The organism is Spirosoma lituiforme (assembly GCF_054776635.1).
The window spans coordinates 288,358-346,028 of the sequence record NZ_BAAHBO010000006.1 but is presented as its reverse complement, the minus strand read 5'-3'; the positions used below and the strand labels follow the sequence as shown (position 1 = coordinate 346,028).

Genomic DNA, 57,671 nt, shown 5'->3' with positions numbered 1-57,671 from the left:
ACCCGCTGGCTACCAGACCGGTCGTCCATGCAGTATCGAATCAACAGACAATAGACTATGTAACGTATCGGAAACTACTCGATGAAAAATTGCGCAATATGGAAAAGTTGATGCGCGGGGCGAGTAGTTCTGCTGGTAATCAATATGAGGTAGATGTGAAAATGCAACCTGCGCTCATCGAACGTACTGTCCGATGAGTCGGTTTGCTGTCTACAGCTTTGTGCTGTGTTTGCTTTGCTTTCACGCAAAGGGGCAATCGTTGTTGACCGTGCAGGGTGTCGTTACTGATACCACCGGGCGGCCGATACCAATGGCCAGCGTCAGTTTGACGGAGGAAGCAGGGTCATCAATCCGAGCGTTTAGCAATACCAATACCCGTGGACAATACCGATTTACGTTGCCCACTCCGACAGCAGCAGCTTATACACTTACTGTTCGGGCATTAGGGTACACAGGGCAAACGATTCGACTTGAATCCAATAACGTTCAGTCTTTCTACACCACTGAGTTGCGGCCAGCAGTGCAAACGTTAAAGGAAGTACTGGTACGGGCACCCATTGTACAGCGCAACGACACGACCTCGTTCGACCTGAAGCAATTTGCCGACACGTCGTCTTCTGAAAAACTCGAGAGTGTACTGAAACGGTTGCCTGGTTTTGACGTTAGCGAAGGAGGTCAGCTGTACTTTAAAGGAAAACGGGTTGAAAAGGTGTTACTCGATGGTGATGACTTGTTCGATGATCGATACGCCATAGCGACCCGAAGCCTGCGTGCCAGTATGATTGATCGAGTGCAAACGATTGAAGGCTATCAGAAAAACCAACTCCTCAAAGGATTCAAACAAAGTGATCAGGTAGCCGTGAATCTGGTCGTTCGGCCGGAAAAACGTAAGCTGCTTAGTGGCTCGGCTGATCTGACGACAAACGTCGGCAGTCGATATCGGGCACAACTAAATGCCATCAGTTATACGCGCAGCGTTAAGGGCATGTGGATTGGCGATGTTTCTACTATAACGGCAGAAAGTACGTCACCCGACGCCAGTCGACAGACGTCAGGTGAAGGTGAAAAGCCCATGCCTTCACCGCTCCATACAACAGCTTCCAATAGCCTGGATTACGTACAGCCAACTGGACTTCGTGCCAGTCGGTTTCTGGATAGCCGCATGCAGTCGGGTGCGGCCAGTCTGACAACAGTATGGAACAAAAGCGTCAAATCAAGTGCCTATTTAGTCGCTTATAACAATCAGGGCCGATTCAGTCAGTCTTCCGACGAGCACTATCTACGGTCGCCGGTGGTATTTGCTATTCGCGAACAGCAGGCCAACAGCCAGATGGAGCGGTCGATAACCGGGCAGCACGAATTAACCGTTGATGTATCGAAGCAGACACAAGTCGTGGCGCTGACGCGTGGCACCTATGTATCCCGCGATTATGAACATACTATTGCGTCCAGTCTGACAAATACACCGATTCAGGAACAGCTTGGCTCAATGCCAGTGCTGTTCGTACAACGCGTGTCGGGCACTCACCGGGTCAGTGAACGTCATGCGGTACAGGCTTCTGTTCAGTACGCTGTTCAGCGGCTTGATCAGTCGTTTCTTTTACCCATCCTGAAGTATGCCGACACGTTGGCCGGAATTCAGTACCGATTGGTACAACAGAATAACGAAATCATGCGTCGTGAACTTTCAGGAGCACTGGAATGGCATTGGCGTAGCAAAAGTGGATTTAGCGGGTCTGTAGAAAATGATCTTACGCATACATGGCAACAGCAATACACAACCCTGTTGACAGCGCCGAAAGACAGTACCCGAATGACCATAAACAGCCAAAGTTTCGAACTGATACATCTGTTGAATCATTTGCGGGCTACGCTGCGTCGTACCCTGAATCGGACGCAGATCGCCCTTGGCATAACTGGATCGTTCGCCCGGGCGTTATATCATCAGACCAAGAGTCACGCGGCTTTAGTTGGCCCGGTACTGACGGTGCGGCATACGTTCTCGAGTTCCAGTCAACTAATAGTTTCGTACCGATATGACTTGAGCGACCAGACGCTGCAACACTATTATCCCGGTGCTTTAGTAACCAGTTATCGGTCGAGTTATCGCGGGCTTGATACGACTGCCTTCTGGGGTGAACATTTGGTATTCGCCAGTTTCAACAAACAGGACCTATTGGCCAATAGGCGGTTCGGATTAACAGCGATCGTGTCGCACCGGGCAAACGCTTTGCGTAGTGATCTGAGCATCAGCCCATATCAGATTCAGCAGCAAATGAGTCTGGCCGGACGGGCACAAAATTTCATTAACCTTACCGGTACCGCTGAGCAACTGATTGTGCCCCTGAACATCGTATTGAAGGGAAATACAGGATACAGTTCGCTGACCCGCTACAACCGTATCAACGGACAGGACCAGATCATCCGATCGATTGGCCGGCATGTTGGTCTTGAACTGAACACTGTGTTTAATAAGCCGTTCACGGTTAATCTGAGTAGCCAGTATGCCATTAATGAAACCCAACTGGCGCAAACAGGTATTCAGCGCGTACTGTCGTCAACTAATTGGTTGATTCAGGAAAAAGTAGTTATAAAAATAGACCAGTTTCGCGTGCGGCTCAACGGCCAGCAGTTTTTTTCCTACAGTGGAGGAACGGTAGGAAATAGTCGGTTTTTTGACGCTTATGCTGACTACTCACTCAAGCGGAAGGGATTTACTATAGGGTTAGAATGCCGGAACCTGCTGGACGAACAGCAATACATTGTGCAAACTGTCGGCGACCTGTCTGTTGCAACCACCCGATACGATATGCTGGGTCGATGGTTTCTGATTAATTTAGGCTTTCCCTTCTAACGCACCCATCTATGTGTTGATGCACAGGCTGATGCTTCGTCTCCCCGGCAACAGGTCGACTAGGTAAAGCTACTGCGTGGGCAACGTAAAAATTCCCAAGTGAATTAGGGGGACGAACTAACTTTTATCCAATTTTAATCATACCTTTGCGGCCGAAAAAACAACATTAAATTCTCATTATACACATATGGAATCCGTAAGACCCGACGAGATATCAGCCATCCTTCGCCAGCAACTGGCCGGAACACAAACCGAGGCTGAACTCGAAGAAGTCGGTACGGTGCTGCAAATCGGTGACGGCGTAGCGCGTATCTACGGCCTCTCGAAAGTGCAGGCCGGCGAATTGCTGTCTTTCGACAATGGACTTCAGGCAATGGCTCTGAACCTGGAAGAAGATAACGTCGGAGCAGTTTTGCTCGGCGACTACTCAGAAATCAAAGAAGGTGACACCGTTAAGCGTACCGATCAAATTGCCTACGTAAACGTGGGTGATGGCATCCTGGGCCGCGTGGTAAACACTCTCGGCTTGCCGATTGACGGTCTGGGTCCTATTCAGGGTGAATTGTATCAAATGCCGCTGGAGCGTAAAGCACCGGGCGTAATTTTCCGCCAGCCAGTAACCGAACCCTTACAGACTGGTATCAAAGCGATCGACGCCATGATCCCCATCGGTCGTGGCCAGCGGGAATTAATCATTGGTGACCGTCAGACCGGTAAAACGGCGGTGGCCATCGACACCATCATCAACCAGAAAGAATTTTACGACAAAGGACAGCCTGTGTTCTGTATCTACGTTGCCTGCGGTCAGAAAGCATCGACGGTAAAGCAGGTAGAGCAAACACTGCGTAGGGCAGGTGCCATGGATTACACCGTGATCGTTGCCGCCAACGCATCGGATCCATCGCCGATGCAGTTCTTTGCGCCGTTTACGGGTGCTGCCATTGGCGAATTCTTCCGTGATACGGGCCGTCCGGCGCTGGTTGTTTATGACGATCTGTCGAAACAGGCGGTTGCCTATCGTGAAGTGTCTCTGCTGCTGCGTCGCCCACCAGGACGGGAAGCGTATCCGGGAGACGTGTTTTACCTGCACAGCCGTTTGTTAGAGCGGGCCGCTAAAATCAACGCCAACGACGATATTGCTAGAACCATGAACGACCTGCCCCCAAGTCTGAAAGACCGGGTAAAAGGTGGTGGTTCACTGACGGCGTTGCCAATCATCGAAACACAGGCTGGCGACGTATCCGCGTATATTCCGACAAACGTAATCTCAATTACGGACGGACAGATCTTCCTGGAGTCGAACTTGTTTAACTCGGGTATCCGCCCAGCCATTAACGTTGGTATTTCGGTATCGCGGGTAGGGGGTAATGCCCAGATCAAGTCGATGAAGAAAGTAGCGGGTACGCTGAAACTGGATCAGGCTCAGTTCCGCGAACTGGAAGCGTTCGCCAAGTTTGGCTCTGACCTTGATGCATCGACCAAATTGACCATTGAACGGGGTCGCCGGAACCAGGAGATGCTGAAACAGCCTCAATATTCACCAGTTCCCGTTGAACAGCAGGTCGCTATCATCTACGCATCGACCAACGGTCTGCTCGATAAAGTACCGGTTAACAAAGTGAAAGAGTTCGAGAGCGAATTTGCCATGATTCTAAGTGCGCAACATCCAGCCGTGTTGAATGACCTGCGCGCTGGTAAATTAACCGACGAAGCTACGGCTGCATTGAAAAAAGTAGCCGCTGATCTTTCGGCAAATTATTAGTTTTAAGGAGTTAGTAGCCAGGAGTGAGACGTGAGGGGCCGTTCGATAGCCAACTGATCGCTCCTGGCTCCCCGCTCCTAACTACTTCAAGAAGAAAATGGCCTCACTAAAAGAAGTACGCGCTCGGATTTCGTCTATTAACTCGACTCAGCAGATTACCAAAGCCATGAAAATGGTGGCGGCCGCCAAGTTGCGTCGTGCGCAGGATAATATTACACAGTTACGACCTTACGCTCAGAAACTGAGCCAGATGCTTGGAACGGTTTCCGCCGGAACAGAAACTGCATCAGAAAACCCATACAAGCAGGTTCGCCCTGTTGAGCGCGTTCTGCTGATCGTGGTGACATCCGATCGTGGTTTGTGTGGTGCTTTCAACACGAATGTAGTGAAAGGCGCACTGACGGTCATGGACGAGAAATACCCGGCGCAAGCTCGTTCGGGTAATGTTGAGATCATGGCTATTGGCAAGAAAGGGGCAGAAGCCTTTCAGCGTCGCGGTTTCAAGGTTAATACGTCGCATACCGATGCGTTTGGTTCCCTGAGCTTTGCCACGGTTCGAAAGGCGGCAGAGGAAGCGATGGAAGGGTTTTCGGATGGCCGTTACGATGTCGTTGAAGTTATTTACAACGAGTTCAAAAATGCCGCCATGCAGATTGTACGGACGGAGCAAATGTTGCCGATCGTTTCGGCTGAAACGCCAGGTTCGTCGAAATCGGGTTCACCAGCGGCCTTGATCAACTACATCTTTGAGCCTTCCGAAGAAGAAATCATCAGCGAGTTAATTCCTAAAACGATTAAAATTCAGTTGTACAAAGCCGTTCTGGATTCCAATGCATCGGAGCACGGTGCCCGGATGACAGCGATGGACAAAGCAACGGAAAACGCGGGGGAATTACTGAAGGAGCTGCGACTGGTCTACAACCGGACACGTCAGGCAGCCATCACGACCGAGATTCTCGAAATTGTGGGTGGTGCCGAAGCGCTGGCCAGCGCCTGATAATCACCGCCTTGTTGCCAGAATAAATAAAGCCGCAGTCCTAATGGGCTGCGGCTTTATTTATTCCTGATTAAGTGTCTGTTAAAATTGGTTAAATCGTTGCAAGTGTTTGGTTTATAGTCTTTTATTTGCAACACTGGTTCCCTAAGTGGCGCTGTAAATTCGAACGAATAATGCTTGCTTTCAGTTATTTAAGTAGGATATACGAACCGCTTTTTTTTAACGTTTACTAATCGGTTCAATACCCTCTAACGATTCAAAAAAATGAAAATTAACCGCATAATCACCAGTCTGTTAGTCGCCGGTACGCTGGCGTCCTGCGCTCCGGCCATTACGGTCAAATACGATTACGATCCTAAAGTAAACGTTCGGCAGTTTGCCACCTATCGTATCGAAGCGGATCGCCAACGTAATGCTGACCCCATTGTGGGCAGTAACCTGAACCAGCGCCGAATTGCCGACGCGCTTGATCAATCACTCAAGGCACGTGGTTATAAACCCGTAACGCAGGGTGAAGCTGATCTGGTGGTTCGGTTCTTTATGGATTCGAAAGACAAGCAGCAGATTCAGTCCAATAACATGTACTCGCCCTATTCATGGTGGTACGGTGGCATGGGCAACAATGTGTATTCCCGTCAATACGAGGAAAACAGGGTCGTTGTGAACGTGTCTGATGCGCGCACCAACGACATCGTCTGGCAGGGTTGGGCAACGGGTCAGCTGAACAACCGGAACAAGGAGCGTGATCGTGATCAGGCCTTCCGTGAAACGATTACCAGCATCATGAAGAATTTCCCGGAAAGTGCCGGACAGGATTACGGCGCTGCTCGTTAACCGGATAGATAACTTTGGTAAAACCTGCTACCCAACGGTAGCAGGTTTTTTTATGGCCGCTGCTTTTCGTTACTTTGTGTTTTTTCTTTTTATCCCATGTCTGCTGTAAGCCGAGGAGTTGTATATGCACTCCTAGCGGTAGTTGTTGTACTACTGCTGGGCATAGCGGCTTTACTAAATGTAGCTGCGCAGCGAAACCAACGACTGGAAGATGCCACGATTGATCTTCGGCGAAGCCTTAACCAGAAAGAGGGAACAATAAAAGATCTTCAACTGCGTCTTCAAAACTGCGATACCATTCAGGCAACTGTTCCCGATGATTCGGGCTGGGGGACGACCTCTACGGGTACGGATTCGATACAGACTACCGGATTTGGTAAGTAAGAATCAGGTATCAGAATGCCCCGGCAACCAGTGCTAAAGTGCTGTGTAGGTATAAATCAGTGTTGTTGTGTAGGTACCACCTGGCTTGAGAAAACTGGCTCCGCCTATGGCCCGGTATCGTATAAGATTTATTATAGTCAGAAGCGAACTGGCTAAACCGGAAGATAAGGTTTGATTGGCTGTGCTGAGCAGAATTTCCGGCCGATTACCCAGATTGAGTGACTGAACCCCAATCGCCGAAACGGGAATTGAATATGACTGGTACCGCAGGTCATCCGTTGCCCGCACCTGCAAAGACCAACTCAACCCAAGCGAGATACTTAGTTGCAATGTATTGTGATTGATGGATACGCCGTTCTGGTAATCGCTGACGCTACTCATGCTCATACTTGGATTACTTAGGATGGAAATACCAAGTAACGTCGGTGCTTCTGCAATGGGCGGTACTTCATCAGGTATGTAGGGCTGAGCCAGCAGCCATGATCCGCTCAATAGCCAGCAAAGCATAAGCAGTAGCTTTTTCGGTACATTCATTTCAGCGTGGCTTCCAGTTCAGCCACTTTCAGGGTTTGATTGGGTCCGCTGTCTACAACGGCGACAATGAGGTATTTGCCAGCGGGCAGCGTTGGTGGAACCGAGGCAACAACACTATACGCATCCTTGGGCATTGTATTGACGGGAACGGCTTCGGCCTTGACCTCCTGCATAGTCGCCAGGTTCAGGTATTCCAGCCTTAACTGACTTTCCATCAACGCCCCACCATTGTTCCGAATATGCACCTTTACCTGATACTGCTGGCCTACTTTGGCGATACCCATGTTGGTGATGGCAATGTCAGCTTTCGAACTCTCGTTAGGAACTACGTAGACATGAACGCCGATCTGGGCTTTTATAATAAATTGAGATGCTCCTTTCAGTCGTGCTGTTTCCTGCTCGTTTGACTGCGTCAGGAGAAGCATGCCGTTACGAATTTCGCCGGACTGAACGGACTGATTAGCTACCAGAGTCACTAAAACATCCCGTTGCTCTCCCGGAGCTAATTCAATCGTGCTGGGAATAATCTTAACGAACGAGCAACAGGACGCAGGCAACGAACCTGCTGGATAGTATATTTTTTCGCCTGTTGAATCACGACGCCAATCGGCGCAGGTTGCCTGCAGGACCAGGCGCGTATCCATTGGATTCGTCAGGTGCAGGCGCAGCGTTTGTTCGGCAGTACCTTTTGGAGTAAAATAAAGCCTGGCGGGAGAGACTTGAAAACCAATCTGAGCCTGACAGAGTGAAACACCCGTCAGGCTCAGTAGTAGTAGCAAGACGCTTATTCGCCTGAACGGATAAGAGTGCAATCGTGCCATTCAACTAGTTTAGTGAGCTACAATTGAATAGGTCAGGGTGGCCAGGTAGGCACCACCTTTTACGTAGAAAGCCGGGTTATTAGCGGCTGTCGAATACTTCACATCGTAAATTTTAGCCATCGCTGCGGGAGCATTCGATACCAATACCTGGTCGGCAGCCGATAAATTCATCTGCGATGTATAGCTCGTTGTCAGTGTTGGTGCTGCCTGCACTATTATGTTGTTGATGCCGATACTGCTGCCACTGGCCGTAAGGGCACCTTCTAAATCACCGTTGGAGCGCACCTTGATGTCGTAAGGCCGGTTACTACTGGCTACCAATTGAGCGGGGGCCGTGAACGAAGTACCGCTCGAATAATCAGTGAGGGTTCCAATCGACAAGGGCACGGCTGGTACGGCAACGACCAGAGCCAGTATATCAACCACGGTAACCGTGACGACGGCATTACCACTCGTAAGCTGAGCATGAGCCGGACCAGAACCTAAACCGACAACAGCCATTCCAACGGCCACAGCAAAAGCTTTCGTAAATTTTTTCATTCGTGTTACTGATTTAAAGTAAGTAAAGTTAACAACGGTAATTAATTACGATACAAATATTGAACATTTCTTCATTAATACAATATTTACTGTTAATGGTATTTAGTTAACTAGTTAACATAAAAATATACTATTCGGTTACCAACGCTCATTTATAAATAATTAGCATATGATAATATTTATTTTATGGTAGGTAATCCTCTTTATATCAATAGATTGTGAAGTTTAAGGTCTATGTAGTCAACGCTTGATCAACTAATTTTAAGGTGATATAAGGCCGTAACTTCATTCAATCGATACACTATTGGATAACACGTTTACTTTAATAAAGAGAATTTTGTGTCTGAGTATATACACTATGTTTTCGTCTCAGGCATATAGTCAGGCTGTACAGGTTACATTCCTGAGCGATACGATAGTAACAACGGTAGGCACAACTTTCACGAATCGCCTAACCCTCAATAACAGGAGTGGTCAAAGGCAGGAACTATCGCTTTTGCCGCAATTACCACCGGCTATTCAGCTGCTTTCGACCATTCCCGAAAAGGTATCGCTGCTTCCCGGACAAGCAATGGAACTGCCCGTGAAAGGACTCGTAGACAACCAGGCGAGTTTACCGGTCAATCGTATTGCCGTTCGCATCAGCGGGCCCGTAGGCTTTACCGCGCAGACACATTCCTTTGCTCTTGTTCTCAGCGGGAAAAGACAATCGGCTATCACACTCTATAAATCCGAAGAAACGATTGTTTTATTTTCTCCGACGCAGCAAGCCCGCTTGTCCCTGCGACTCGTCCATAATCGGATCAGACCAGAAAAATTTACTATCGAAGTGGCCTCACTGCCGGAAGGAGTGGATCGAAGTGCCTACCCTCTTTCTCTCCAATTAGCCCCCAGCCAGGATACAACGATGCTGATGCGGATAAATCCGGTGCATCAATGGTCAACGAGTCAACCCTACCAGGTAGTTATAACGGTACGCGATGAGCAAAAATCAATCGTTGGCAACATGGTTTATAAAGTCGCCGTCGCCATCGACAACAAGCGGTATGTAGATGCCAATCCCGATACCAGGGGTGGGTACGGGGCAAGCACGGCTCTAACCAGATTTAGTACAAACCAGTGGGCTCGGGAGGCCCGCATCTGGGGAACCGATTCGCTGGGGAAGGGTCAGATCGATTTCCATATTCACTACCTCAACTACGGTTCAGATCATTTTCAACAACTGCAAAATTCCTACATCACGTACCGCACTGATCGGGCCATGATTCACCTGGGCAGTTCGTACGATTACCATGAGCTACCCCTGTTCGGGCGGGGCCTGAAGGTAAATGTCGGTCAGTCTGATCGCCAATGGACGTTTTGGGCCATTAACGCGAATCCGAACTGGCTGAGCCCGGATGATAATGGCTGGACAGGTAATGTTTTTTCTGTTCGTTACGATCGGCAGCTTCCTTCGTTGCCAGGGGGAAGTTATTCGCTAAGCAGCAGCTACTACACGCAGGCGAATACCATGCGGGCAGGCTATCTCAATTTCGCTTCGTTTCGATACGACCAGTCCGAGCGCCACTCGTTGCAGGTGCTGGGTAGTCAGAGTGTTGAATTTGCCCGGCAAGGTCCCGACCGCGCGCAGAAACCAGGTTGGGCCGGTCAGCTACAGTATGAATACCAAAGCCCAAAATTGACCTGGCAACTGCGTTCGTACGTCAGCAGTCCTGCTTATTCGGGTCTGCAAAAAGGAGCGACTCTGATTTACAGTCAATTATTCTGGCAAGCGTCAGCGGCTACCACATTACTTGCCAGAGTTAATAGCATGGGGTATAACCGGATACAGTTTACATCGGGAGTTGATTATACGCAGCATAAGTTCGGCAATACAACCGCTGAAGTTAACCTGAGCCACCGCATTCAGCAGCTCACTCTGAGCGTACGACCTTATTGGTTAACGCAGCGTGATTTCGATAACCCGATTAGTCAACGGGCAGATGCGTACCGGCTAGCCCCCGCCTTGTCCTATTACCGGCGGTCTCACCAGCGCTTCGAGTTAAGTTACGATGCCGGCATCTTTTATAATCGGACTGCCGCGTCACCTCAGTCGGGATGGCTCAGTCAGCGAATCGTGTCATCCATTAGTCTGGGCGCTTTTCACTTCTGGGGTTATCTGCAAAAAGGCCCGTATTACCTGTTCGATCTCCGGAACAATCAACCCGATCGGATTATGACCGCATCCCTTACCCCGACAATTGATTTCTCGCTATTTGATCGAAAGCTCGTCGGTTCGATAGGGTTGAACTATTTGTATGATGCCTTTAATGAAGAATCGCGTTATGTAGGTGTTGGCCGGGTTCAGTACGATGTATCGCCCGGTTTATCAGTCAATCTTTCCGGCAACGGAACCCCCTATAGCCAACATCCCGAGTTCTCGTATAGCCTGTATCGGCTGGAAGTAGCCAAGCGATTCAACAAACTGGCGTCTAAACATCGGAGTCAGCTACGGCTGAGTTTCTTTGAGGACGCCAATGGGAACGGAAACAAAGAAGCTGGCGAACGATGGATGGATAGTTTAATGGTTACTGTCGACGAAAATACGCTGCTTACCAATACGAAAGGTAGTATCACGTACCGAAACATCCCACCGGGAATTTATACCATTTCGGCCATCAGTGCCAACCGGGTGGGTGATCCTGTTCTGCACCATGAAAAAATAACGATTGCCGGGTCGGTCAATAAGCAAATTCCTTTAGCGCGTACCTTTCGGATAACGGGAAAACTACGTTGCCAGGCCAGTACCTACGATACGCAGCCCTGCCAGTTCGATCGGTTTGTCATTGAGATTCAGCGGGACGAGCAAACTATTTTGTCGGCTAGTGCACTTCCAGACGGTTCATTTTCTGTTCATTTATCACCCGGAAACTACACCATCCGTGTTCGTGATTTTGGTCGCCAACCGCAGGCAACGGTCAAGACGGTGGCATTTACTTTAACTGAATCGGGGCAATATCCCGTTTTCGACTGGACCATTGATGGGTCTACTCGCCCGGTAGAGGTTAAGCGATTCTCCAGCTTATAATCAGCGGTGTTTCGCCGACACGTTGCCCGCTAGTGGTATACTAGGGTTTACCCTAAATTTACAGACAATCGGGTTTTCACTATTCTACCTGTGGTCAGGTTAATCCTAATTTTGCTAAACAAAGTTCTATTTAGTCTTATCGTCCAACTAAATAAATTATCAGTTAAATTTCACAACTGATTTTTAGAAATCTGACAAGAAAGAGTTGGGCGATAAAAAGGGAACGAGGGGGATCAAATAGCTACCATTGGTACGTTCTAGCCTTGATAAACGTCTATGAAACAAAAATTACATGATACGGGTGCTGATTGCCGATGACCATAATGTATTCGTTGAAGGGATCGCGTCGCTTATTTCAGGCTCGCCCGATATTCAGGTAACGGAGCGGTGCTACACGGTTCAATCGGTCACGGATCGGCTAAACCAGGCGGTGGTAGATGTGGTTTTGCTGGACATTTCGTTTCCTCAAATTGAAGATGGCCTCAACCTGTGCGAGTACATCACCCGCAGCTATACGAAAACAAAAGTGGTCGTACTAACCATGCACGATGATGCCAGCCTGATCAAACGAGTCGTTAAGAAAGGAGCAAAGGGGTATTTACTGAAAAATACAACCAAGACGGAGTTATTGCAGGCCATTCAAACGGTCCATCACGAAAAACAGTACTTCAACGAGACCATTACGCATATTCTGCTGAACGATGGCCCCAAGACGAAGAAATCGGCTGTGGGAGCTGGTCTGAAGCCAAATCTGACGCCCCGCGAATCGGAAGTGTTATTGCTGATGGCGCAGGGACTGACAACCCAGCAAATGGCCGCTCAACTTTTCGTTAGTGCCAAAGCAGTCGAATTTCACCGGAGTAGTCTGCTCATGAAATTCAGTGTCCCCAATACGGCGCTGCTCATCAAGACCGCCATGGAAATGCAATACATTGACTAATTTACCTGTACTTGGTGCTATCCTCTATACCAATGATAAGTTTATTCCGGCTTTGTCGGCGTCCTAACCAATGGCTACTGGCCGTTCTCTATCTGGGAGCGTGCGGCTGTATGCAGGCGGGATGGGCCCTGTCCGAATCGCCGGCCGTCAATAACCTTAATAAAGAAATCCGTCAGTTGGAAGTAGCTAAAAAATACGGGCAGGCGGCCAAAGCATACGAAGCGCTGGGCTTGCTTTATCACCAGCAATATGGCTACAACAAGTACACCCTCGATGCTTATTTCAATGGGTTGAAATACTACAACATGGTGGGCGATTCGCTGGGGTATTACACGGAGCACATCGTGATCGGAGATTATTACACGCACGATTATTTCACGCATCCCTACGCTGAAAAGTACCTGAACAAAGCGCGTCAGTATTTCGAACGGACCAATAATATACCCAAAGTCATTGAGAGTCAACTGGCTCTGGCCAACATTGCCCAGAGAAAAGAGCCGGTACCGGCAGGTTTATTGACGGAGCTTCGGCAGGTAGCACAAAGGAGTGAGCGTTACAAACAGCCTCAATCGCAGGCCTATGCGCTGAACTTGCTGGCGAATACCTATTCGCGGAAAAAGCAGCCCGATTCGGCTCAGTACTTTGCCAATCGGAGCCTGATTATGGCGCAGACGCTAAAGATAAACTGGTTGATTGCCCTGAACTACTTCTATCTGGGCATTGTGGAGCAGTTCAAAAACCAATCGAAGGAAGCCATTGCCACCTATCAGAAAAGTTACCAGTTAGCCGAGACCGAAAATAACCTGTCCATGCTGCGCGAACTGTCCAAGCACTCGGCTGATAGTTATTCGCGGATGGGTGATTACAAGAATGCATACGCGGCTTCGCTGAAGGCGCAGGAATTTACCAATCAGTTTTACAATTCAGAGCAAACCAAGAGCATTCGTTTGCAGGAACTGGATAGCCAGATCAAGACGCTGGCCATTGAGAAACAACTGGTTGAGGAACAGAGTCGAAATCAGCATGTATTGAATTCAATGCTGGCCATTGGGTTAATTATTAGTGTATTGGGCGTGGGGGCACTTGTTTTTCTGCGTCGCCAGCAAAAGCTGATCGCTCATCAGGAAACCGTCATTGCCCAGCAGCAGATCCGTCAGCTGGAGCTTAAGTCGCTGCGGGCCATGATCGAAGGGCAGGAGGAGGAACGCAGCCGCATTGCCCGCGATTTGCACGATGGATTGGGCATCCAGTTGTCACGAATCAAGTTGTTTGTCGAAGCGCACCACGAGCAGTTGCCTTTGTCGGTGAAAGAACCTCTGAACCAGTTTTTAGATGAAGCCTGTACCGAAACGCGCTTGATATCCAGTAATTTACGGCCTTATGCGCTCTCTACTTTTGGCCTGATTCCGGCGCTGGAAGACTTGGTCCAGAAGCTTAACCTGGTCAATCAGACGAAATTACACCTGGAGCAATATGGCGAGATGCCCCACCTGAGCGACGAGGCTTCCGTGATGATTTATCGGGTTGTGCAGGAGCTGCTCAACAACGCGCTCAAACACGCGAACGCGCAGACTGTTACGGTGCAGATCATGGCGAGCCCCGAAACAACGCTGATTAGCGTGGATGATGACGGCCAGGGCGGAGACTTTGACAACGCGCCAGCAAAAGGAAACGGCATTGCCAACATCAACTCACGTATAGCCTACCTCGGTGGGCAGGTTATGTGGCAAAGCGAAATCGGAAAAGGAACGTCCGTTATGATTTCGCTCCCGATGAAAAAAGAAACACAAACCATACCCTTAGTCGCGTAGTGTTTGCGGACTCGACAAAAGCCGATCAGGTATGGTGTACGCATTACTATCTACTTTCTCTATATTCTAAGTTTACAATTAATTTCCACTATGATTAAACATATGCTTTCAGGCGCGGTCGTTCTGAGCAGTTGGCTAACTGTCTGTGCCCAGGACCGAGCGATTACCAGAACAGCCCCGGTGAAGAATCAGGCTGTTCTGGCGACTACGAAAGATGCGAAGGCCGGTACCAGCGGTACATCGGATGTGAAAGCCCTGATAAAAGGGGTCGTGTCCGATGAAAAAGGAAATACCCTGCCCGGTGCCACCGTGTCTGTAAAGGGAACGCAACTCGGTACCACAACCGACGTTGACGGAAAGTTTTCGATCAACATGCCGGCCGGGTCCAAAATACTGGTTATTTCCTTTATCGGCATGAAGCCGCAGGAGGTTGAAGTCGGTACGCGGACCTCGCTGAACATCACGCTGCAAACGGGTGATCAATCCCTGGATGAAGTCGTTGTTATCGGGTACGGAACCGCCAAGCGTTCGGACATTACGTCGTCCATCACAACGGTTAAGGCGGCTGATCTGAAGGACATTCCGGCGGCTGGTATTGACCAGCTTTTGCAGGGAAAAGCCGCCGGTGTTACGGTAACCAGCAACGGTGGTCAGCCCGGCGGTGGCGTTTCCGTCAAGGTGCGCGGGGTAACATCTATTAACAGCAATGACCCTTTATTTGTGATTGACGGGGTGCCGTTTGTTGGCGGAAATACCTCATCGAGTACGGGTTATGCCGGTCTGGGTGGTGGCGACGGGCAAACCGGAAACAGCGTAATGGCGATGCTCAACCCGAATGACATTGAAACGATTGATGTCCTGAAAGATGCGTCGGCGCAGGCGATCTATGGGTCGCAGGCTGCCAATGGGGTAATTCTGGTCACAACCAAAAAAGGCAAACAGGGCGAAGGCAAAATCAACTACGAAATGTACACGGGCGTTTCAGAAGTGGCTCGCCGACTGGATTTGATGAATCTCCGGGATTTTGCCCGGTACCAGAACGAAGTATTGCCAATTATTGGAAACCCCGTTGCGGACGAGTTTAAAAATCCGGATCTGTTGGGGCAGGGGACGGACTGGCAGCAGGCTATGTTTCAGCGGGGCAAGATCAACAACCACCAGTTGAGCTTTTCGGGTGGTCGCGACAAAACGACGTATTACCTCTCGCTGAATTACTTCGACAACAAAGGAATTTTGCTGGGATCTGATTTCAAGCGGTACTCGTCGCGTTTTAGCCTTGATACACAGCTGAAAAGCTGGGCGAAAGTGGGTCTTAGTGCCAACGTATCGCGCAGTATTCAAAACGTGTCACTGGCCGATGCGGCTGAAGGAACCATCTGGAACGGTGCATCGACCAGCCCACTGATTCCCGTGAAAAATCTGGATGGCTCGTGGGGTGGCGGACAAACGGTGGGCGGTGTGCAATATAACAACGCTAACCTGGTCGGAAACAGCCAGTTTCGGGGTAATACCAAAACGTCGAACAACATTTTCGGAAGTCTCTACGCTGAGATTCAGATCATGAAAGACCTGACGTTGCGGAATGAACTATCTTATTCGCTGGGGCAGGATAATAACATTGCCTTCCAGAAAGCAGGTAACGTAGGCGGTACATCATTCCGTAGTAAACTGATTGATTCCCGGTCGGACAGCTATTACTATTCGATTACCAACTACCTGAATTACAATAAGTACGTCAAGAAACACGGCCTTCAGCTAACCCTGGGGCATCAGGTGCAAAACTCATACTACCAGGCCATTTCGGGTACGAAAGTAGATTTGCAGGCTAACATTTTTGACCTCAACACGGGTAGTGCCGACCAGACAACCTGGGGCCTGAGCGGTGGGAAGGGCCAGTGGGCAATGGAATCTTATTTTGCCCGCGCCAACTACACCTACGATGATCGTTACTCGCTGTCGGCCAGTTTCCGCGCCGATGGGTCATCGAACTTCGGACCCAACAACCGGTGGGGCAGTTTTCCCGGCGTGTCGGCTGGCTGGACGGTGTCGAACGAGAAGTTCATGAAAGGGAATATTTCCAACGTGTTGAGCTACGCCAAGGTTCGCCTGGGGTACGGGGTAGTCGGTAACCAAAACTTCCCGGGTGGAGCACCTAACCCGGCTTACGTGGGTGCCGTGCAGTTCTTCTCCGGTCCCGTGGGTTTTGGTTCGTCGAACATGATCAACGGTATTCCGAACCCGAATCTGAAATGGGAATCGGTGAAAACAAGCAATGCCGGGGTTGATCTTGGCTTCTTCAACGGCCGGATCGACGCGACCATTGACGTGTACAAGAAAGTAACCTCCGACATGATCATCTTCCTGACCGGGCCTAACCTGATTGGCGTAGGCGACCAGTGGGATGACCTGAAAGCACCGCTAGGGAACGCTGGTCAGATGACAAACACCGGGGTTGATATTGGCCTGACAACGACCAACGTGAAGAAAGGTAACTTTAGCTGGAAGACCAACGTTGTCTTTACCCAATTTACCAACAGCTACGACCGGGCAGCCAGTGCGGCTTCGGCGCTGGACGGTAAAGTGTACTATAACAACTACCTGATCACGCACACCACACCCGGTCGGCCCGTTGGTTCGTTCTGGGGACTGGTTACGGACGGGTTATTCCGTACGCAGGCTGATCTGGACAATAGCCTGCCCCAGTTTGGCTATAAAGTTAACCAGAACGAAACCTGGCTGGGCGATATTCGCTACAAAGACATCAACGGGGATGGCAAAATTGACGCGCAGGATCTGACATTTATCGGTAGCCCACTACCGAAATTCAGCTGGGGGTTCACCAACACGCTGAATTATGGCGACTTCGACTTCTCGCTGTTCCTACAGGGTAGCCAGGGGGCAAAAGCGTATAACTTCCTGCGCTGGCAGTTGGAGGGCCTGAACAATGCCTACACCAACCAGCTCAAGACGGTGAATGACCGGTACACGGAGTCTAACCCGAACGGCGCTTTGCCCCGCTTCACGAATACCAACAAGAACAACACCGCTATGTCGGACCGGTATATTGAAGATGCTTCGTACATGCGTATTCAGAACATTACGCTCGGCTACCGGCTTCCGAAGGCGCTGTTGAGCAAAGCCAAAATAGCGAACCTGCGGGTATACGGGTCGATTCAGAATCTGAAAACCTTCACCAGTTACTCGGGCTACGATCCGGAAATCGGGGCTTTTAACAACAGCATTAAACTGATGAACGTAGACACAGGCCACTATCCGAACCCACGCACGTTTACCGTAGGCGCTAATCTGCAATTCTAAATTAAAGAGCGAAAGAGTGAATGAGCGAATTGCTGACGCAAGAGCCTCGACACTCAATTCTCCTCTTCAGAAGGCGGTAATCGCTCTTTCGCTCATTCACTTTTTCACTCTTTAAAAGATGAAACTCAAGCCACTATATGCCCTGATGCTACCGGCGATGCTGCTGTCTTCGTGTTCGAAAGACTTCATCGAACGGCCCTCGCTGTCAGGCACAACAACCGGTAATTATTACAACAATGCCGACGAAGTACGGGGGGCTACCAGCACGCTTTACAGCGGATTGCCCTGGCGCAACTACGAAAGCCGGGCGCAGGATGCCATTGGCGATGTAATGGCGGGCAACATGTTTACCTACACCGACGTCGAGTATCTCAATTTTACGGTATCGTCTGCTTCTGAACGTATTGGCGCTTCCTGGGGTGCTTTTTACAAGATCATTGGCTACGCCAACGTGATGATCAAAACGTTCGAAGAGAAGAAAGCCGCCGGAGGTGGAGCCACCTACCTGGACCCCGCCATTGCCGAATGCCATTTCATTCGCGGAATGATTTATTTCTACATTGCCCGGACGTGGGGCGCTGCCCCGATCATCACCGATCCTGGTGCAACAGCCCTGTCGGGTAACTTCAACATTCCGCGTTATATCCAAAAAGATGTGCTGCGGTTTGCGCTCGAAGAGTTGGCACTGGCGGAAGCCGGTTTACCTGAATCAGACGTAGCCGGGCGGGTAACCAAATACGCGGCCAAGGGATTGATGGCAAAAATGTATCTCTACAGTAAAGACTACGCAAATGCCAAAGCCAAAGCCGAAGAAGTGATCAACTCGGGCCGGTACAGCCTATCTACTGACTACAGTGGCATGTTCACCAAAATGAGCATGAATAACAACAGTGAGTCTTTATTTTCAATTCAACACCAGCTGGCGCAGGACCCCTGGGGTACCGGAAACATTAAGAATCCTGATCGGGGTGCCGGTGCGCTCCGCACGTCCGAAGCCGATGCCTGGGAAATGTACGTTCCGTCGCTGGATTTGTTAAAAGAATATGAGTTTGGTGATCTGCGCCGGAAATGGTCGGTGATGGAACATGGCTGGACAAACCCGAACTGGAAGCCCCAGCGTACCAATGCCCCTAAGTACAATGCATTTATGGCGAATGGGTTTAAGTACGACACCTTACAACCCACGGAAGATGGGGGAAGCCTGGGGCCAACGCGTTCCAATATCGTCAAGTATTTTGCCGGACCCGGTAAGAGTTTTGGTGGCGATGCGGTATTGGGTCAGAATTCGGGCAACAACGTGGTGTTGCTGCGCTACGCCGATATTCTGCTCATCTACGCTGAGGCTACCCTGGGGGGAGCGGCTTCCACCAGCGACGCGAAAGCGCTTGATGCCCTGAACAAAGTACGGAGCCGGGCTGGCTTGTCGCCCAAAACATCCTTTACGCAGGCTGATATCCTGCACGAGCGCCGGGTCGAATTTGCGTTCGAAGGCGATTACTGGTACGACATTCAGCGCCAGGGATACGCCAAGGCGAAAGCCATGATCGAGAAGCAGAACCGGGGTACGGTAACGACGGCAAACTACATCACGAACTTCTCGGAAGACAAAATGTATCTGCCAATTCCGTCCGGCGAGATCGTGCAAGATCCTGAGTTGGGTAAAGATCCGGTTCCTTATTACAAATAAACATGAGTTAGTTTGTGGTTTTTTGTTCGGCGCTGTTCCATCGTTGGCCAACAACAAACGACAAATCACGAACTAGCTTCACTAAAAACGTAATCGAATGAAAGTCAATAGATTTAATCGAATAGCGGGTTTGTTACTCCTGACGGCTGTGGCCGGTTTTGGGATAACCGCCTGCGAGAAAGATACGGATGGAACTCCGCAAATTGCGCCCGGCAATCCCGTGGCTACGGCCATGGCGCCCGATTCGGCATCTGGTGGTTCTGTCGTTACCCTGACCGGAACAGGACTGGGCGATATTCGGACCATTGTCTTTGAGAAACAAAGCGTACCCGCCGGGTTCCAGCCGACATTGAACACGGACAATGCCCTTATATTCCGGGTGCCAACGGATGCGTTGGGCGGCACACAGAAGGTTACCTTCACAAACAGTGCGGGCCGGTCAGTTTCCGTAGATTTTAAAGTGCTGGCCTTTTCAACGGTGACCGACGTGTCGAACTACGACTTTACGAAAGGTTCGGAAATCACGCTTACGGGTAATAATCTCGATGACGTAACGGCGGTTGCCTTTGCCGATTCGGTAAAGGGTATTTCGGATGCGGCTACTATTGTGTCGAAGTCGCAGAAGCAACTGGTTGTTAAAATGCCGGCTTCTACACTTGGCCGGGGTACGCTGAGCATCACCAATGGTACGGGACGTATTCGGACAAAGCAGGAGTTTGTCAATCTTGACATGGCTTATAAAATCTTTACCGACGCGTACGGAACGGGTTTTCAGGATGCTTCCTGGGGCGATGCCGCTGCTGTCTCGACCAAAGAATTTAAAACGGGAACAGCGTCCATCGGCAAAACCTTCCAGAAAGGAAACTGGCACCTGGCTGCTTTTGCCAACTGGTCGGGGTCGGCCATTCCGTACTCCACCGATTACACCTATGTAACGGGCTGGATCAAAGGAGCCTCCGCCGATTACTCACTCTACCTGACAACCGACGCCAGTAAAGCCGGATTTGGTGGTTTTGACGACAAGAATAAGATCAACGTAAAAGCAGGTGTCTGGAATTACTTCAAAATCAAGCTGACAGACATCGACTTTTGGTTACCGGGCAAAACCCTGACTCAGGTTGGTTTCCGAATTCAGGGGCCTGATAAGCAGGATGAAACCTTTTACTTCGATGATATTCTGTTAGTGAAGTAACGTGAATCACACGGGCGTCTCTGCAGACCAGAGTAGGGGCACCCGTGTGATTCACGTTACGTAAACCTTTTTCCCTAATACAATTTAGCAATGACTTATCTAAAGGGAGCAATCCCTTTTTTTGTGGGCACTTGGCTGGCTACGTTGCTGACCGGATCTACGGTCGAAGCCAGTCAGGATGTTACGCCCGTTGGCGGGCAGGTCGCTTACGGCCTGCCGACGCCGGTAGCTACTAAACCGCCAACTGTCGTGCCGATGATAAATGGGCGGGCTGAGGCCGAACAGGGCGATCTGACGGGAGTGGAGATAACTACGGCTACTCCCAATTTTTCGGGAACGGGTTACGTAACCGGCATAAACAGTTCGACGGATAAAATCAGCATTACGGTGAATGTATCGGCAGGTCTGTACGAAGTGGCGTTTGGCTATGCATCGCCCCACGGGGATAAAGGCGTTGATTTTCAGGTAAATGGCGAACCAGGAAACGGCACGTTGAAACAGACCAGCACAGGGTTCAGCTCCGCTAAGGTTGGTAAGTTTTTACTACAAAATGGCCTGAATACCATCGCTATTTACCAGGGTTGGGGGCATTTCGATATTGACTATATTCAGCTTACCCCAACATCGGTATCACAACCGGTTAAGCCGCCGAACGTACTCGTTGACGCCCAGGCTACACCCTCTACGAAAGGATTGTTCGCCTACATGGTCGACCAATATGGCAGTAAGATCATCTCAGGACAGCAGGATGATGTAGAGTATGTACTGGAAAAAACCGGCAAGGAGCCCGCCATCGGTTCTTTCGACCTGATGGACTATTCGCCGAGTCGTGTGCAGTTTGGCACATTACCCCACCGAACCAGCGAAGACATGATCAACTGGGCTAAAAAAGGTGAAGGGCGGGGAGTGATCAGTCTGGCGTGGCACTGGAATGCGCCCACCGACTTGATCGATCAGGCACCCGATAAACGCTGGTGGCGCGGTTTTTATACCGATGCTACTACGTTCGACATAGCTGCTGCGCTGGCGGACAAGCAAGGCGAACGCTACAAACTCATCCTGCGCGACATTGACGCGATTGCCCTGCAACTGAAAAAATTTCAGATGGCCGATGTCCCCGTTCTCTGGCGTCCTTTACATGAAGCCCCCGGTGGCTGGTTCTGGTGGGGAGCCAAAGGACCTGGTCCATTGAAAGAACTGTGGCATATTCTGTACGACCGGCTGACGAATGACCACCAATTACACAACCTGATTTGGGTATACACCGCCACCGACACGTTCAATGCAGACTGGTATCCCGGCGATCAGTACGTTGACGTGGTAGGTATGGATATTTACGCCCAAGCCAACGTGAACATGAGCGGAAACTGGGGTAGTTCACAGACACACTTGAACGGGAAAAAGCTGGTGACCTTGTCGGAGACCGGAAATTTGCCAAACCCAGACAAGATTCGGGGATTTGGCACGCACTGGTCCTGGTTCTCGGTCTGGACAGGCGCGGATTATATCAAAAAGCAACCTGTTGAGGTACTAAAAGCGGTATTCACGGATAAGGACGTCATTACGCGTGATAAACTGCCAAACTGGCGATTGATGTCACGGGATTAACGGGAGATTGTGCCCAAACAGAAGTTGTAAAGGCGTGAGCATGGCTAATTACCACGGCACACGCCTTCATTGTTGTTGAGCATTTTGTTTCTGTAGTGTTGTTGTCATCTCTCCCGACCGGTCCGCCGATGCGGGCAGGAGAGATGACAACAACACTTATTGCGGTATACTCATCAATAAGTTTAGACAGCCTCTAAGCGTTCTTATTTTAAATATTTCTCGATTGTCTGCTGAATGAGCTGGCGGCTCGCTGCGGAGTTGTAGGCTGTTTTTTGCGTTGTAACCGCTAGTTCATCAAGTTCATGCCCCAGGGTCTGGCCTTTCACCTGCCCCTTTATGGCCACCGCATCACGCTTGGCCAACACATCGCCCCACACCGCCCGGACGTCGGCCCAGTACGCCCGATGGGTAGCCCAGAAGTCTTTCGCAGCTTTGCATTTGGCGTCGTCCGTGCGCCGGTAGGTATTCAGACCTTTTTCAGAAGCCAGCAACTGATCACCGGCTTCCGAGCGAATAACCTTGTCGTTGTCCTGCTCGTGTATGTAGCCATCCGGCCGAATTTCGTGGTGGTTGGTCCGGCGCATCACATTGTAATCCGTTCGTTTGGTGTATTCGCGCCGGGGTAGGGGGGCGTCAACTGTGCTTTCCCAGTACGTACGACCATCGGCATGAATCCAGGTGGCCGACCCTTCGTAGCGGGGGCTGTCATCGACCTCAAATACTTTCTGCGTCCATTGACCCTTTGTCTGCGCCGGGGTCAGCTTCACGCGTTTCCACGACGCATTCTGGTCAAACTTAAGCAGACTTGTGTTCTGGAACTCCCAGTCTTCACGCCAGTGCTTGATCACCATTGTGTCGTTCACGACCAGCAGATGCTGAATAACGAGTTTGGTCGATTTATTGGCTGGCCCCGACTCTTCATCAACAAAGACCAGCTCGGTGCCTTTGGCTGTGTAGCGGTCTTTGAACGTATAGTTTTTGTCGGGCGAAAAGGTCTCGGCGTACAAAAAGCTGACGTCATGACAGCCGCATTGCCCTTTTATAGCTGCAATGTCTTCGGGCTTTGGGGTTGTTTGCGCGTGAAGAGGACCGATGGCCAGCAGAAAGGCCGACAGGAATAAGAATTGATGCATAGAACGGCTAGTTTATATAGACACATTGACGGGTCAAAATTATATTTATTTAGACTCTTTACAAATTATTTTTACTTTTGTTTGGACAAATTCTAAATAGGGTCTACGTTTGTGGCATAAAGCAACTGCCAGACGGTACGTCGATGTGCAGAGTCGGATTTACCTAAATGACGCCATGTCCCCGTTTTTATTGCTAACCCTGTCGTTTATACAGCCAGCTCAAACCGATACGCTGAAAGCACGGCCCATTGATGAGGTCGTGGTGACGGCTACGCGGAATGAACGGCCGATGGGGGCACTACCGCTGCCGGTTACGGTGATTAGTGGTAAGCAAATCCAGCAGATGGGCAGCCTGCGACTCAATGACGTATTGCGCGAGCAGACCGGCCTGGCGGTTGTAACGGATCACGGGCAGGGTATTCAGGTGCAGGGATTTGGCCCCGACTATACGTTAATTCTGGTGGATGGCGAACCCATTGTGGGACGTACTGCCGGTACACTCGATCTGACTCGATTAGCGGTTGGCAACATCAAACAGATTGAAGTCGTTAAGGGACCATCGTCCAGCTTGTACGGTTCCGAGGCTTTGGCAGGTGTCGTTAACATCATTACGCAAAACCCTAGCGGTGAGCCAAATCAGGCAAAAGGCAGCTTGTCGGCGCGGTACGGAGCCAATCAAACCAGTGATCTGTCGGCCGATGTCAATAGGCAATGGACCCTTGGGCGGTCGGGTAAAGTGGGCATCTATGCCTTTGTGGATCGGTATCAATCGGCCGGGTACTCGCTGGCAAACGGCTCGACTCAGGCCCAAACCGTTGCCCCGTTTACAAACTACACGGCCAGCGGACGGCTGACGGCTACGGTAGCGACCAACCTGACATTAGCCGTATCGGGCCGTTTTTTCACGGAAAACCAATTGAATAACTTCACTGTTAGCCCCGATATTCAGGTATCCGGCCCCGGAACGGTGCGGGATTACAGTCTAAATCCCGTTTTGACACACCAGCTTTCAGCCAACTGGAAAATTACGTATCGCTACTATCATACAGGCTATTATACCCATACTGACCTCCGTTACACGGCCACTCGCGACGAGTACGATGCCAGTTTTTTTCGGCAGACATTTAACCGTCCGGAAGTCGTGGTAGAACGGATTATTAATCCTGGAAACATTCTGACTGCCGGAGCAGGCTACATTGCCGAAGGAGTCGAAGCAACGCGCTACACAGAACACAAACAATTTAACACGACATACGGATTTGCGCAGTATGAATGGATGCCATCGCTTCGCTGGACGGTGATTGCTGGCGGACGTTACGACGCCCATAGCCAATATGCCAGCCAGTTTAGTCCTAAGCTATCAGCCCGTTATGCCCTCAGTCCGTTGGTTGCTTTGCGGGGGAGCGTAGGCGTTGGGTTTAAAGCGCCAGATTTTCGGCAATTGTACTTGAACTTCGACAACGCGGTGGCGGGCTATAGTGTATTCGGTACGCAGGAGGCTGTGGCCGGTCTCGCCCGATTAAGGCAGCAGGGGCAACTGGCGGAGGTCGTTCTCGATCCTGCTCAACTGGCTACCATTCAGGCCGAACGATCTGTGGCCTATAACATTGGCGCCCAGCTCAAGTCCCCCGCATTCCCGTTGACCGTAAGCCTGAATCTGTTTCGCAACGACATCCGGGACTTGATCGAAACGCAGGTGATTGCCCGCAAAACAAACGGTCAGAATGTATTCAGCTACAATAATTTAAGCCGGGTGTTTACGCAGGGGGCTGAGCTGGAAAGTAGCTGGCGGTGGGCCGTCGGAACCGGCTATCTGACGCTGAGTGGCGGGTACCAGTACCTGATTGCCAAAGACAAAGCCGTTGTGGATGGCATCAACGCCGGAACCGTGTACCGACGCAATCCGGAAACCCTGGTCAGTGAGCGGATAAAGCCGGCCGAGTATGGCGGCCTGTTCAATCGCTCCCGGCACATGGCTAACCTGAAACTCTTTTACGAATCGCCTAAGCGTGGGCTCTCGGCTTCGCTGCGGGGCGTCTATCGCGGGCGGTACGGCTTCGCCGATCGGGACGGAAACCTGATTCTGGACTCGGACGGCGAGTATGTTCGTGGGTATATGCTCTACAATGTGTCGGCCGCCAAGACCTGGAAAGCCCTGACGCTACAGGCAGGTATTGATAACCTGACGGGTTATACCGATCCGGCCTACATTCCAAACCTGGCGGGTCGACTGTGGTACACGTCGCTGCGGTGGGCGTGGAAATCATGATCGGTTTTTGTCAACCAAGTATCTACTAAGCAATCTAAAATAGAAAAGCTCATGTGTAAGAACTGCCAGTGTCTTCTTTTATCCGATTCCGCCAACGGGCGCATCACATTGCATGATGGCATCACCGTCAACGATACGAGCCCGACGGCTGCACCCACGCAAAACCTGTATAACATCGCGTTAGAGTTTAATAACATTACGCAGTGGCTCTGCTACGATGATTTTCTAGCGTTGGAATGGAATGTCCGGAGTATCGATACTTCCGCCTATTTCGAAGCTCATCCTTACGAAGAACGAATTCACCTCAGTACGCCATCGCGTTTTCTGCGGTTCAGCTTCCGAATACACGAGCTGATCGAATTACGGAAAATGCTGAGTCGGGCGGTGGCGCGCCTGCACTGGTTCGAGGTATTGCGCAACGCCCAGAACTAAGCCGGTTTGTGCCATGACCCATGTTCTCATGTTTCGAACCAACATCAACACCGACGAGCGCATTCATCGGGCTGCCTGTCGGTTGTGCCTGCTGAAGGGAATTTGTCGATGGCGCATTGATCTCGATGATGAGAATGGCAAGACAACCCAATGCATTCTGCGCGTCGAAACCGAATCGCTTACCGAAACGGATGTCATTCGATTACTAACCGCTGCCGGATTGCAGTGCGAGGTACTAAACTAATTACCAATTAACCAACCAATGTCAATGACTAATTGTATCTACAAAACAGTGCTGGCTATCTGTTTGAGCACTGCCTTTTTCTCCTGCAGCAAGGAAGACAACCCTGTTGTTGTCGTGCAACCGCTGGCGGCTGTCACGGTAAAAGATATAGCGGCTGACCCAACTAGTACAACCAGTACAACATCGGCCACGGGCCAGCAGCCCGTTGCGGCAACCGGCAGATTCACGCTCTACAATTTAAAAGATAACAAACAGGTTGCAAACACGGACTCCGCGACAAACAAATGGGACGTCGGTTTTCGGGGAACAACCATTATTGTTAACGGTGGAGCAATTCGTTCAGGGCAGGGGGGCGCTTACGTGTATACCGGTACGTTCGATGAGTTGACCGCCGTACCGGCATCAACAACCTTCAGCCAGGACCAGAGCGCTACGGCGTTGGCGATCACCACGGGCTCCGGCAAAGGCTGGTACAATTATAACCAGGCTACCAATATCGTTTCACCCATTCCCGGCAAAGTATTTGTCATTCGAACCGGCGACGGAAAATACGCAAAAATGGAGATTCTGAGTTACTACCAGAGTGCACCGACTGCCCCGGATGCCAATAGTGTGGCCCGTTACTACACCTTCCGGTATCTATATCAGCCGGACGGAAGCCAGACATTCAAGTAATTCAGGACTTTTGCAGAACGGACAGATTACAGGTAGTGAGCTCTATCTGATAAACACAAAAAAGGCACCCGTTATGAGTGCCTTTTTTGTGTTATTGTAATCCATAATTTATTCGAACGGATTGCCGTCGTACGTAACGCTGGCAAGTTTCTTGTCCAGGTAGTACACTTGGTCGGCTGGAATCTGATCGATCAATTCGAGGCAGCGACGAGCAATGTATTCTTCTTCCATTTGCTCTTTCACATACCATTTCATAAGCTCTTCGGTAGCGTAGTCGCTTTCCCGGCGGCAAATCCCGACAATGCGATTGATCGAATCGGTAACGGCAATTTCCTGATCGAGAGCTCCTTCAAATACCGAACGTAATGAATCGAACTCTTGTCCTACAGCGTGTACTTCGGGCGAGTAGGCCGTAGCACCCTGGTCGCAGAGGTAATGGAACATTTTCATCGCATGCTTACGCTCTTCTTCCGACTGGTTGTAGAAGAAGCCCGCGCTATGGTCGAAACCATTGCGATCGCACCAGCCCGCCATCGCCAGGTACTTCGACGACGATACCATTTCCATTTGTATTTGCTGGTTCAGGGCCAGTTCAACGCTTTCTTTAACGGAACTGCGTAATCTTGCTAGATCTTTCATATTGATGCTTACTTATCGGTGAGACGTTTATGTGACAAAACAACACAAAAAAAGCGGGTGTTGTTGTACAACCGCTTTTTATTAAAGAAATTTAGAGAAAGTCTATTTATGGTTAGTTCGTTGTGGTGCAGCCACATTCGCGAAGCATAGCGTTCAAATCCAGCATAAGCTTGGCACCGTTTAGTAACTCACGCAAGTGCACCACCTCACAGAGTGTTAATACGTAGCACCGTTCGGAGCGGGGAGGGGTCAGGATTTCAACATCATGAGCCGCAGCGGTGCTCAAGGCCATCTGTTTGATGTCAACAGTTTCGACCATACGCCGAAATTGGGCAAAATCACGTGCCGACAAAGGCGTGTGCGTATCCCAGAATTCCAGGATTAATCGGTTGCTCGTGTCGCACTGATAGACAACTCCTCTATCGGTTCGAAATACTTCCTGATACGTCGCTGCTGTTTCCGTGGCCACCATTTTTCGTAAATGAATGAACAAAGATACAGTACATTTACTAGTTTAGAGCGTTTCTAAACAATATTTTTTTACGTCGGCTAAAGGGTCTATTGGGTGAGGTAATTTAGCCTTCGTGCACACAATATTTTTTGTCATTGCAACCGGTCGACCGGTTGCAATGACAAAAAACAGAAGCCCTACTTAGGCAATGGCATATCCTGCAAGTCTTCGTCGGTGAGCTTGATCGTAGCTGCCTTTACGTTTTCTTCCAGGTGCTTCACCGACGATGTTCCGGCAATGGGCAGCATAACGGGCGATGCCGCTAACAACCACGCCAGCGCAATTTGATAGTCTGTTGCCCGGTGGCGCTCCGCCACTTTTTTGATCGCGTTTTCGGCGGCAACGTTTCCCGCATTAAGCGGATACCACGGAATGAAAGCGATGTTGTTCTGCTCGCAATACTTCAGCACATCATTCCAGCGCTGCTCGCCAAAGTTGTACATGTTCTGTACCGACACCACATCGAAGTATTGTTTGGCTTCTTCGATCTGTTCCACACCTACCTCCGATAAACCGATGTGCCGGATCTTACCCTGTTGCTGGGCTTCCTTTAAAAAGCCAAGGAACTCCTCCGAAGGAACCTTCGGATCGAACCGGTGAAGCTGATACAGGTCGATGCGGTCCAGTTTCAGGCGTTTCAGGCTACCATTCAGTGCTTCTTCGAGGTGTTTGCGGCTACCATCGACCGGCCATTGGTTGGGGCCAGTGCGGAGTAAACCGCCTTTTGTACCGATCACCAGACCATCCGGGTATGGGTGGAGCGCTTCGGCAATGAGTTCTTCGGAAACGTGCGGGCCGTAGCTGTCGGCCGTGTCGATAAAGTTGATGCCTAACTCAAGTGAGCGCTTTAATACGCGGATACACTCATCATGATCGTTGGGTGGTCCCCAGATACCTTCGCCTGTAATACGCATGGCTCCATAAGCCATCCGGTTGACCGTTAAATCACCGCCAATTGTAATTGTACCAGCCTGTGTAGCTGGTTGTTGGTCTGTTGCTTGCATGGGTTTTCCTACTAGTTTGTCGGTTATACCCTAGTATATCCATATAGGGTATTCCCTGTATAAACCAACAGAAAACCTTTTTGTGTAACTTGACTCTGAAGTTTCTGATTTTACCGCTTCTCAATGCCGTCCAGGACGCGTCGGATAACATTAGCGCGCTGCATGAAATCGAGCGAAGTATGTACATCCTGATCATCAATGACCTGCTTGAACTGTTGCAGAAATTCGATATAGGCCGATAGCGCATCCGAAACGTTCGCCCGATTCTGATCGAAAATAGGCGCCCACATGGCGGGTGAGCTTTTCGCCAGACGAACCGTTGAACTGAACCCCGTACTGGCCATGTCAAAAATGGCCTGCTCATCTTTTTCTTTCTCTAGTACGGTCAGGCCAAGAGCGAAGGCGCTAATGTGGCTCAGGTGCGATACATACGCCAGGTGCAGGTCGTGTTCCTGCGGATTCATGTAAAACAGCCGCATGCCCGCATCCCGGAACAGGCTTTCCGTCAGCGTCAGGCTATCGGTACGGCTTTTCTCCCGGTCGCAGATGATGAGGTTCTTGCCCAGCAACAACTCTTTAAAAGCCGCTCCCGGTCCGGAGTTTTCGGTACCCGCCATCGGGTGAACCGCTACAAACTGCGCTCGTTTGGGGTGAACATCGGCCACATCGCAAATGAGGCCCTTGGTCGAGCCGAGGTCAACTACGGTAGCACCCGGCGGCAGATGATCGAGGACGGTGGGCAGCAGGTCGATAATGATGTTGACGGGTGTTGCCAGGACTACCAGCGTACTTTGGGCAACGGCTTCTTCGAGTGGCAGAACCTCATCAACGATGCCTTTTGCCAAAGCTAACTGCCCATTCACAACCGATGTATCGACGCCGATAAAGCGCATTCTGGGGTATTTCTCGCGTATAGCTAAGGCAAATGATCCCCCTAGTAAGCCTATTCCTACAATGCTGACAACCATCTGAATTGCACCGGCAACCCGGCGGGATTTTTATGATTTTTGGGGCGGGTTATGTCACTGCGACATTCCTGTGCTAATGGCGCTTCAGCCGTGCCGTTGCTTCGTCAATGCGCTCCTTGGGCAGACACAACGACACGCGCACATAGCGGTTGCCTTTTGGCCCGAAAATGAAGCCGGGGGCAATGAATATGTGTTTAGTCAATAACAAATCGTTGACCAGCGCTTCGGCGGATGGTATAGAGTCGGGTAATTTGGCCCAGATAAACAGGCCCTCCTGATCGGTGGAATAGGAGCAGCCCAAGGTATCGAGCAGGGCGTGTATGGCGTCCAGCCGACCCTGATAAACGGCGTTTCGTTCCCGGTGCCAGTCGTCGGAGTTAGCGAGGGCTTCGGTAGCAGCGTCCATCAGTGGTTTAAACTGGCCTGAATCGACGTTACTTTTTATGGACAGTACCGAATCCACGTAGGGCCTGTCTCCTGCCATCCAGCCAATGCGCCAGCCCGCCATGTTGTGCGACTTGCTAAGCGAGTTGAGTTCGATGGCCACTTCTTTGGCACCATCCACTGATAATAGACTAATGGGTGGTTTTTTGTTGAGAATCAGGCTGTACGGGTTATCGTGGCATAGCAGAATCCTGTGATCATGCGCAAAGCGAACTGCCCGCTCAAACAGAGCACGGGTAGCGGGTGCGCCGGTTGGCATGTGCGGGTAATTCATCCACATAATCCTGATCGGGTGGGCTGGATCGGCACTGGTCACCAACTCCTCCAGAACCGTCCAGTCGGGTTGCCAGCCGTTGTATTCCATAAGGGGGTACTCCTGCACAGAGGCACCCACCATCGTGCTCACCGCCCGATAGGCCGGATAGCCGAGTTCAGGTACCAGCACACCATCGCCCTCATTCAGAAACGTAAGCGAGATGTGGGTAATGCCTTCTTTGGAGCCAATAAGGGGTAGAATCTCCGTGTCAGCGTCGAGCGGAACGCCGTACGTATGACCGTAAAAGGCGGCAATGGCCTGCCTGAATGCGGGCGTACCTTTGTAAGGCTGATACCCATGCGCCGTTGGTTGCTGCGCAGACCTGGTAAGCGCATCGATCGTGTTGGGCGATGGCATCAGGTCCGGATTGCCGATCCCCAGGTTAATAATGTCGTGACCAGCCGCCTGAAGACGACGGACTTCGGCCAGCTTTACTGAAAAATAATATTCCTGCGTTTGGTCGGCGCGGTGGGCAAGAGGGATAATCATGCTGAACTATACTTCTTATGATTTTACGAATTGGCCATTAAGCCGGCTGTGGCGTGTCGCGAACCACAAAGATACTCGTCAGTATCATGCTACACGTTAAGAAGCCCGCGCGGTCAGGCAATATTTCAAGAGGGGAGCCAGATGCAGTGACTGCATCATTTCTCCAGTATTGATGATCGCCAGCGCCCGTTCCAGCGATACCAGATGGACGGTGATTTCTTCCGTCGATTCGAGGTGTTGGGCCTGCTTCAGCTCAACGCCTGTTGCCAGATAGGCATGCGTCAGGTTGGAATGCGTGCCCGGATTAGCCGAAAGAGTCATCAGGTGTTCCCAGTGGCCCCCGCCAAAACCGGTTTCTTCCAGCAGTTCGCGCTGGGCTGCTACCATCGGGTCTTCACCAGGATCAATAACGCCCGCACACAATTCGTAATGAACACCGGCCAGGCCATGTCGGTATTGCCGGATCAAAACCAGTTGGTTGTCGGTCGTAACGGCCACCACGTTAACCCAGTCCGGGTATTCGAAAATAAAGTAATTCGGAATGGTACCGCCGTTTTCCATACGAATCGCTTCTTTCCGAACCGTAAACCACGGTAAGGTATGGATGTATTCAGATTGTTCGACCTGCCAGGGCCGGGGGTCATTGTCGGGAGTCATAGCCGCAAAGGTAGGCAGACCTATCGGACTAATTCATCCGCAAAGCGCAGGTATTGTTCCCAGTCATACTCCGTAACATCGTGTTTTCCGGTCCGATTGTGGTAACGGACGGTTTGGCCAATGGGCTGATTTACGCCGGGAAAGGTCATTGTACTCAGGCCCACTTTGCCATACAATGCGTAAACGGGCTCCGTATGAGCCGCGCCCAGAAACTCGCCTTTGGGGTCCGACCATTGGTCATCATCGGCGCTGGCCACGTAGAGCGGGCGGGGGGCAACCAGAGCCAGCAGTTCGTGCTGATCGACCGGCAGGGCGGCTACCCGCTCGTTGTAGGTTTTATACCGTGCACAAAACCAATGAGGAAAGCTGGTATTAATGCGTTCCACGGTTTCACCATACCAGCGCCGGGATAGGGCGGCTCCGCCTTCACCGGATTCATTGGTAATAACGGCGGCAAACCGGCTATCCTGCACGCCAGCCCATATGGCCGCTTTGCCGATGCGCGAATGGCCGATGGAAATAACCCGTTTTGCATCAATGGCCGGATCGGTTTGCAGGTAATCGAGTATACGGCTCATGCCCCACGCCCAAGCACCAATGGCGCCCCAGTTATCGGCCTTTGTTGTGTCGCCCGGCGTGGATTCGCCCGGCGTGGATTCGCCCAGTACCGACCGAATACCCACACGCCAGCCCGCTGGATGATCTGGTTCGAGGTCGCCATAGTAGGCTGTAGCCAACGCGTAGCCTCGTTTCAGAATCGTTGTTATGGGCCAGCGACGTGCCTGCATACCCCGGGCTTGCTCAGTAGCTTTGTTATTGACCGACGTACCATCATGGCCATTCACCATCCAGCGGGTCGAGAGCGGAATGTCGGCTTCTGAGGTGACGCAATGGTTTCCACAAAAGTTTAATCCCAGAAAAACGGGAACGGCCTTTCTGCCTTTGGGCAAGTACAGCAATACGTTGATGGGCGACAGGTGGGGATAGTCGACAAAAGTGATGGATACCTGCTTGCGGATGGCTAATCCATTCAGCGCTGATGAATCGACGGCGGTTGTCTGGAATCGAAGTTTGATAGCCTGTTTGGGCGTTTTACCGTACACATTTTCGGCGAAGAGTTGCTGAAGTTCGACCCGTCGGTTAGCCCATTCAGCTCGGGTTTTTACTACTTTGCCTTTCAAATTAATCAGTGCATTGGGCAGGGTGTAGGAACCTACTTTGGCTTCGTCATAATTGTAAACTGGTTCGGTTACCTGTCCATTGGTGAACCGGGTCGACAGCAGGGCAAGGGCTAAGAAAAGCAGGAATCGAGCCATATACAGGGTAGAGGAAAGAGTCTGACAGAAAAGTCGGAACCCCTGTTTTTCATACTCTCTAGCTACGTTGTAAGGGAGTAAATGTGTCTGGAGGGGTGGCTTTTTTTACGACGGTCATATTAACCGCCCTGCCAGATTCGTTGTAGAGATTACGTTTGCTTTTACGAATTTGGTTCGTACAAATTGAAACCTGATGAAGAACATTTTTGCCCTTTTTGCTGCTGCATCCTGCCTTTTCGTCTCATCCTGCCATCGTCCTGTTGCTTACGTTCAACCGACCTCCCATCCGGCGGCAGCCAGAATCTCGACTGAGCAACCCGTAGCGCAGGCAGATGCATCGGTTTCCGACTTCAGAAAACAGGAAGCCAGGCCGCTGGCCGCTGAGCCACAATCGAGCGCGCCCATCACGGCCAGCCGAAGCAATCAACCGACGCAAACAGAGAGCAGAGCCATCGAACACCGGATGCACCGGATAAACACGCTGTTAACGAGCTCAACGACTGAAGCAACGGATCAGCAACCTGGGCCCAAACCGAAGAAAAAACTACGCTTAGGGAATCAAATTCGGCAAAGCCTTGGTATGAAGCTGCGCCCCGAACTGAACTGGTGGCAGCGCATCAGCTGGAAGCTGAAAGCATCGGTACTGGTCATTCTGGTTGCCGTTCTGTTTGCGATACTGCACGTTACTATACTGGCCATCATTTTTGGTATTGTGGGCGCGTTTCTGCTCATCAGTGGCCTTAAGCGCTCGTTTAAAGTAAGAAGGCCGTGGTTTTGATTTTTGACCCTTCCCATGCTTCGTGTCTTCATGGACCGCTTTACCTGCCGGATGTGCGGTTTGTGAGGACACGAAGCATGGGAAGGAAATGCTGGTTCTAGGGCAACCGCTTTACCGCGTCGTAAATCAGCTTAATGTACTTCTCGCGGTCGATGTCGTAGACAAATTCGGCGTTCGGTGCTTTCTTGAGCACGTCGAAAAAATCGACAACGGTTGTGCCTGCCGTCAGCGTGCCGTTCACTTCAACATCCACGTAACACGGCTTCGAGGTGAACATCGTGGGATCGATAAGCCAGGCAATGGCACAGGGGTCATGGAGGGCGGCACCACCAGTCAGTTCGGGCCGTTCACGCCGGTAATAGATGGAAAAGAAATCCATCAGTTCAGCCACAACCTTGCCCGATTTATTCCCGATAGCGCGGAACAATTCAATGTCTTCCTGAAATACCAGCGCCTTGTGCGTAACATCGAGACCGCACATGGTGATGGGCACGCCCGACCTGAATACAATGGCAGCCGCTTCGGGATCAACATATATATTGAACTCCGCGGTGGGTGTGATGTTGCCACGTAAAGCGCCACCACCCATGATCGAAATCCGTTCGATCTTTGGTTTCAGATGCGGATACGCCAGCAGAAACGTAGCTATGTTAGTCAGTGGTCCCGTTGGTACCAGGGTTACCTTGTCGGTACTCTCGGTCAGAATAGCCGCCATGGCTTCAATAGCCGATAGGGGTTCTGTTTTTACGACAGGTTCCGGTAAAATCGGGCCGTCCATGCCCATTTCTCCATGTACGTTATCGGCAATGATAAGCTCCCGGAAAAGAGGTTTATCGCTGCCTTTGTACACCGGAATAGCAGCGCCGATCAACGTGATGATTTTCACCGCGTTTTTTAGCGTCTTGGCCTGCGTCTGATTGCCCGCCGAGGTCGTAATGGCCCTAATATCAAACCGGTCGCTGCCAAAGGCGAGCATCAGCATGACCGCATCATCGTGTCCGGGGTCGCAGTCAATGATTATGGGTAATTTGCTCATCGTGTAGTCTGTAAAGTTATCCGTCTGCATCAGCGGCTACTATCAGCAGAACGTTCAGATGCCAATATACAGTCATCCGGCTACGTGAATGAATTTTAAATGTACACGTATAGATCTGGCCGTGATCACCTATTTAACTTTACTTAAGTATATTTAACTATTTTTTAATTACAGTTTTGGATCATTTGGGCGCAATTTTACGCTTTTAAAGGATGGAGGCATAGGCGCATTGAGGCCCTCTATATCAGATGATTTTCCAAAAAACAATCCTATATCTGCTGTGTATTTGTTCCCTACTGACGGCCTCTGCACAGACTACGCTGACCTTGCGACAAACACTTCAGCAAGTGCGTGAGAACAGTCCGGCCCTTCGTGTTGAACGACTGACTATCAATGCCGCCCAGGCGGACCAGATCACGGCTAACCTGCGGCCAAACCCCATATTGAATAACCAGACACTGTTTCAACTCCAGCAGACGCCCGGCATTGTGACCCCATCGGGGGAGGGGGTAGGGGTACTCAACCGCCAGCGACGGCAGTTCTGGCTGCAGGCAACCAAGGAGTTTGACATTCACAACAAGCGGGCGTACCGGAATCGATTTGCCGAAGCCAATACTAATCTGGCCATTCGGAGTGTGGCCGAAACGGAGCGTGGACTTTTGTTCGATGCGGCCAATCGCTACCTGGATGCCTGGTATGCCCGCATCCAACTGGCCTTGCTGCAACGGGCTAAAGCAAACGTCGATACACTGGTACAGTTGAATCGAGTTCGTCTTAAGGATTTGGTAATCAGCAGCACTGACCTTACCCGGACGCAGTTGATTTCAGATCAATACGACATTCAGACCCGTACTGCTCAGCAGGATCTTCGGAATCGGCTGAATGAGCTGCGTCTGGTGATCGGCTCGGCCGATAGCATTACGGTGGCACTCAACGACTCGATTATCAATCCAGCCTTTAGGAATCCGCTGAGTTTATACCCGACCGTTAATGCTAGCGCCGACAGTCTGTGGCAACTGGCGGCTACAACCCGTACCGATGTGCGCGTTGCAGAGGCAAATCTTGAGTCGGCCCGACGCAATGTAGCTTTGCAGCAAGTGCTGGCCAAACCGCGCAACGAAGCCGGCTTCATCTGGAACCCCCAGAATGCGGTTCCCTATGCGGGGGTTTTTCTGACCCTCGAACTACCCGTTTACAGCCGTAACCAGGGCGAAATTCAAAAGTCCCGCGTGCTGCAGGATCAGGCGGATCAGGCGGCTGCCCTCGTTCAGCGACAGATACAGGCTGAAGTGCAAACGGCTTACCAATCCTTTGCGACGAGTCGTCAGAATATTGAACGATATGTTGGTATCCGGCGCGATGCCGACAGGGTGCTGGCCTCGGTTCGGTACGCGTATCTGCGGGGAGCCACAACGCTCATTGACCTGTTGCAGGCCCAAACGTCCTGGTTCGATACGCAAACGGCTTATTACCAGTCTCTTTATGCCCACCGTCAAAACTATGTCCGGTTGCTGTACGTAACGGGTCAGATTAACGCTTACTGATCATGAAACTTCGTCCGATCGTCCTGCTGGCCCTACTAACCGTTGCCTGCAAAGACAAACCAAAGCCGGTTGTTACCGCCATACCGCACCCAACCATCACTGCCGATGGCGTGCGTATCTCGTTTCCGGATTCGCTGATGATGAGTCCCTTTACAACCCAGCCAGCCCGGTCGGGGGCCATCCGTACCGACTTTTCGGCACCGGGGCATGTGGCGGCTATGGTTGTACGGTCGACGGAAAACCCGTCCGAACGGCTGGTTCTGTTCGATGAACCAAGTTTGTCCAGTAACTACACGGCTATTTTGCAGCACCGGATCAATATTCAGACGGAACGCGGTAATCTGGAACGGGTCAAAGACTTACAGGCGCATGGGGCCGCATCGGGTAAAGAAGTGATTGAAGCGCAAACGCAGCTGGCCAATGAAGAAGCGGCCATCATTTCGGACGAAGCCACCCTGAAGCTGGCGGGTTTCGACCCCGAAGCGCTTCGGAAAGCACGACCGAATACGATTCTGGTGGTGTGCGAGATACCGGAAAATCAGTTTGGCAGCATCCGGAAGGGGCTGGTCTGTACGCTCAAGTTCACGGCTTTCCCCAACGAGCGGTTCACGGGTGTCATTGATAACGTCAACGACTATGTCGACAACACGACCCGCCAGATCAAGCTGCGTATTTCAGTGCCAAACCCCGACGGCCGACTCAAGGCGGGCATGTTTGCAACGGCAGAATTCGGTGTTTCGGAAGGCAATCTGATGACCGTCTCGCGCGAGGCTATTGTAACGGTACAGGGCCGCGATTATGTCTTTATCCAGACGGGCCCCAGAGCCGTTGAACGGCGGCCTGTTGAACTGGGACAGCAGCGGGCCGACCGGGTGGTTGTGCAGAACGGGCTGAACGAAAATGACCAGGTGGTTACGGCCAACGTGCTGCAATTGAAAGGCTTAAGTTTTGGGTATTGATGTTTGGGCTAAGCTCCCGCTTGGCCCCTGTCAGCTCTTAATAAGGCCAGGTGGGAGCCTGGGCCAGACCATATAGATGATTCAGAAACTGATCTTATTTTCCCTCAAAAACCGCTGGATTGTTGTTGGTGTTGCGGTGGCTGTTATGGGGCTGGGGTTATGGTGTTTCAAACTACTCAAGATTGAAGCCTACCCCGATATTGCGGATACCAATGTCATTGTCATCAGCAAATACGATGGCCGGGCGGCCGAAGAGGTTGAGCAGCAGGTAACCATTCCGATTGAGCGCGTGCTGAACAATGTACCGCACGTAACGGATCGCCGGTCGCGGACTATTTTTGGCTTGTCGGTGGTACAGCTGAACTTTGATGAAACGGTTACTGATTACTTTGCCCGGCAGCAGATCATTGAGCGGCTCAGCAGTGCCCAGTTGCCCGATGGCGTTTCGCCGGAGCTGGCTCCATTGACTACCGCCGTTGGCGAAATTTACCGGTACGTGATTGAAGCACCAGCGAGCATGACACCCATGCAACTGCGCGATTTGCAGGATTGGGTCATCATTCCGCAGTTGCTTCAGGTGCCCGGACTGGCCGACATAACTACGTTTGGCGGGCCGATCAAACAGTACCAGGTTATTCCTGATCCGGCTAAGCTGCGTAAGTTCGGCCTGACGTTACAGGATGTTATTGAGGCTGTCCAGAAGAATAACCAGAACACGGGCGGGAACGTTATTTCCCGAGGGGGACAGGGCTTCGCCGTACGTGGGCTGGGGGCGCTAAAATCTCCCGACGATGTGCAGAACATTGTGCTTAAAGCAAACGAAGGCGTACCCATTCTGGTCCGTGATGTGGCCAGTGTCGAGATAAATCCACCGTCGCCTTCGGGGATTCTGGGCTACCGGATTCCTGATGAAAAGCTGGATGTGATTGGGGCCACCGAAGGAATCGTTCTGCTCCGGCGGGGAGAAAACCCAAGCGAAGTGCTGGAATTGCTGAAAGAGAAGATTGCCGATCTCGAAGCACGCGAACTGCCTAAAGGGGTTCACTTACGGGTGCTCTACGACCGTGGTTTTTTAATCGATCACTCGTTAGAAACCGTTGCTCATACCCTCATTGAAGGAATTTCCATTGTGGCGATCCTGCTGGTGCTGTTTCTGGGTAGCCTGCGGGCGGCCCTGGTTGTTACGGTTACGATTCCGTTTTCGCTGCTATTCGCGTTTATCCTGATGAAACTAGTTGGTATTCCGGCCAACCTCCTGTCGCTGGGTGCCATCGACTTCGGGATCATTGTCGACGGAGCCAGCGTGATGGCTGAACACCTCATCAGGCGCTACCGATCAGCGGGACCCGCCGACCGTAATCAGGGTATTGTGAACGTCACGGCCCGATCGGCAGGGGAAGTAGCCCGGGAAATTTTCTTCTCAGTAACCATCATCATTCTGGCGTATATGCCGATTTTGCTGATGCAACGCGTTGAAGGGAAGTTATTTAGCCCCATGGCGCTGACCCTGTCGTTTGCCGTAATCGGTTCCCTAATTTGTGCGCTGACGGTTATTCCGGTACTCATTTCGTTTGCCTTCCGTAAGGTGCTCACACCCGGCGGAAAACCCCTGAAAGAACATAAAAACTTTTTGCTGTCGCCCCTGGAGCGGGGGTACCAATGGTTATTGACATCAACGCTGTTTCGGGCACCGGGCCTGGTCGTTGGGGTTGGCATGACAGTTGTGCTGGTCATGATTGGCTTGGGATTGAAACTCGGTACCGAATTCCTGCCCGAACTCGACGAAGGATCTATTTTTATGCGAGCCTTTATGCCGTCGGGTATTACCATTCAGGAGAATGCGAAGATTGCCCCCAAGATTCGGGACATTATCAGTACCTACAAACCGGTCAGTTTTGTCATTACCCAGTCGGGTCGTAACGACGACGGCACGGATCCATTCCCAACCGACCGTACCGAAATCCTGATTGGGCTTAAAGAATACAGCACCTGGTCGGATACGATCTCGAAGAAGGAGATTGTGCGGTCTATGCAGGCTGAGTTACAGGAAGCTTTTCCGGGAGCGTTCTTTTCTTCGGGTCAGCCGATTATCGATCAGGTAATGGAAATCGTGACGGGTAGTGCGGCCGACCTGGCTATTTCGGTCGTGGGCAACGACCTGACGCTCATGCGCGCTAAAGCCGACAGCATTGCGGCTCTGGTAAAGGGCATGAACGGTGCCGTATCGGTAAACATCGAGCAGGAGGGGCCGCAGGATCAGTTGGCCATCAACATCAACCGGCCAGCGGCCGCGCGGTACGGCATCAACGTGGCTGAAATTGAGAACATGATCGAAGCTGCCATTGGTGGGAAAGCCATTGGCTCCATTTACGATGAAGCCAAGCGCTACGACATTGTGGTGCGGTTTACGCCCGAAAGCCGGGGCAGTATTGAGGCCATCCGGTTGCTGCAGGTACCCTCCGCAACGGGGGCGCTCGTTCCCATGAGTGAACTGGCCGATATCCGGTACGTGCAGGGCCAAACAAACATTTACCGGATTAACGGCAAGCGAATGGTGACGGTTCGGACCAACATTCGTGGTCGTGATCAGGGTGGGTTTGTGAAGGAAATCAGCGAGAAGGTTCATCAGCACGTCAGGATTCCGGAAGGGTACAGCGTCATTTACGGTGGCCAGTACGAAAACCTCGAACGGGCTGGTGGTCAGTTAGCTGTCTCCATACCGCTGACGATTGTCGTGGTTTTTCTGTTCCTGTTCATGCTGTACGGAAACGTCCGTGATACCCTATTGACCCTTACGTGTCTGCTGTTTGCGCTGGCTGGCGGTATTGGTGCCTTGCTGCTTCGGGGTTATAATTTTAACGTGTCGGCGGGGGTGGGTTTTGTGTCGATCTTCGGTATTTCGGTTATGGCGGGTGTGTTGCTCGTATCGGCCCTGAACCGAAATCTGGTCAATAACCCAAAGTCCCTAAAGGAAATCACCATTGAAACGGCGCAGGAGCAATTTCGGGCCATTATGGCGATTATGGTTGTGGCCATTATTGGTCTGGTGCCGGCTGCCATTTCGAGCGGTATTGGTTCTGATGTACAGCGACCCTTGGCGACGGTTATCATCGGTGGTCTGACGACAACGCTGTTTTTCGCGCCACTCATTATTCCCCCCCTGTTCTACCTCGTTAACCGCAGACGGCCCCGCCCAACAGTAATTGACTCGTCCGGACATCCCACCCCGGAGCCTATTGAGGAAGGGACGGAAATATAGGGTCCTTTGCTGCTTATATCCTCGGCCTGTGTCTTCACGGGACGCTTAACTATGGCGAAGTTATGGCTGGCGCAAAAGCGTACCGTGAAGACGCGGAACGAGGAGATGAGCAGGTTAAACTTGTTTCTTCGAGGACTAGGTGGAGTCAGTTTCTTAAAACTGACTCCACGGAAAAATTCTTTTGGCAGTAAGGGATTACACCTTAATCTACCTCCAGAATGATTTTACCAATATGCTCGCTACTGACCATCAAGTCCTGGGCTTTAGCGGCCTCGGATAAAGGAAATGTGCGGTAAATGACCGGTTTAAGTCGGCCGTCGGACAGGAGGGGCCATACTTGTTTTTCAACGTCGGCGGTGAGGTTCGCTTTGAAGTTGGCATCGCGCGGTTTCAACATGCTCCCGCTCATTGTAATTCGCTTTTGCATCAACGTTGGAATGTGAATCTGGCTGTTAGCCCCCTGCATGGCATTGATGAACATGAGTCGGCCATCCATTGCTAGCAGGCGCAGGTTTTTGGGGGTATACTCCCCGCCAACCATATCCAGAATGACGTTGATGTCTATGTCGGTCAGGGCCTTTTCAAAATCTTCTTTCTTGTAGTTAACACACTTTACGGCGCCTATCTGCTCGCAAAAAGCGCATTTTTCGTCACTCCCCGCCGTGGCGTAGGCATTGGCTCCGAACGCTTTGGCCAACTGAATCGCGGTTACACCAATGCCACTGCTGCCACCATGCACCAACAAATTTTCTCCATCGGATAAATGCCCCCATCGGAAAACCGTTGACCAAACGGTCAAGATCGTTTCAGGTAACGAAGCGGCTTCCACAAACGAGGTATTCGGTGGAACGGGTAAGCAGTGTCGCTCATCCACAGTCACATATTCGGCATATCCCCCTCCGCTGATGAGCGCGCATACCGAATCGCCGATTTTCCACCGGTTTGTGTTGGGACCATATTGTTCCACAATGCCCGCTACTTCCAGGCCGGGAATCTGTCCGGTAGGGTCCATCTTGTAGCCACCGGTTCGCTGGTGAATATCGCTTCGATTAACGCCCGCTGCTCGTACTCGTACAAGAACTTGTCCCGATTGGGGCTGCGGAGTCGGTTGCTCCTGTAATTCGAGAACGGAACTGTCGCCGGGGCGTGTGATCCTGATTGCTTTCATACTAGCATAACCATTGCGGCCGCCTTTTGTCAGAAAAGATACCCCGTTCTGAGTGAAGAACTGGTTTTTCGAAACCACCTTAGCACGAAATAAGTAGTTATAAGTAAGAACTCACAAACTGAATGATGGCTCAGCTCGATCAATCTGTCTCCGCTATTAATGATGCCGTTCGTAAGCAATTGATTGCCTTGCTCACTGGCAGTAATGCCCACCAGTCATTCGACGATGCGGTTAATGATTTACCGGCCGAGCTCCGCGGAGTAAAGCCCGACAAACTGCCGTATAGCATCTGGCAACTCGTCGATCACATTCGCCGTGTGCAGTGGGATATTCTTGCCTTCTCCCGCGATGCAACGCACGAATCACCACCCTGGCCGTCAGGGTATTGGACGGAGGACGTAGCCCCAGCCGATGAGTCCGCCTGGCGGCAGGCGCTGGAACAAATCAGATCAGACCGCGATGCGTTCGTGTCCCTGCTAAACGACCCCACCCGTGATCTGTATAGCTCCTTCGAGCACGGCGACGGCCAGAATTTACTCCGCGAAGCGATGCTGATCGCTGACCACAATGCTTACCATATCGGCGAGATTATTATCATCCGGCGGTTGCTGAACGCGTGGAACAGTAGGTAAGGTATTGCCTGATGAACAGGCATTCCCCGTCTTGTGTATCCTCGCCCATGTCCTCACGGGTTGCTCCCGGAATAGCAACGCTGAGGCTAACGCAAAAACGGCCCGTGGGGACACGGGCCGGGGATACACTCAATTTACTTCATTATTTCTCACGCGAACTTCTCCAGTTGTTTTACCAGCACGTTGAAATCTTTTGGATAGGGGGCTTCAAATGACTGCTCTTCGCCATTCAGTAACGCAAAGGTCAAAGAACGTGCGTGGAGGGCAACCCGATGAATAAGCGGAAGCTCTTCCGTACCTTCTTTCAGATTAAAGTTTCGTTTTACATCCGATAAAAAGACCGGTTTGCCACCGTAGGTCGGATCGTTGACGATGGGGGCTTTCAGACACATCAAATGGACCCGAATCTGGTGCATTCGACCCGTAACAGGCATACATTCGACCAGAGTTGTTGTCCGGTAAGCCTGTAACGTATTGAAGATCGTTTCGGCTACTTTACCATGTTCGCGATCAATCCGAACGGCGGTTCCATCTTTAATGGGTGAGATAGGCAAATAGACCGAAATGTCCTCAAAATTATGCACCCCGTTCGTTATGGCATGGTAGCGCTTTGTGACTTCCCGATGCTCAAACTGCATGGCCAGATGGCGGTAAGCCTCCGGGTTTTTAGCGATAGCCAGAATACCCGACGTCTCTTTGTCCAGCCGGTGGCCGAGCTGAGCGTCGGCATGGTATGCTTTAGCCAGGCGCAAAATACTTTGCCCACCCCGGTCAACTGTGCGTTCATCGAGTGAGGCTACATGGGGCGGTTTGTTGATGAGTATATAATCCTCATTTTCAAAGATGATGAGGTCTTCAAAGACTAATTTCATGATAGTTAGTTTACGGCATCTGACTCACGGCACTTGGTAAACGGTAAAAATCGGCAAAGGCCGATTAAACAGAATACTACAGACTCGATACCGTAATCAAACACAAAAAGCCTCCTCCCAGTCGGAAGAGGCTCAAAGTAAATTATCTTGCTAAAGACTATACCGTCAGCGTACCGCGCTCGTAAGCCTTCTGAAGGGTTGCTTCCAGACCATTTTTGTTGATGGTCTTAATGGCCGACGTGGCCACTCTTAAGGTTATCCATTCGCCGGTTGATTCGACGAAGAACCGCTTTTTCTGCAGGTTCGGGAAAAATTTACGCTTGGTTTTATTATTAGCGTGAGAAACGTTGTTTCCCGTGCGTGTGCGCTTTCCTGTGATTTGACAAACTCTGGCCATTACCGTACTCGTTTTCCGTATGAGGGCGCAAAATTGGCTAAATAATTCATAATCTGCAAGTCATTCCTCCTTTTTTTTGAACCCATAGGGGCAATGGCGGCATCCGTTCCGGCAACAGTAGCCGCGTTTCAGGTGATAAGCGGCCGTAAAAACCACATACCCCTCGGGTGTGTGGTAAAAATCGTTGTCGGCTAAACCGGGCTCTTTTTTCTTATGGGGTTGCACGGGCCTTGTTTTGGGCTTCTGTTTAAGAAATTGTATTTTTGACATCCAACGGGTTGTAGCATCAGTTAGTTGCAAAACGTTGCCGAACCCGGCCAGGAATCTCACCTTAACCGCTTTTCAATATGACACTCGACCCAACAACGCCCGTCTCGTCTGCCGATAAGGCCATGCAACTGGAATGGAAGTATGGTGCGCACAACTATCATCCCATTCCGGCGGTGCTGACGCGGGGTGAAGGCATCTTTGTTTGGGATGTGGAGGATAAGCGCTATTTTGATTTTCTGTCGGCTTACAGCGCGGTCAGTCAGGGGCATTGCCATCCGCGTATTATCAACGCCATGATGCAGCAGGCCCAGCGCCTGACGCTAACGTCGCGGGCTTTTTACAATGATAGAACTGGTCTTTGCGAAAAATACCTCTGCGACTACTTTGGTTTTGACAAAGCGCTGATTATGAACTCCGGTGCCGAAGGGGGCGAAACGGCGCTGAAACTGACGCGCAAATGGGCCTATAAAGTCAAAGGAATTCCCCAGGATCAGGCTAAGGTGGTATTTGCCGCCGGTAATTTCTGGGGGCGCACGCTGGCTGCTATTTCGTCGTCCACCGATCCCAGCAGTACCAATGATTTTGGGCCGTTATTACCGGGCTACATCATTATTCCCTATGATGACCTCGGAGCGCTGGAAGCTACCCTGAAAAGCGATCCGAACATTGCCGGTTTTATGGTTGAGCCCATTCAGGGCGAAGCAGGCGTGGTCGTGCCGCACGAAGGCTACCTGCGTGGAGTGCGGGATCTGTGCACAAAATACAACGTACTGTTTATTGCGGATGAAGTGCAAACGGGGATTGGACGGACCGGTACCCGTGTTGCCTGTGATCATGAAGGTGTGAAGCCCGATTTGCTCGTACTGGGGAAAGCGCTCTCGGGTGGTACCATGCCTGTATCGGCCGTTATGACATCCGACGAAGTTATGCTAACCATCAGGCCCGGCGAACACGGATCGACCTACGGCGGTAACCCATTGGCTTGTGTTGTTACGATGGAAGCGTTGCAAGTGGTTGCCGATGAGAAGCTAACGGAAAACGCAGCCGCGATGGGCGAAATTTTCCGGGGCCGTATGAACGCGCTGTGCCAGAAAACAGAACTCGTTAAATCTGTGCGGGGCAAGGGCTTACTAAACGCTATTGTGATTCAGGAGCGTCCCGATCTGGGCGAGGAAACGGCCTGGGAAATCTGTTTGAAGTTAAAAGATAACGGCCTGCTGACCAAACCCACCCACGGCGATAAAATTCGATTTGCCCCCCCGCTCGTGATCAACGAAGAGCAGATGCACGAAGCCTGCGATATCATCGAGAAAACGATTCTGGCCTTTTAGGGTTGATATTTTGGTTTTTGGGCATTGCAACGAAGGGGGCAGTACCCAAAAACCAAAACAGCTTATACCTTATCCATTCTTACCGAACCGGTTGGCCATTTCTGAACGTAGCGACAATTTTATCGCCGTCAGCGAAAAAGTAGGTTCCCTTTCCGTTTGGAATATTGTTCTGAAACCAGCCCGCATACTTATCGCCGTTTCGGTAGTAGTAAACGCCGTAGTCGGACCGGAGGTTATCGCGGAAGTTACCTTTGTATTTTAGCTTGCCGTCGGCGTAATATTCTACGCCCTCACCGTGCTTGTCGCCTTCTTCAAACTCCCCGGTGTAGCGTTCGCGGGTCGGGTAAACGAATGTACCGGTGCCGTCTTCACAATCACCGGATACACAGCCGACGGTTGCTGAGCTTCGGACGGGAGCCCTGGGGGCAACCACTGGCCGTGCGGCAACTGTCGGCGTATTCGTTGGGGTAATAGCCTTCGGCGCCATGGCTACGGGCGTTTTGATGGCTGTTCGGCTTTTGGGGTACATAGCCTCCGCTTCCAGCCAGCCTTTCCGAATGGCGTCAATACGAGCTGGTTTTGCCGGATGTGTCGATGTGGCATGTTCATCGCCCAGCGCGCGTACGGCCACCGTTGCGTCATCCAGCGAAGCGCCTAACTGGTGCAGCACAAATCCCGAAAACTTATCGGCTTCGATCTCTTTTATTGGCTGACCACCCCGCCCGTCAATCGTGTGTCCCTGCAAATGGTGGCCGATTTCGTGCGCCATGATGCTTATGGCCGACCAGTCTGTTTCGGTTTCTTCTTCGATTTGCGCCATAAAAGCACCGTCGTAGACAATGAATCGCTGTCCTTTGAGAACCGTTGCAAAGCAGTTGTCGGTATTAGAACACTCGATGACTTTGAAGTTCCGGATCAGGCCGATGGGTTTCAGGATTCGATCAACAACTTTCTCGGCATGGCCGTTAGACACGGTTGTTGGGGAGCAGACCACCTGCGGGCCAATCTTGCCGCCCGTATAGCTACAAATGAAAGCACCAGACCCCAATGGTACTGTATTGGTTTGGGCAAACAGGGGGCCAGCCAGGGCCGTACTCAACAAAAAAGCAGATAAAGATAAGGCCGATCGCACAGGCATAACCGAGTGGGTTAATCGTTCAACACGGCAGAATAACGACAAAAATGGGTCTGCTATTTTAGGCAGGTAACGGGAAAGTTTTCAACAAAGCTTTTCGTGCTTTGACGGGCGGGGGCTCACTTACTTGAATCGCTGAACGGCTACTTTACCTTTTGCGCCTACCGCATAGCAGATTCCTTTGGCGCAGGCTACCGAGTGAAAACCGTCTGTATCGAGTCGTTGCCAGGTTTGCCCCTGATCGGCAGAGAGGCTCGTGCCCGATGGCCCAACGGTAAGCAGCCGGTCGCCGGGGAGTAGCGCAACGGCTTCCTTCAGGCCGGGCGGATCGGTGGGGGCGAGGAGTTGCCAGGTCTGACCACCATCGCGGGTGATGGCTCCGTTCGGGCCGGGTTGCTGCTCCTGTTTATAGTTTCCGCCAACGACAACTCCAATTTTCTCGGTGAAAAAGTGCATTCCGAACAACCCTGTTGCTTCACCGGCGGGTAGTGGCGTATTGCTGACGGTCCAGGTGCGGCCCCGATCTTTGGACCGAAATACGCGCCCAACTACCCCGCCACCCGACGCGATCCAGACGTTTCGCTTACCCTGGACCGTGATACTGGTACCACTGGCGGCAAAAGCGGCTTCGTTCGGTTCCATCACCGGCAGGCTGGCGGGTGGTACAGGCTGCCAGGTTTTACCGCCGTCGTCAGTTGTCAACATGAACCACCGGCGGCCAACCGATGCATCGGTCAGCGGATCGCTGAAAACAATGCCATACTGATCGTCCCAGAAATCCATTCCGTCAAAAAACACGCCCTCCTGTTGGGTCTGGTAGAGCAGTGTCCAGTGCTGACCACCATCTGTCGTCTTATAAATCCGGGCCTGCCCCTTTTCGGCCGGGCCAGCACTCATCAGGATAGCGGTTTGGGCATCAATGGCCTGAACATCACGAAAATCACAGGTTTGGGCGTCGGGAACAGTACCTGTCTGCCAGGTCTTCCCCCCATCAACTGTACGAACAAACGTGCCTTTAGTACCGCCAATCCAGACCACACCGGCTCCGGCTCCGGCTACACTAACGGCCCGGAAACTGGCATCGGTGCCAACGGATTGAGGTTGCCATTGCGAAAAAGCGGGTACAGCGAACGACAGCGCACCCAAAAGGAGTCCAAGGAGTTGTTTCATGACGGATTAATTGACTGCAAAGTGGCAAAATTTGCCGGGAAAGCCAGTCCATTAATCAACTATATCACATTAGGGTTTCAGACCGCTTGGTTGAGGGAGGGGGGCTGTTTGTTGGGTAGCCGTTTTCAGACGCATGATTTCGTCGGCCTGGCTGCTGGCTTTAAAGTAATAATACAGTCCCAGAATCAGGAATACTTTTGAGAGAACGAACACAGCAATGAACGCAGGGCGCCAGTATTTATGGACCCGGATGTGCGTGTCGTCAACTTCAACATGTACGTACGATTGCTCGTTCGAGCGGAATTCGGCCGATTCTTCGCGTGGCTTTTTGTGAGGAGCCTCTTGCCATTTTTTTATATCCGTTTCGCTGATGCGCAACGAAACCGCTTCCCGAATGCTGGGCGGGGGAGGCACAGCGTTACGAAGGAAGTAATTTTCCATATCCGTTTCGAGTTCGTTCAGTTCGGCCAGTACGTCTGGATCCTTAGCCAGAAGCTGCTCGACTTCTTCCTTCTCTTTCTCTGTAGTGATGCCTAACAGATACGCTTCCAGAATACCGTCTTTTAAATAATTATAGGTCTTCAAGGTATGTGGGCTATTAAGACGAACGGAGCTGTTTGAAATAGGTATAGATGGATTTTAACACGTTGGTTTGAGACAGTTGCAGTTTCTCCGCAATCGCGTCGGTTGAGTATCCCTGACAAAAAGACAATTCGAAAACGGTGTTTTCCACATTATCGTTCGCAGCAAAATTACGGTTTCTGGTAGAATCAGTCACTATCGGCGACGATAAAGTAGCGGTAGATCGGGCGGTAAGTGCTTTTTGCCGCGCCAGTCGAATGATTTCACCGGCAGTGTGGGACGAAGTCCCGGCGTATTCTCTCAACTGGGGCGACGAAAACAAGTCGATCAACACCGCCTGAGCTGGTTCAGGTTCTGGAATGATTCGTAAAATAACGCCATACGCCATTGAGCCGTATCGATCATATAACGTCAACTGACCCACACGTCTGATAACTTCCGGGGAAGTTTGTTTTTGTTCTACCTGTTTCATGCCACGCTCACCACTATATTTAATATGAAAGGGTGGCTAATGACCACCAGTAACTATACCTATTGTAAGTTTATGAAATGGGTTATCGAGTTAATATAAACCTAACGAATGATACAAATTTCATTAAAAATGGGGAAAATTGTATTGAAAACAAAAAAAAGTAAACATATATTAATGGATGTACCTATATGGTATTCGGCGACGTGTGCAGAGGGTCGGAAGGGGAGGAAAAGCAGGTGATGTCACTGGCTGTAGCGATGCCGAATGCTCTGGGTGAGCAACTGATAAATTTCAGCCAGTTTCGGCTGGTCGTTCAGGTAAGTCAGGTGCGTATCAATGGTTGTCAGATCACCCCGGCGGGCCGGACCGGTCTGAACGGCAGCGGGATCCGGGACTTCCAGCCCCTTGCGAATGGTTTCGGAAATGATAGGTCGCAGCAGGTCGAATTCCAGCCCATCCCGAACGGTCAGGTCACGGGCCAGCGTGAGCAGGTGGTTGGTAAAGTTACAGGCAAAAACAGCCGCAACGTGTAGGGTTCGCCGTTCTTCCGATGTAATGATGTAAACGGTATCGCTGATCTCCTGCGCCAGTTGAACCAGCGTATCCTCAGTTGCACTGTCAGCGGCTTCGATACAGAGTGGAATCTCGTCGAAAAGCATAAACGACTGCCCTTTGGTGAAGGTCTGTAGCGGATAAAAAACGCCTGTCTGAACTGGGACATCACTATAAATGGCCATCAGATTTTCCAGCGAGCTAAGCGGCCGGGCCCCCGATGTATGCACAACAATAGCCTTATCGGGTAAAACCAGTTGCGAACAAACGCTTTCGAGGGCGTCATCGGGAGTAGCCAGAATAAAAAGCTGCGACGGGCTATCGGCAAAATTCAGTTCCGAATGCGTACGGGCATCGTAGAGGTTGCTAACCAACTGGCGGGCGTGCTTCAGCTGGTGACTATACACCTCGTTAATGTGATGTCCAGCGCTTTCGAGAGCCGGAGCCAGGTGCCAGGCCAGGTTGCCGGCACCGATAAACGAAATTTCCATGCTCAAGTATAGGCTATTTTGATTAAATGAACGGTGTAGTTAGTCGATTGTCGGTCCAAAGAAAAACGTCTGTCGGGCTCCCCGGCCAGTAGCATTACCTAATTACGTTCGTCGCAGGCTAACTATTTGGGTAATCAACCAGTTACTTACCTTAATTAATCTACTCGATTGTTAGAGTAAAAAGCATACTAGCCAAGTCTCGCCTTCATTCATATGGAAATTCTGGTCCTGATCGTATATGCAATGGCCCTGCTTTTGCTGTTCGTATACAACTGTGGTCAACTAAGTTTAATCGTCAAATACCTGCGTTCGGAAAAGCAGCGCCAAGTAATAGCTCAGTCAGTCAGCCATATCTCACCGGAGAAGCTACCCATGGTAACAGTCCAGTTACCGATTTACAATGAACTGTATGTGGTAGAGCGACTTATTGACGCCGTTGTACAATTGAACTACCCGAAGGACAAACTGGATATACAGTTACTGGATGACTCGACCGATGAAACCGTCGGCATTATTGCCCAAAAAATAGCGGAATACAAGCGGCAGGGTTTTTTCATCGAACATATTCGCCGACCTGAACGTAAAGGCTTCAAAGCCGGTGCTTTGGCGTATGGGCTAACCATTGCCAAGGGGGATCTGCTCGCCATTTTCGACGCTGACTTTGTACCCGATCCGGAGTTTCTGCTAAAAACTATTCCGCACTTTGATGATCCCAAGGTGGCCATCGTACAAACTCGCTGGGAACACTTAAACGAAAACTTTTCGCTAATAACCCAGTTGCAGGCGTTTGGCCTGAACGCGCACTTTACGGTTGAGCAGAGCGGTCGGTACGCGGCCGGATTACTGGCAAATTTCAACGGCACGGGGGGTGTTTGGCGGAAAGCGGCCATTGTTGATGCGGGTGGGTGGCAGAGCGACACCCTCACTGAGGACCTGGACCTGAGCTACCGCGCTCAACTGCGGGGCTGGAAGTTCGTTTACCGCGAAGACGTCGGGTCGCCCGCTGAATTACCCGTGGCCATGAATGCCCTTAAGTCACAGCAATACCGCTGGATGAAAGGGGCGGCCGAGTGTGCCCGGAAGCTCTTTGTGAATGTGCTCAAATCACGGGATGTGTCTTTCTCGATGAAGCTGCACGCATTTTTTCACCTGTTCAGTAGTGCTACGTTTATTCTGGTGCTGTTACTGGGCGTCATGAGCGTCCCTCTGATTTACATTCGCAGCCAGCACCCGGAGTGGGAGTGGGTATTCGTGGTTATTAATTTGTTTCAGTTCAACTTATTGATTCTGATTACTTTTTACGGAATCCCGATCTGGTTTTTGAAAGGGGCAAACAAGAGTAAGCTGGCCTGGTATTTCCCCATGTATTCGTCGCTTATGATGGGCCTGTCGCTGCACAACACGATTGCCGTTATTGAAGGATACATGGGCCGGAAAACGCCGTTTGTGCGTACGCCGAAGTTTAATGTCAAGACGGCGGCCGACAGCTGGGCGGCCAATAAGTACATCAGTCGGCGAATCAGCTGGCTAACAGTAGCCGAAGGGCTACTGGCCTTTTATTTTTTGGGGGGTCTGGCGCTGGCTGTTTACATCCACGATTACCGCATGTTTTTTCTTCACATAATGCTCATGGTCGGCTTCGGTATGGTTACCATTTATTCACTGATTCAGGCCGTAAAGCGTTCGGCGCCAGTGCATCTCTAGGCCATCTCCGGCACAAAATGCTTGTTTCAATAAGGTAAAGAGTAACGAATTGCGGGTAGATTCTGGCTTGGTAATTGTAGGGTTTTGCAGGGAACACACCCATCGTTATCGAGGAAAACGTCGAAACGGTGGGTTGCTTGTTCGTATGACATCTGCTTAATTTATACTTTTGTTTATCGTTTATGCTGAATCTTAACGAGCGGCCAGGGAAAAAATCTTTCTGACAACAGACGATTGGCCTGTTTCCGGCCGTTTGATAGAAGAACGGCCCATTCGCTACTAATTCTGAACCTTATAGAGTCTTCAATGGTGAACCCCTACTTTGTTCACAGTTCTGTCGTTAGCCACCTGATTCCTGCCGTTAGCCGATTCCTGTTTATGCCAAACGGGTGGTTAATGCTGGCGTGCTGGCTACTTATTGGGCTGAGTGTAAGCGTGGGACAAGACAAACCCGCTCCTGCGCCCGCCCGACGCGGAGCTGCCGCCCGACGGCAACAGGCCGCGACCGATTCGGCCCGTGCCGATGCCCGTCGCCGGTCAATTGCGCGTGCTGATTCAGCGAAGCAGGCTATTCAGGATCGAAATGACAGCCTCCGTGCCTTGCGGAGTGCCAACCGCCGACCGACCGTTAACTGGCCCGACCGGCGGGCCACACGATTTTCCGAACGACCGTCTAAATCGCCCTTTATTCTCCGTGATCCAAAAGGCGTTTCGACCGATTTCCGGCTCGCGCCAGATGGCGGAATGGCCGTAACCGAGCGTGTTCGTACGGGGGGATCTCTCTCGGGGGCACCCATGAGCAACACCGCTACCGGTGCCGCACAGGGAGGTGCGGCAACTCCCACCCAGCCTACATCAACCCTACCACCATCCCAGTTTGGCCTACCTTACCGCCCGGCCGAAACGATTCCCTTTTCTACGTTTAACCAGCTTCAGAATCAGCGCGTTGAGCAGAACATCTGGCGGGAAAACAGTGCCAAGCGCGACGGGCAGAGCGCGTTGAGTGGTCGGGGGTTGGTGCCTAAACTCGAGTTGCCACCCGTTATTGACCGTCTTTTTGGGGGTAGTCAGGTCGATTTTAAGCCCAACGGTTTCGTAACGCTCGATTTCGGGTATCTCTATCAGTTTATTGACAACCCGGTTTTGCCCGTTCGGCAGCGCCGGAATGGGAACTTCATATTTAACGAGCAGATCAACATCAACTTCAATGGTAAGATTGGGGAGAAGCTGGGCGTACTGGCTAATTTCGACACAAAGGCTAGCTTCAATTTCGAGAATGCTCTCAAACTTAATTACAAACCGGGTGGCGGTTTGCCCGCTTTAGGTACAGGCCAGGGGCTGCCGGGTATGCCAAGCCTGCCGAGCGTTCCTAACCTGCCGGGTGTTCCCAACCTGCCGGGGGCCAATGGGGCGATGCCGACCTTCACTCCCCAAAATGAAAGTATTCTGCAGGGGCTCGAAGTCGGTAATATTAGTTGGGCGGTTAACAGCCAGTTGATTCCGGGGGTACAGAATCTATTCGGAATAAAAACCCAGCTGCGGTTCGGGAAGCTGAATGCCACACTGGTGGCTTCCCAGCAACGGTCGCGGAAGAACGAGATCGTGTTGCGGGGTGGTACCTCCAATCGGCCATACGAGATCCGGGCCGATCAATACGACGAAAACCGACATTTCTTTTTATCACAGTTTTTTCGGGCCAATTACGAAGCTTCGCTAAAGACGTTGCCGCAGGTAACCTCGGGGGTAAATGTGACACGTGTAGAGGTGTACGTAACGAACCGCACCAATACCACCGAGACGCTGCGGAACATTGTTGGTTTCCAGGATTTAGGCGAAGGAAACCCCTACAATCAGACGAATCCGAACGTGCCTCCGTTTTCCCGGAACAACCGGACGCCGTCGGACAACGCGGCTAATAGTCTGTACAACAGACTGACGGCCAACCAGGCTAATCCGCTCCGGCAGGTAGATCAGACAAATGACATTTTGACCGGCCAGTATCAACTGAACAAAGGCACGGATTATGACCTGCTCCGGGGTGCCAAACGTTTGACCGACCGCGAGTACAAACTTCAGCCCGAACTGGGATATATCTCGCTGGTTACGCCCCTTCGGAACGACGAAATTCTGGCGGTTGCTTACGAGTACACCTACCAGGGCCGGCGTTATAAAGTAGGTGAACTGACGGAAGATTACCAGTCCCGGCAACCGAATGAAGTGCTGGTGTTGAAGCTGTTGAAGTCGGCTACGCTACGCAACAACCTGCAATTGCCCATGTGGAATCTGATGATGAAAAACATCTATTCCCTCCCCACGGCGCAAATTACCCGGCAAGGATTTCAGTTGCGGGTTATTTATAAAGATGACATAACGGGTATTGATAACCCGAACTTGCAGGAGGGTCCCATTCAGAATATTCCGCTGGTGCAGGTGTTTGGTATGGACCGACTCAACCAGCAACTGGATGCTCAACCAGATGGTAACTTTGACTACGTCGAGAACATCACCATTGACAGCCGATACGGGAAGATCATTTTCCCGACTCTGGAACCCTTCGGCGCGTACCTGGCTACCCGGCTTGGTAACGATCCATCACTGAGAGCCAAGTACGTGTTTGACCAGCTTTACCGCACGACTCAGACGGATGCCCAGCAGATTGCGGATAAAAACAAGTTCTTCCTCAAAGGGTCATTTCAATCGGGCAACGGGGCTGAAGTGCAGTTGCCGTTTGGCGTCAATGAACAGTCGATTACGGTTACGGCGGGTGGCGTGCCGCTGATGGCCGCGCAGGATTATGTTTTTGAAGCACAAACGGGGCGGCTACGGATCATCAACGAAAGCGTGACCAATTCCGGTCGTGAAATTCGGATCGGCTACGAACAGCCGGATTTATTCCAGAACCAGATCAGGACGTTGCTGGGTACGCGACTGGATTACGCCATTAACCGGGACGTGAGCATTGGCCTGACGGCGATGCACATGAAGGAAACGCCCGCTGGTTTCCTGACCCGCGTCGCTTTGGGTAACGAGCCCGTCAACAATACGATTCTGGGTCTGAATACGACCATCCGCAAAGATTCACCCGGCCTGACCCGGCTTCTGGATGCGTTACCGGGTATACAAACCAAAGAACCATCGACGATTCAGCTAACGGCCGAAGTTGCCCAGCTCTTTCCCGGCACCAACCAGAAAGCACGGAATGAAAGCTACCTGGATGATTTTGAGGCTGCCCGGACCATCTATGACCTGACCCGTCAGCCCACGCGCTGGCGGCTTGGCGCCACTCCGCAACAGTTTCCGCAGGGTACGTTTGCCGATCCGCTGCCGTTTGCCTACAACCGCGCCCGCATTTCGGTCTACACCGTAGACCCCAGTATTTTCGGCTCAACGGGCACGCTGGGTGTTACGTCGAACATTGACCTGGAGGACGTGAACAAGCATGCGTATGAACGACCCTTCCTGCCGCAGGATTTGTTTCCGGGCCGGTCGGCCAGGGTTGTGCAATTACCCGAGAGTATTTTGGACGTATCCTACTTCCCGAGCGAACGGGGCATGTACAACTACAACACGAACCTGGACGCTAACGGAAACCTACCTAATCCAAGACAGAATTTCGGGGCTGTAACGCGGGCCATCGCTTCGGACATTGATTTCGATAATGCCAACATCGAAAACGTTACGTTCTGGCTGATGGACCCCTTTGTGCAGGGATCGGCGGGGGTAGTGCGGGGCAGTAACGATGATACGAAGAATACCAACAACACGACGGGTGGTAAACTGGTCTTTAACCTCGGCGATATTTCGGAAGATGTCATAAAAGACGGCCGCTACGAGTTTGAAAATGGTTTCCCGGCTAGTGCCGACACGTCAGATACGCGGATTGGTTCGGTTCAGACGACCAACTGGGGAAAAGCGCCAACGCAACAGTTTGTCACCAATGCGTTTCAGAGTGGCGTTCGGGAGCGGCAGGATATTGGTCTGGACGGACTCAGCAGCCAGCCAACACCCCCACCTGGCGTTGTAACGGAACAGAATTTTTTCCAAAATTACCTGCGGACCATTCAAACGCGGGTAACCAACCCACAGGCGCTGTCTGCCATTCAGCAGGACCCCTCGGGCGATGATTTCAAGTTTTACCTGGGCGAAGAAGCGGACCAGCAGAAATACCTGGTGGCGCGCTACAAACAGTATATGGGCATGGAAAATAACTCGCCCGAAAACACCAGTACCAATCAGTACCTGACCCCGGCTTCGTCTACGCTGCCCGATATTGAAGACCTGAACATCGACAACACGATTAATGACAATGAAGCCTATTACGAATACGAGGTAGACCTGCGCCAAGGTAAACTGGAGGTTGGGCAGAAATACATCGTGGATAAGGTATCTGTACCCATGGCGGGTGCTCCGGGGGGCGTGGTTACCTGGTACCAGTTCCGCATTCCGATTCGCGAACCGCTGCGAAAAGTAGGTAGCATCAACGGATTCAAGTCTATGCGCTTCATGCGGATGTACCTGACCGATTTTGCCGAGCCCGTAGTGCTCCGGTTTGCTGAACTGCAAATGGAAGCCAACCAGTATCGGAAATACACCGGCGATCTGACGCAGCGTGGTTTACAGGAAGTCCCCGAACCCTACGACGCTAATTTCACCGTTTCGACAGTTAACGTGGAGGAAAACAGCAGCACGCAGACCTCAACCGCCGGGGGGGCAAAATACATTTATTCGGTACCGCCAGGTTATGTCCGTGACCGCGATTATACCCAGCCAAACGTTGTCGAACTCAACGAACAGTCGATGCGGATGAGCGTGACCAACCTGCGCGATGGTGATTCGCGGGGTGCGTTCAAGAATACCAATTTCAACCTGCTGTTCCGGGAGCGTGTCCGGATGTTCGTGCACATGCACAATCCCGACAACGTAAGTATGCCGGGGGTATCAACGTTTGTGCGGATCGGTACGGATTACACGGAGAACTACTACGAAATCGAGATTCCGAATCTGGTAGCGACGCCACCTGGTCAGTCAACCCCTGAAATTGTGTGGCCTGCGGGTAACGAGCTGGATCTGGCCTTGGACGAATTGATCAATCTGAAAGCCAACCGAAACCGGCTATTCACCCGCCGAACGTCGCTGCCTTATTCCGAACGATCAGCGGATCAGCACTATATATTAACTGTAGTAGGTAATCCTGACCTGAGCTCGGTACAGTCGGTTATGATCGGGGTTCGAAACCCGAAAAATGCGGATGACGGCGAGCAGCCAAAATCATTCACCATCTGGGTCGATGAGTTCCGGGCTTATGGCTACGACCAGCATTCGGGTATGGCGGCTATTGGCGCGCTGAACATGAAACTGGCTGATATTGGTACGTTAACGGCTTCCGGCCGTATTACGACGTTCGGCTTCGGCGGGGTACAGACACGCATTGGTGACCGGGCGCTCGAAACCACCTCCGAGTTCGGGTTTTCATCGGCCCTGTCTGTTGATAAATTCCTGCCCGCCAGTTGGGGACTTCGTATTCCATTGTACGTCAGCTACGACCACCGGAATGTAAACCCGCACTTTGATCCACTCGACCCTGATACACCACTGGAAACTTCCCTGTCGACCAAGCCCGAAAGCGAGCGCGACAGCTATAGCCGGTTGGTGCAGGACAATACAACGCGCCGGGGGTACAACTTCTCGAATGTCAGAAAAATAAAAACGAACCCGAATGCCCGGTCGCACTTCTGGGACGTCGAGAATTTTGCGTTCACCTATGCTTTCAATGATGCCAAACGGACCAATATCCTAACCCAGGAGTATCTTCAGCAACAGCATCGGGGTGGTATTTCGTATACATTCAGCGGTCAGCCCAAGGCGTTTGAACC

The 57,671-nt window shown here is 51.3% G+C and carries 46 protein-coding genes (2 of these 46 only partly in view); 25 read left to right on the top strand and 21 right to left on the bottom strand.

Annotated features, from left to right (window positions below; all coding sequences use genetic code 11):
- From ACYU87_RS20620 to ACYU87_RS20595, 6 genes are all read left to right on the top strand, one after another.
- On the top strand, positions 1-197 hold the final stretch of the coding sequence (locus tag ACYU87_RS20620) for a GLPGLI family protein (protein WP_461135990.1). The gene continues 475 nt to the left of window position 1, outside the view; only the last 197 of its 672 coding nucleotides appear in the window; its start codon lies beyond the left edge, outside the window; its stop codon occupies positions 195-197.
- The gene (locus tag ACYU87_RS20615) at positions 194-2,854 is read left to right on the top strand and encodes a carboxypeptidase-like regulatory domain-containing protein (RefSeq protein ID WP_461135989.1); all 2,661 of its coding nucleotides are present in this window, start codon (positions 194-196) and stop codon (positions 2,852-2,854) included. Before ACYU87_RS20620 ends, ACYU87_RS20615 begins: the two co-directional genes overlap by 4 nt.
- Positions 2,855-3,041: 187 nt before the next feature.
- Positions 3,042-4,616 carry a F0F1 ATP synthase subunit alpha gene (gene atpA, locus ACYU87_RS20610; protein ID WP_461135988.1) on the top strand — a complete coding sequence of 525 codons (1,575 nt, stop codon included), beginning with the start codon at positions 3,042-3,044 and terminating at the stop codon, positions 4,614-4,616.
- 97 nt (positions 4,617-4,713) lie between these two features.
- Positions 4,714-5,613 (top strand): ATP synthase F1 subunit gamma, encoded by a 900-nt coding sequence (gene atpG, locus ACYU87_RS20605; RefSeq protein ID WP_461135987.1) that lies wholly within the window; start codon positions 4,714-4,716, stop codon positions 5,611-5,613.
- Positions 5,614-5,877: 264 nt separating this feature from the next.
- The gene (locus tag ACYU87_RS20600; RefSeq protein ID WP_461135986.1) at positions 5,878-6,447 is read left to right on the top strand and encodes a DUF4136 domain-containing protein; all 570 of its coding nucleotides are present in this window, start codon (positions 5,878-5,880) and stop codon (positions 6,445-6,447) included.
- 96 nt (positions 6,448-6,543) lie between these two features.
- On the top strand, positions 6,544-6,831 hold the full coding sequence (locus ACYU87_RS20595) for a hypothetical protein (RefSeq protein ID WP_461135985.1): 288 nt from the start codon (positions 6,544-6,546) through the stop codon (positions 6,829-6,831).
- A gap of 33 nt (positions 6,832-6,864) precedes the next feature.
- Here ACYU87_RS20595 and ACYU87_RS20590 read toward each other — a convergent pair whose 3' ends face one another.
- Genes ACYU87_RS20590 through ACYU87_RS20580 form a run of 3 tightly spaced genes read right to left on the bottom strand, consistent with a single transcriptional unit; the run spans position 6,865 to position 8,726 of the window.
- A complete protein-coding gene (locus tag ACYU87_RS20590; RefSeq protein ID WP_461135984.1) occupies positions 6,865-7,365 on the bottom strand; it encodes a hypothetical protein in 501 nt (166 codons plus the stop codon).
- A complete protein-coding gene (locus ACYU87_RS20585; protein WP_461135983.1) occupies positions 7,362-8,186 on the bottom strand; it encodes a COG1470 family protein in 825 nt (274 codons plus the stop codon). Before ACYU87_RS20585 ends, ACYU87_RS20590 begins: the two co-directional genes overlap by 4 nt.
- Positions 8,187-8,195: 9 nt before the next feature.
- On the bottom strand, positions 8,196-8,726 hold the full coding sequence (locus ACYU87_RS20580) for a hypothetical protein (RefSeq protein ID WP_461135982.1): 531 nt from the start codon (positions 8,724-8,726) through the stop codon (positions 8,196-8,198).
- A 358-nt stretch (positions 8,727-9,084) separates the two neighbouring features.
- On the opposite strand from ACYU87_RS20580, the gene ACYU87_RS20575 reads away from it, so the two are divergent.
- The 7 genes from ACYU87_RS20575 (at position 9,085) to ACYU87_RS20545 (ending at position 22,349) form a co-directional block, all read left to right on the top strand.
- The gene (locus tag ACYU87_RS20575; RefSeq protein ID WP_461135981.1) at positions 9,085-11,793 is read left to right on the top strand and encodes a COG1470 family protein; all 2,709 of its coding nucleotides are present in this window, start codon (positions 9,085-9,087) and stop codon (positions 11,791-11,793) included.
- A gap of 292 nt (positions 11,794-12,085) precedes the next feature.
- Positions 12,086-12,733: a response regulator gene (locus ACYU87_RS20570; RefSeq protein ID WP_461135980.1), complete on the top strand. Its 648-nt coding sequence runs from the start codon at positions 12,086-12,088 to the stop codon at positions 12,731-12,733.
- A gap of 32 nt (positions 12,734-12,765) precedes the next feature.
- Positions 12,766-14,544: a tetratricopeptide repeat-containing sensor histidine kinase gene (locus ACYU87_RS20565; protein ID WP_461135979.1), complete on the top strand. Its 1,779-nt coding sequence runs from the start codon at positions 12,766-12,768 to the stop codon at positions 14,542-14,544.
- 90 nt (positions 14,545-14,634) lie between these two features.
- Positions 14,635-17,862, top strand: a complete 3,228-nt coding sequence (locus tag ACYU87_RS20560) for a SusC/RagA family TonB-linked outer membrane protein (protein ID WP_461135978.1) — start codon at positions 14,635-14,637, stop codon at positions 17,860-17,862.
- Between the two features lie 118 nt (positions 17,863-17,980).
- Positions 17,981-19,549, top strand: coding sequence for a RagB/SusD family nutrient uptake outer membrane protein (locus ACYU87_RS20555; protein WP_461135977.1), 1,569 nt, complete (start codon positions 17,981-17,983; stop codon positions 19,547-19,549).
- Positions 19,550-19,646: 97 nt separating this feature from the next.
- Complete coding sequence (locus tag ACYU87_RS20550) at positions 19,647-20,741, top strand: IPT/TIG domain-containing protein (RefSeq protein WP_461135976.1); 1,095 nt, start codon at positions 19,647-19,649, stop codon at positions 20,739-20,741.
- Positions 20,742-20,831: 90 nt separating this feature from the next.
- Complete coding sequence (locus ACYU87_RS20545; protein ID WP_461135975.1) at positions 20,832-22,349, top strand: glycosyl hydrolase; 1,518 nt, start codon at positions 20,832-20,834, stop codon at positions 22,347-22,349.
- A 203-nt stretch (positions 22,350-22,552) separates the two neighbouring features.
- On the opposite strand, the gene ACYU87_RS20540 is transcribed toward ACYU87_RS20545, so the two are convergent.
- Positions 22,553-23,482: a DUF6607 family protein gene (locus tag ACYU87_RS20540; RefSeq protein ID WP_461135974.1), complete on the bottom strand. Its 930-nt coding sequence runs from the start codon at positions 23,480-23,482 to the stop codon at positions 22,553-22,555.
- Between the two features lie 175 nt (positions 23,483-23,657).
- Here ACYU87_RS20540 and ACYU87_RS20535 point away from each other — a divergent pair, with 175 nt between their 5' ends.
- The 4 genes from ACYU87_RS20535 to ACYU87_RS20520 are packed head-to-tail and all read left to right on the top strand — an operon-like array spanning position 23,658 to position 27,102.
- On the top strand, positions 23,658-25,751 hold the full coding sequence (locus tag ACYU87_RS20535; protein WP_461135973.1) for a TonB-dependent receptor plug domain-containing protein: 2,094 nt from the start codon (positions 23,658-23,660) through the stop codon (positions 25,749-25,751).
- Positions 25,752-25,802: 51 nt separating this feature from the next.
- Entirely contained in the window at positions 25,803-26,183 is a 381-nt protein-coding gene (locus ACYU87_RS20530) for a hypothetical protein (RefSeq protein ID WP_461135972.1), read from the top strand.
- A 13-nt stretch (positions 26,184-26,196) separates the two neighbouring features.
- Positions 26,197-26,427, top strand: a complete 231-nt coding sequence (locus ACYU87_RS20525) for a hypothetical protein (protein ID WP_461135971.1) — start codon at positions 26,197-26,199, stop codon at positions 26,425-26,427.
- A gap of 24 nt (positions 26,428-26,451) precedes the next feature.
- Positions 26,452-27,102 carry an HmuY family protein gene (locus ACYU87_RS20520; protein ID WP_461135970.1) on the top strand — a complete coding sequence of 217 codons (651 nt, stop codon included), beginning with the start codon at positions 26,452-26,454 and terminating at the stop codon, positions 27,100-27,102.
- 108 nt (positions 27,103-27,210) lie between these two features.
- Here ACYU87_RS20520 and ACYU87_RS20515 read toward each other — a convergent pair whose 3' ends face one another.
- From ACYU87_RS20515 to ACYU87_RS20485, 7 genes are all read right to left on the bottom strand, one after another.
- Positions 27,211-27,741, bottom strand: coding sequence for a ferritin (locus ACYU87_RS20515; protein ID WP_461135969.1), 531 nt, complete (start codon positions 27,739-27,741; stop codon positions 27,211-27,213).
- A 112-nt stretch (positions 27,742-27,853) separates the two neighbouring features.
- Positions 27,854-28,213 carry a hypothetical protein gene (locus ACYU87_RS20510; RefSeq protein ID WP_461135968.1) on the bottom strand — a complete coding sequence of 120 codons (360 nt, stop codon included), beginning with the start codon at positions 28,211-28,213 and terminating at the stop codon, positions 27,854-27,856.
- A gap of 176 nt (positions 28,214-28,389) precedes the next feature.
- A complete protein-coding gene (locus ACYU87_RS20505) occupies positions 28,390-29,256 on the bottom strand; it encodes an aldo/keto reductase (RefSeq protein ID WP_461135967.1) in 867 nt (288 codons plus the stop codon).
- A 110-nt stretch (positions 29,257-29,366) separates the two neighbouring features.
- A complete protein-coding gene (locus ACYU87_RS20500) occupies positions 29,367-30,224 on the bottom strand; it encodes a prephenate dehydrogenase (RefSeq protein WP_461135966.1) in 858 nt (285 codons plus the stop codon).
- Between the two features lie 73 nt (positions 30,225-30,297).
- Positions 30,298-31,473 (bottom strand): pyridoxal phosphate-dependent aminotransferase, encoded by a 1,176-nt coding sequence (locus tag ACYU87_RS20495; protein ID WP_461135965.1) that lies wholly within the window; start codon positions 31,471-31,473, stop codon positions 30,298-30,300.
- Positions 31,474-31,569: 96 nt separating this feature from the next.
- On the bottom strand, positions 31,570-32,130 hold the full coding sequence (locus ACYU87_RS20490) for an NUDIX hydrolase (RefSeq protein WP_461135964.1): 561 nt from the start codon (positions 32,128-32,130) through the stop codon (positions 31,570-31,572).
- Positions 32,131-32,150: 20 nt separating this feature from the next.
- Positions 32,151-33,446 (bottom strand): glucuronyl esterase domain-containing protein, encoded by a 1,296-nt coding sequence (locus ACYU87_RS20485; RefSeq protein WP_461135963.1) that lies wholly within the window; start codon positions 33,444-33,446, stop codon positions 32,151-32,153.
- Positions 33,447-33,639: 193 nt separating this feature from the next.
- On the opposite strand from ACYU87_RS20485, the gene ACYU87_RS20480 reads away from it, so the two are divergent.
- Positions 33,640-34,224 carry a hypothetical protein gene (locus ACYU87_RS20480; RefSeq protein WP_461135962.1) on the top strand — a complete coding sequence of 195 codons (585 nt, stop codon included), beginning with the start codon at positions 33,640-33,642 and terminating at the stop codon, positions 34,222-34,224.
- A gap of 97 nt (positions 34,225-34,321) precedes the next feature.
- On the opposite strand, the gene ACYU87_RS20475 is transcribed toward ACYU87_RS20480, so the two are convergent.
- The gene (locus tag ACYU87_RS20475) at positions 34,322-35,260 is read right to left on the bottom strand and encodes a nucleoside hydrolase (RefSeq protein WP_461135961.1); all 939 of its coding nucleotides are present in this window, start codon (positions 35,258-35,260) and stop codon (positions 34,322-34,324) included.
- 326 nt (positions 35,261-35,586) lie between these two features.
- On the opposite strand from ACYU87_RS20475, the gene ACYU87_RS20470 reads away from it, so the two are divergent.
- The 3 genes from ACYU87_RS20470 to ACYU87_RS20460 all read left to right on the top strand — a co-directional run bounded on the left by ACYU87_RS20470 (position 35,587) and on the right by ACYU87_RS20460 (position 41,022).
- Positions 35,587-36,804, top strand: coding sequence for a TolC family protein (locus ACYU87_RS20470; RefSeq protein ID WP_461135960.1), 1,218 nt, complete (start codon positions 35,587-35,589; stop codon positions 36,802-36,804).
- A 2-nt stretch (positions 36,805-36,806) separates the two neighbouring features.
- A complete protein-coding gene (locus ACYU87_RS20465; RefSeq protein ID WP_461135959.1) occupies positions 36,807-37,763 on the top strand; it encodes an efflux RND transporter periplasmic adaptor subunit in 957 nt (318 codons plus the stop codon).
- Between the two features lie 76 nt (positions 37,764-37,839).
- Positions 37,840-41,022 carry an efflux RND transporter permease subunit gene (locus tag ACYU87_RS20460; RefSeq protein ID WP_461135958.1) on the top strand — a complete coding sequence of 1,061 codons (3,183 nt, stop codon included), beginning with the start codon at positions 37,840-37,842 and terminating at the stop codon, positions 41,020-41,022.
- 202 nt (positions 41,023-41,224) lie between these two features.
- Here ACYU87_RS20460 and ACYU87_RS20455 read toward each other — a convergent pair whose 3' ends face one another.
- Positions 41,225-42,190: an NAD(P)H-quinone oxidoreductase gene (locus tag ACYU87_RS20455; RefSeq protein WP_461135957.1), complete on the bottom strand. Its 966-nt coding sequence runs from the start codon at positions 42,188-42,190 to the stop codon at positions 41,225-41,227.
- Between the two features lie 122 nt (positions 42,191-42,312).
- Between ACYU87_RS20455 and ACYU87_RS20450 the strand changes: the two genes are divergently transcribed.
- A complete protein-coding gene (locus ACYU87_RS20450; protein ID WP_461135956.1) occupies positions 42,313-42,822 on the top strand; it encodes a DinB family protein in 510 nt (169 codons plus the stop codon).
- 149 nt (positions 42,823-42,971) lie between these two features.
- Here ACYU87_RS20450 and ACYU87_RS20445 read toward each other — a convergent pair whose 3' ends face one another.
- The 3 genes from ACYU87_RS20445 to ACYU87_RS20435 form a co-directional block, all read right to left on the bottom strand.
- On the bottom strand, positions 42,972-43,694 hold the full coding sequence (locus tag ACYU87_RS20445) for an RluA family pseudouridine synthase (RefSeq protein WP_461135955.1): 723 nt from the start codon (positions 43,692-43,694) through the stop codon (positions 42,972-42,974).
- A 157-nt stretch (positions 43,695-43,851) separates the two neighbouring features.
- The gene (rpmB, locus tag ACYU87_RS20440; protein WP_046375705.1) at positions 43,852-44,091 is read right to left on the bottom strand and encodes a 50S ribosomal protein L28; all 240 of its coding nucleotides are present in this window, start codon (positions 44,089-44,091) and stop codon (positions 43,852-43,854) included.
- A 60-nt stretch (positions 44,092-44,151) separates the two neighbouring features.
- Positions 44,152-44,361, bottom strand: a complete 210-nt coding sequence (locus ACYU87_RS20435) for a DUF5522 domain-containing protein (protein ID WP_461135954.1) — start codon at positions 44,359-44,361, stop codon at positions 44,152-44,154.
- Between the two features lie 77 nt (positions 44,362-44,438).
- On the opposite strand from ACYU87_RS20435, the gene rocD reads away from it, so the two are divergent.
- The gene (gene rocD / locus ACYU87_RS20430) at positions 44,439-45,692 is read left to right on the top strand and encodes an ornithine--oxo-acid transaminase (RefSeq protein ID WP_461135953.1); all 1,254 of its coding nucleotides are present in this window, start codon (positions 44,439-44,441) and stop codon (positions 45,690-45,692) included.
- 79 nt (positions 45,693-45,771) lie between these two features.
- Here the strand turns inward: rocD and ACYU87_RS20425 are convergent, their stop codons facing one another.
- The 5 genes from ACYU87_RS20425 to ACYU87_RS20405 all read right to left on the bottom strand — a co-directional run bounded on the left by ACYU87_RS20425 (position 45,772) and on the right by ACYU87_RS20405 (position 50,094).
- On the bottom strand, positions 45,772-46,830 hold the full coding sequence (locus ACYU87_RS20425) for a hypothetical protein (RefSeq protein ID WP_461135952.1): 1,059 nt from the start codon (positions 46,828-46,830) through the stop codon (positions 45,772-45,774).
- Positions 46,831-46,950: 120 nt separating this feature from the next.
- Positions 46,951-47,997, bottom strand: a complete 1,047-nt coding sequence (locus ACYU87_RS20420) for a WD40/YVTN/BNR-like repeat-containing protein (RefSeq protein ID WP_461135951.1) — start codon at positions 47,995-47,997, stop codon at positions 46,951-46,953.
- Between the two features lie 69 nt (positions 47,998-48,066).
- Entirely contained in the window at positions 48,067-48,582 is a 516-nt protein-coding gene (locus ACYU87_RS20415; protein WP_461135950.1) for a hypothetical protein, read from the bottom strand.
- 13 nt (positions 48,583-48,595) lie between these two features.
- Complete coding sequence (locus ACYU87_RS20410) at positions 48,596-49,051, bottom strand: hypothetical protein (RefSeq protein WP_461135949.1); 456 nt, start codon at positions 49,049-49,051, stop codon at positions 48,596-48,598.
- 242 nt (positions 49,052-49,293) lie between these two features.
- Complete coding sequence (locus ACYU87_RS20405; protein ID WP_461135948.1) at positions 49,294-50,094, bottom strand: Rossmann-like and DUF2520 domain-containing protein; 801 nt, start codon at positions 50,092-50,094, stop codon at positions 49,294-49,296.
- 213 nt (positions 50,095-50,307) lie between these two features.
- Between ACYU87_RS20405 and ACYU87_RS20400 the strand changes: the two genes are divergently transcribed.
- The gene (locus ACYU87_RS20400; protein WP_461135947.1) at positions 50,308-51,798 is read left to right on the top strand and encodes a cellulose synthase family protein; all 1,491 of its coding nucleotides are present in this window, start codon (positions 50,308-50,310) and stop codon (positions 51,796-51,798) included.
- Between the two features lie 306 nt (positions 51,799-52,104).
- Positions 52,105-57,671, top strand: partial view of a T9SS outer membrane translocon Sov/SprA gene (gene sov / locus ACYU87_RS20395; RefSeq protein ID WP_461135946.1) — the 5' portion only. It continues 2,029 nt past the right edge of the window; only the first 5,567 of its 7,596 coding nucleotides appear in the window; the start codon lies at positions 52,105-52,107; its stop codon lies off the right edge, out of view.

Excerpts from the sequence above, each read along its gene's own strand:
- ACYU87_RS20615 (WP_461135989.1), top strand. The coding sequence starts at position 194 with ATGAGTCGGTTTGCTGTCTACAGCTTTGTGCTGTGTTTGCTTTGCTTT.
- atpA (WP_461135988.1), top strand. The coding sequence starts at position 3,042 with ATGGAATCCGTAAGACCCGACGAGATATCAGCCATCCTTCGCCAGCAA.
- atpG (WP_461135987.1), top strand. The coding sequence starts at position 4,714 with ATGGCCTCACTAAAAGAAGTACGCGCTCGGATTTCGTCTATTAACTCG.
- ACYU87_RS20600 (WP_461135986.1), top strand. The coding sequence starts at position 5,878 with ATGAAAATTAACCGCATAATCACCAGTCTGTTAGTCGCCGGTACGCTG.
- ACYU87_RS20595 (WP_461135985.1), top strand. The coding sequence starts at position 6,544 with ATGTCTGCTGTAAGCCGAGGAGTTGTATATGCACTCCTAGCGGTAGTT.
- ACYU87_RS20590 (WP_461135984.1), bottom strand. The coding sequence starts at position 7,365 with ATGAATGTACCGAAAAAGCTACTGCTTATGCTTTGCTGGCTATTGAGC.
- ACYU87_RS20585 (WP_461135983.1), bottom strand. The coding sequence starts at position 8,186 with ATGGCACGATTGCACTCTTATCCGTTCAGGCGAATAAGCGTCTTGCTA.
- ACYU87_RS20580 (WP_461135982.1), bottom strand. The coding sequence starts at position 8,726 with ATGAAAAAATTTACGAAAGCTTTTGCTGTGGCCGTTGGAATGGCTGTT.
- ACYU87_RS20575 (WP_461135981.1), top strand. The coding sequence starts at position 9,085 with ATGTTTTCGTCTCAGGCATATAGTCAGGCTGTACAGGTTACATTCCTG.
- ACYU87_RS20570 (WP_461135980.1), top strand. The coding sequence starts at position 12,086 with ATGATACGGGTGCTGATTGCCGATGACCATAATGTATTCGTTGAAGGG.
- ACYU87_RS20565 (WP_461135979.1), top strand. The coding sequence starts at position 12,766 with ATGATAAGTTTATTCCGGCTTTGTCGGCGTCCTAACCAATGGCTACTG.
- ACYU87_RS20560 (WP_461135978.1), top strand. The coding sequence starts at position 14,635 with ATGATTAAACATATGCTTTCAGGCGCGGTCGTTCTGAGCAGTTGGCTA.
- ACYU87_RS20555 (WP_461135977.1), top strand. The coding sequence starts at position 17,981 with ATGAAACTCAAGCCACTATATGCCCTGATGCTACCGGCGATGCTGCTG.
- ACYU87_RS20550 (WP_461135976.1), top strand. The coding sequence starts at position 19,647 with ATGAAAGTCAATAGATTTAATCGAATAGCGGGTTTGTTACTCCTGACG.
- ACYU87_RS20545 (WP_461135975.1), top strand. The coding sequence starts at position 20,832 with ATGACTTATCTAAAGGGAGCAATCCCTTTTTTTGTGGGCACTTGGCTG.
- ACYU87_RS20540 (WP_461135974.1), bottom strand. The coding sequence starts at position 23,482 with ATGCATCAATTCTTATTCCTGTCGGCCTTTCTGCTGGCCATCGGTCCT.
- ACYU87_RS20535 (WP_461135973.1), top strand. The coding sequence starts at position 23,658 with ATGTCCCCGTTTTTATTGCTAACCCTGTCGTTTATACAGCCAGCTCAA.
- ACYU87_RS20530 (WP_461135972.1), top strand. The coding sequence starts at position 25,803 with ATGTGTAAGAACTGCCAGTGTCTTCTTTTATCCGATTCCGCCAACGGG.
- ACYU87_RS20525 (WP_461135971.1), top strand. The coding sequence starts at position 26,197 with ATGACCCATGTTCTCATGTTTCGAACCAACATCAACACCGACGAGCGC.
- ACYU87_RS20520 (WP_461135970.1), top strand. The coding sequence starts at position 26,452 with ATGACTAATTGTATCTACAAAACAGTGCTGGCTATCTGTTTGAGCACT.
- ACYU87_RS20515 (WP_461135969.1), bottom strand. The coding sequence starts at position 27,741 with ATGAAAGATCTAGCAAGATTACGCAGTTCCGTTAAAGAAAGCGTTGAA.
- ACYU87_RS20510 (WP_461135968.1), bottom strand. The coding sequence starts at position 28,213 with ATGGTGGCCACGGAAACAGCAGCGACGTATCAGGAAGTATTTCGAACC.
- ACYU87_RS20505 (WP_461135967.1), bottom strand. The coding sequence starts at position 29,256 with ATGCAAGCAACAGACCAACAACCAGCTACACAGGCTGGTACAATTACA.
- ACYU87_RS20500 (WP_461135966.1), bottom strand. The coding sequence starts at position 30,224 with ATGGTTGTCAGCATTGTAGGAATAGGCTTACTAGGGGGATCATTTGCC.
- ACYU87_RS20495 (WP_461135965.1), bottom strand. The coding sequence starts at position 31,473 with ATGATTATCCCTCTTGCCCACCGCGCCGACCAAACGCAGGAATATTAT.
- ACYU87_RS20490 (WP_461135964.1), bottom strand. The coding sequence starts at position 32,130 with ATGACTCCCGACAATGACCCCCGGCCCTGGCAGGTCGAACAATCTGAA.
- ACYU87_RS20485 (WP_461135963.1), bottom strand. The coding sequence starts at position 33,446 with ATGGCTCGATTCCTGCTTTTCTTAGCCCTTGCCCTGCTGTCGACCCGG.
- ACYU87_RS20480 (WP_461135962.1), top strand. The coding sequence starts at position 33,640 with ATGAAGAACATTTTTGCCCTTTTTGCTGCTGCATCCTGCCTTTTCGTC.
- ACYU87_RS20475 (WP_461135961.1), bottom strand. The coding sequence starts at position 35,260 with ATGAGCAAATTACCCATAATCATTGACTGCGACCCCGGACACGATGAT.
- ACYU87_RS20465 (WP_461135959.1), top strand. The coding sequence starts at position 36,807 with ATGAAACTTCGTCCGATCGTCCTGCTGGCCCTACTAACCGTTGCCTGC.
- ACYU87_RS20460 (WP_461135958.1), top strand. The coding sequence starts at position 37,840 with ATGATTCAGAAACTGATCTTATTTTCCCTCAAAAACCGCTGGATTGTT.
- ACYU87_RS20455 (WP_461135957.1), bottom strand. The coding sequence starts at position 42,190 with ATGAAAGCAATCAGGATCACACGCCCCGGCGACAGTTCCGTTCTCGAA.
- ACYU87_RS20450 (WP_461135956.1), top strand. The coding sequence starts at position 42,313 with ATGATGGCTCAGCTCGATCAATCTGTCTCCGCTATTAATGATGCCGTT.
- ACYU87_RS20445 (WP_461135955.1), bottom strand. The coding sequence starts at position 43,694 with ATGAAATTAGTCTTTGAAGACCTCATCATCTTTGAAAATGAGGATTAT.
- rpmB (WP_046375705.1), bottom strand. The coding sequence starts at position 44,091 with ATGGCCAGAGTTTGTCAAATCACAGGAAAGCGCACACGCACGGGAAAC.
- ACYU87_RS20435 (WP_461135954.1), bottom strand. The coding sequence starts at position 44,361 with ATGTCAAAAATACAATTTCTTAAACAGAAGCCCAAAACAAGGCCCGTG.
- rocD (WP_461135953.1), top strand. The coding sequence starts at position 44,439 with ATGACACTCGACCCAACAACGCCCGTCTCGTCTGCCGATAAGGCCATG.
- ACYU87_RS20425 (WP_461135952.1), bottom strand. The coding sequence starts at position 46,830 with ATGCCTGTGCGATCGGCCTTATCTTTATCTGCTTTTTTGTTGAGTACG.
- ACYU87_RS20420 (WP_461135951.1), bottom strand. The coding sequence starts at position 47,997 with ATGAAACAACTCCTTGGACTCCTTTTGGGTGCGCTGTCGTTCGCTGTA.
- ACYU87_RS20410 (WP_461135949.1), bottom strand. The coding sequence starts at position 49,051 with ATGAAACAGGTAGAACAAAAACAAACTTCCCCGGAAGTTATCAGACGT.
- ACYU87_RS20405 (WP_461135948.1), bottom strand. The coding sequence starts at position 50,094 with ATGGAAATTTCGTTTATCGGTGCCGGCAACCTGGCCTGGCACCTGGCT.
- ACYU87_RS20400 (WP_461135947.1), top strand. The coding sequence starts at position 50,308 with ATGGAAATTCTGGTCCTGATCGTATATGCAATGGCCCTGCTTTTGCTG.